Raw genomic sequence first — 55,949 nt, 5'->3', positions numbered from 1 at the left:
GACCGACGGACTCGTCGGCGGGCGCAGCCACTCGGTCATGTCGGTGCTGGACCTGGCCTCACGCGGCGTCCGCAGCGCGGCCGTCCGCATGCCGCGCACGGTGCACAACGAGGGCAAAGGCGGATTCGCCGGCCTGCTGACCGACGCCGCGCGCCGCAATGGAGTGGCCGGTTACCCGGGCGACGGCACCCAGCGCTGGCCCGCCGTGCATGCGCTCGACGCGGCCGTACTCCTCCGGCTGGCCCTGGAGAAGGCACCGGCCGGGACCGCGTGGCACGCCGTGGCCGACAACGGCGACGCCGTGCGTGACATCGCGACGGTCATCGGTCGCAGGCTCGGGCTTGCCGTGGAAGCCGTGCCGCAACAGGTGTTCGGCCCTCTCGGACCGATCTTCGCCACCGATCAGCCCTCGTCGAGCGCCCACACCCGACAGGCACTCGGTTGGCAGCCCAGGCACCCGAGCCTTCTCGAAGATTTGGAAAACATCCAGCCCTGATCGGCCGGTGGCAGCCGGGCGCTCTCAGTGAGCGGCAAGCCCATCGACACAAGGTGTCCAGCGTGGACTACGGCGTCGGTACGGGGAACGACTGAGGCGACGGCCGCGGAGGTTTCCGCGCGGTCGGGACGGCGCACGGGAATTCGGCGATGTCCCGACCGGGCTGCGTGGAGTGCCACGGGTTGTCGGGGGCCCTCGTTAGGCTGCCGGTTGTGGCTGGTGAGTCAGGGGTTGCGGTAGGGGGTGGCGAGGTGGCGTTTCCGGATGACATTCGGGAGGAGGTGTCGCTCGGGCTCGAAGAGGTGAACGAGGTGTTGGCGGGGCTGGTGGGGGCGCATGCGGAGCGGCGGAAGCGGGATGCCGAGATCGTGGGGTATCGGCTGGGGATCGGCGGGGAGGGACCGGAGACGTTGGCGCGAATCGGGGCGCGATTCGATCTGGCGCGGGATCGGGTGCGGCAGTTGCACACTCGGGCGGTCGGGCAGATGCTGCGGGAGGCGGCGCTGATCGGAGGCCGGGAGGCGGAGGTGTTCGCGGGGCGCTATCCGGTGGACGGGCGGGATTCGGCGCTGGTGCGAGCGCTGCTCGTGGAGACGTACGCGACCGATACGGATTTGGCGGCCAACGAGTTGTCGTATCTGAAGCTGCGGCTCGCGGGGCACGCTCCCGAGGACGCGAAGCGGATCGCGGGCTACGTCATGCAGCGGATCATGGCGTGGCAGAAGAAGACGAACCGGCAGTTGGCGAAGCTGCGCGACGCCGAGCCCGCGGCCGCGACCGAGATCGGCGAATGGGCCGCGCGGGTCGAATGGCCCGCGGGCTCGCCCGCCGCGCTGCCGACGAGCTCCGCCCGCACGGTCGACGGCGACGACGAGGGACGCGGCCGGTTCTACCTGGACAAGGTCGGTCGCGACGTCGGCTTCGATTCCGCGCTGCAGGCCCGGCTGCTGCGCACGCTCAACGCGGCGGACACCGTCGAGACGTTTCAGGAACATCCGATCGCGGTGCGCTACGACATCGACGGCTCGGAGCGCGTCCACTATCCGAGCGTCGCAGCGCGTTTCACCGACGGCAGGGTGGCGCTGATCGACGTGCAACCACTCGGCCATGTCGCCTTCCACGTCAACCGCGTCAGGTCCGCGGCGGCGCGCAGCCGGGCGCATGCCGCGGGCTGGGGCTGGCTGGTGTGGACGGGAAGCCGCCTCGGCCTACCGGAGCTCGCCCGCCGCGAGGTGGACGCCCGCTGCGAAGACGGTCTGGGCGAACTCGTCGAGCGCGGGTCGGTGACGTGGCGCGAGGTGCGGCGGCTCCGCGAGGAGTCCGGCCTCGAACTGCTCGACTTCGCCGCGCTGGTGCTGCGCAACGAATGGCGCTGGGACCGCGGCCCCTTCCGCCTGACGCGCAGCTGACTCGCTCAGCGCACCACCATGGCCGCCGCGAGGAATGTCACGATCAGCAACATCGCGCAGTAGGTGATCAACTGCCAGTGGCTCACGGTCTGCTGGAGCCCGGCGATGGTGGCGCGCAGGCTGTTGTCCACCCGGTGGTGGTCGGCCAGCTTGCGATTCACCTCGGCCAGCGCGTCCGCCTGCGCCTGCGCGTCGTGTTCGGCGCGTTCCAGCCGCGCGGTCAGCTTCATCACCTGTTTCTGCTTGTCCCTGACCGACTTCCGGGACAGCGCAAGGGAGGTGCGCTGGTTGACGAGTTCCTGCCGCTGCCGGGCGATCACCGCGGCCTGCGTTCTCGTGTGATGCTCCCAGTCGGTCACGGTGGCCCATCCTCCCGTCATCTCGTCGCGAAAACCCCAGGCGATCTCGCCGGACACCCAGCCGCGCAGGAACTCGCGCAACTCGAACCGCTCGCGCCGCGGCACCGCGACCGCGCTGTGCTCGGCGTCCAGCATGCCCACGTCGATCAGGTAATCGCAGGCGGGAGGGGCGAAGTCGGCCATGCCGAGCGCAGGCAGGTGGGCCACCCAGTAGCCGGGCTGGCACAGCCACAGCACGCCGTCGCATCCCGCCGCGCGCAGCCGGGCCGTGTGTTCGTGGGCGAGCGTCCGGTCCAGCGGGCCACCGCGCACCTCGATGGCGTAGGTCCGCTCGCCGATCCGCCACAGAATGTCGACGCGGATGCCGCCGACGCGCCGATCCACATCGGCCTCGTCGGCGCCGAACGCCACCAGCCTGCCGCACAGCCAGTACTTGAGTCGCTGGATATCCCATTGGGCGTCTGCGCATCCCGGGCAACGGCAGCTGTACCGGGATCGATCGCCCACCGCGGTGCGGACCTCGTCCGGCACCTCGGCGATGCCCAATTCGGCGAGCATCGCCCGACGTCCGCAAGCCTGCTCCACGCGCTGCGTCGTTCTCACGCGATCACTCCCCTGCCCAACACCGCACGGTCTCTCGACCTACTCCATAGATCAAGAGTGCGCCTATCTTCGGCCGCCCGCCAGCCCCCTTTACCCCGCGCTCGGGTGCGCCGCCGTCGGCGCGACACCTCCCATCAGGCGATGTGCGCTGCGTCACAATGGATTTCGCAGCGACATGCGCGAGAAACGACACAGAAGTTTCGGGTGATTGATTTTTGCCGCCAATTCGGCGACGCGGCCGGGCGCGCCGGATCGTCCGCCCGCCGCCGGAGCCGCGCGGGCGGTGCTCGCCCCGCACCTCGGAAAGGCTGTGGATAGAATCGCCAGGCCACGCGCAGTTCGGGCATCGACGGGGAAGAGGGTACGTATGGAGCACGGCCAGCAGGGCGCCGAGTCGGTCGGCGCGATCTTGTCGGGCATCGCGGAGCTCCTGCGCGAGGTGAGCGACAAACTCGACAGTGTCGCCGCCCGGGTCGGCGAGGACAACGGCGTCGAGGCGCGCCTGAAGAAGCTGGAGGCCTGGGCCTTTCGAACCGAGCAGAATGTCTCGACGCTGGAGACGCGGCTGGACGGCGTGACGTCCGGCGCGTCCGTCGAACGCACCGAGGCCGCGCCACTGCCCCGCGCCGCACGCCGCGCACCGGCCGCGCCGACGACGCGTCTCGAAGAGCCGCGGCCGGAATCCTTACGCGCCGAAACCCTACGCACCGAAACCCCGCGCGCCGAGACTTCTCGCCTCGAGGCCCCCCGCACCGAGAACTCCCGCCTCGAAAACCTGCGCACCGAGAACTCCCGCCTCGAAACCCCGCGCGCCGAGAGCTCCCGCCTCGAAACCCCGCGCACCGAGAGCTCCCGCCCCGAAAACCTGCGCACCGACGCTCCTCGCGCCGAAGCCCCGCGCTCCGAAAACCTGCGAGCCGAGACCTCTCACGCCGAGACTCCGCGCCCCGAAGCTCGTCGCGCCGAGCGCCTTCGACCGCCCGCGTCGCCGCGCCCGGAGGCCGCCCCCGAGTCACCGCGCACCGACAGTCTCGAAGCGGCCGCCATCGTGGCGCGCGTCGAGCAGCAGACGCCTGCGCCGAACTCGCTGCCGCGCAGGGACCCCGGCGCCGTCCCGCCCGCGCTGCACGATTGGGTCGAGCCCAACGTCTCGCGTGGCGCACCCTACGACGCCGCGCCCGAACCGGTCTCGAACGCGCACGCCGAGCCCGTGGAGATCGCGCCGCGGACCGAAACACCGCAGGAGCGACTGGGCTTCGGCACCGTCGGCACGCCTGTCGTCGACACCGCGCCGCGGCTGAACGGCCGCCTGGAGGCGCCGACGCTCACCAGCCGCGCCGACACCACCCTGACCGCGCCGCGCGACGAGCAGGCCGCCACGCCCACCCAGCACCACGCGACCATCGACGACAATTCGCACGTCGACAAGCTCCAGGCCATGCTCGACGAACTCAAGCGCAACCCGGCGGGCCCTTTCGGCAGGCCCCTCAGCAGTCCGCCGGGCGACCCCTCCGCGCAGTAGTCACTCGGTGTCGCTCCGATCCGGCGGGGCGAGCAGCGCGCGGATCGTTTCGCGCAACCAGCGATGCCCGCTGTCGGCGGTGTTGCGCGGATGCCACGCCATGCCGACCGTCACCTCCGGCAGCGGCAGCGGAATGTCGAAGGCGCGCAGTCCCATGGCCTGCAACGCGTCGCGGGTCAACCGAGCGGGCGCGGGACAGACGAGTTCGCCGGAGCGCACCGCCAACAGCGCGGTACTGAGATCGGGGACGATCGCCACCACCCGGCGGGTGCGGCCGTGCAGGGCCAGCCGGTCGTCTATCGGGCCGCGGGGGCGACCCTGCCGGGAGATCGCGAGGTGGGCCGCGGCGGCGTAGGCGGCCACGGTGACCCGGTCGGTGATCAGCGGATGGTCCGGCGCGGCGACGCCGACGAGACGATCCCCGAGCACACGCTGCACGGTGATCTCGGGATCGCCGCGTTCCAGGACGCCGACGGCGATGTCGGCGCGCCCCTCGCGCAACCCCGCCGTGGCCTCGGGACCGTCGGGCAGGAAATGCACGGTGACGCCGGGAGCCCGGCGCCGCACGGCGGCCAGCAGCGGGGCGGCGAGATGGGCACGGACCGTGTCGTCGGCCTGCACGGTGAAGCCGCGCCGCAGACCGGCGGGGTCGGCCTCCGTGCGAATGTCGAGCAGCGCGCGCCCGCGTTCGACCAACGCGGAGACCTCGTAACGCAATTCGAGGGCGCGCGGTGTCGGAACCAGGTTTCGCCCGGCCCGGACCAGCAGCGGGTCGTCCAGCGTCCGGCGCAACCGGGCGAGCGTCCGGCTCATGGCGGGGGTCGAGGTGCCCAGGCGTTCGGCGGCCTTGGTGACGCTGTTCGTGTCGAGCAGCGCATCCAGGGCAACCAGCAGATTCAGGTCGAGGGCATCCACTCGCGGATTATCACAGACGCAAGATCAGGGCGTTGGCGTTGCGCCGGTGATAATCCGCGAGCCCTCGGCGTCACCTCTGCGACGGGTATCGGTCGCGCCACCCCGCTGGGTACCTTCCAGCTGGCGCCGGGTGCGTTTCAGCCGACCCCGGGCGAACCCCGGCCGCCCCCGGGTGAACCTCGGCCGACCCCAGATGAACTTCGGCCGACCCCGGGCGAACTTCGGCTGTCGCCGGGCGAACTTCGGCTGTCGCCGGGCGAACTTCGGCTGTCGCCGGGCGAACTTCGGCTGTCGCCGGGTGCATTTCGGCCGTCGGCGGATACATCTCGGCGGTGGCCGGGTGTGTCTCCGCCGGAGCCGGGGCCACCTCGGCGGGCGGTTCGGGTGGAGTCGGCTCCGCCGGGCGCTGTCCGCGCTCCCAGAGCCCGCGGTACGCGGCCGGTTTCACGGGCCGGAACCACTGGGCGAGCCGGGTGCCCAGCGGTAGTCGGAGCTTCAGGTCGGCCAGCATCTCGTCGATGTTGTGCAGGGCGAACGGCGTGATGGTCGTGCCGTGCGCGTGGTGACCGCCGGTGCCCGCCGACATCCATTGCAGGCGCGTGTCGATCTGCTCGCTGCGCTCCTCCGGCGACGGCAGCGCGAGACGGCCGCGCAGCAGCGCGGCGGTCCAGTGCGCGCCGACCTCGGCGCTCAGCGCGCCGAGCAGCGAGGAGTTGTAGCCCGCGAAGGTCAGGTTCGGCACCTCGGTCGGCAGAATGTGCCGGTAGAGGCGGAAATTGCCGTCGTCGTCGGTGAGCCTGCGCTGGATGTACGGGGTCAGGAACGGCACCCGCTGCTGGAAGCCGGTGGCGCACACCACGATGTCGGCGGGGACGACCTGACCGTCGGACAGCCACACGGCACAACCGGCGGGTGTGCCGGACAGCTCGGTGACGGTGGTGTCGCGCAGCACGGTGATCCGCCCGTCGCGGACCTGCTCGAAGAATCCCTCGGTGGCGATGCTCGCGGTGCTCTGGGCGATCTCCTCGAAGCGGCCCTCCGGGACCAGATCCAGGTCGCGCAGGCCCAGCTTCTTGGTGGCGAGTTCCTGGAGCACGTCGAAATCGGTGTCGCGGAAGCTGTGCCCGGCGCCGTGCAGGAAGCGTTCGAAGCCGCGCGGGCTGTGATAGCGGAAGTGCGCTTCACCGAGCCGGGTGAGGAACAGCCGCTCGAAGTCCAGACCGGTGCTGAGTTTGCGGGGCATCTTCCACAGCAAACGACGAGCCACCACCGTGGTCGCGGCCGCGACGTGGCTGACAGCCTCGGCGATGTCGCAGGCGGACTGGCCGTACCCGACCACCAGCACGGACTTCCCGCGCGCCTGCTCGATGTCGAGGAACTCCGAGGAGTGATAGAGCTGTCCGCCGCGCGCGAGATAGGTCTCAGCGCCGCGATAGTCGGGCATCTCGGGTTCGCTGAACACACCGTTGGCCACGACCAGGTGATCGCAGGAGGTGCGATGCACGCCCGTCTCGTCGCGGATCTCCAGCAGCCAGCCGCTGTCCACCGGATCGGCGGCCACCACCTCGGTGCCGAGCCGGAGGTTCTCGCGCAGCCCGAACTGGTGCACGTATCCCTCCAGGTAGGCCTGCATCTGCGCGCCGTCGGGCACCCGCGGGTAGTCCTCGGGCATGGCGTAGTCCGAGAAGCGGTAGGTGTACTTACTGTTCAGCGTGCGCAACCCGGGATAACGCCTGGTCGCACTCCAGACACCACCGACATCGGGCGCACGGTCGAACACCTCGACCGGAAAACCTTCTCGGCTCAACACCTTCGCGGAGGACAGGCCTGCAATGCCCGCGCCTACGATCGCGATGCGGTTCCCGCTCGTCATGGCCACCGAGATTACCCGCCCGCGGCGCGCGGTAAAGCTCGCGGGCACAGATTCATCGGATCTCGCGCGGAGTGACCATGATTCTGGCCTTTCCGCGCGGCACGGTGGTGATGTTGCGCACCCGCCCGCGCTCGGGTCGCGGGTCGGCCGGGGCCAGCGTGTGCCGGGTGAGAATCTCGCGCAGCACCGCCGTCCCTTCCATGAGCGCGAACCCGGCGCCTAGGCAGCGGCGCACGCCGCCGCCGAACGGCAGCCACGTGTTCGGCTCGACCTCACCGTCCACGAACCGGGCCGGGCGGAACGTCGCGACGTCGGGAAAGTTCTCCGCGCGACGGTGCGCGAGGACGATCGAGCAGCTGACGGTGGTGCCGACGGGCAGCCGCCATTCGCCGATGGTGGTCTCCTTCGTGAGTTTGCGCACTGCGCCGGGGATCACCGTGTGCAGGCGCATGGCCTCCTTCAGCACGGCCTCCACGGCCTTGTCGTCGTCGGCGCGCGCGGCTTCGTACGTCCCCTGCTGGAGAGCGGGGTCGACGGCGAGCTCGTAGAGCGCCCAGGACAGCGCGGCCGCCGTGGTCTCGTGTCCGGCCAGCAGCAGGGTGACCAGCTGATCGCGCAGTTCCGCGTCCGTCGACGGCGCTTCGCCGCCGACCTGGAGCAGACGGGAGAGCACGTCGGCGCGGTCGGCCAGATCGGGCGCCGCGCGGCGCTCGGCGATCTCGCGGTAGAGCAGGTCGTCGATGGCGCGGAGGGTTTCGCGGAAGGACCGCCACGGCCAGAATCGCTGCAACCGTGGCATGCGCAGCCCCGCGTATTGCAGCGGACCGACGGTCACGATGCGGTGCAGTCGCGGCGCCAGCTCCGCGCGGGTGCGTTCGTCGGTGACGCCGAAGACCACCCGCATGATCACCTCGAGGGTCAGCGCGTTCATCCGGTCCAGCGTGACCACGGTCGACCCCGGCCGCCAGCGTCCGGTCTCCGCCGCGGCGATCTCGGACACCAGTTCCCGATAGCCGCGCAGCGGGGCGCCGTTGAACGCGGGCATCAGCAGTTTGCGCGCCCTGGCGTGCTCGGCCTCGTCGGTCAGCAACACCGAATGCGGGCCCATCACCGGGCGGAGGATGTTGTTGGCCTCTCCCGCGTGCATATCGCGCGGGTCGCCTGCGAAGATCTCCTTCAGATGCTCGGGACGGGAGAACACCACCAGCCGGTCGGCGAACGGCGGAATGCGCAGCGAGAAGACCTCGCCGTAGCGACGGCGCAGTACAGGCAGCAGGTCGGCGCGGTGCCGGAGGTAGAGATAGGTCTGCGCGAACGCAGGCAGCGCCGGGCCCGGCGGGTACTCCGTCGATGCGTGCCCTCGACTCATCGGTCCTCCTCCCGGGGTGTCCGTGCGGGTGCGCCGAGCTCAGCCTGGCACACCCGCGCGGTCCTCGGAACCCTCGTCGGCGGCGCTGTGGAGAAACGGCGGCCTGTGGATGATCCGGCCCGGCGAACCGCGGGACGGAAATCAGCGCAGCGCGGGCGCTTTGGTCACCTCGACCGGCAGATCCTGCACACCGCGGAACAGGACGCTCTCCCGCCACAGGATCTCGTCGGCGTCCACCGCGAGCCGCAGGTCCGGATAGCGGTCCAGCATCCGCGAGATCGCGATGCGCGCCTCCAACCTGGCCAGCCCCGCGCCGAGGCAGAAGTGGATGCCGTGTCCGAAAGCGAGGTGGCCGTTGGGGTTTCGTTCGGCGTCGAAGTTCTCCGGCGCGACGAAGTGTTTCTCGTCGTGGTTGGCCGAACCCAGCGCCACCAGGACGAGTTCCCCGGCCGGGACCTCGGTCTCGCCGATGACGGTGGGCACCGTCGTGTAGCGCAGCGTCGCCATGTTGACCGGGCCCTCGAAGCGCAGCATCTCCTCGACCAACGCGGGCACCCTGTCCAGATCCTCCCGCAGCGCCGCGTACCTCGACGGATCGGACAGCAGGGTGAGCATCGTGTTGCCGATCAGGTTGACCGTGGTCTCATGGCCCGCGATGAGGATGAGGAAAGCCATGGAGATGATCTCGTCGTCGGTGAGCCGGTCTTCCGCACCGCCCGCGGTGACGAGGTCCGAGAACAGATCGGCCCCAGGGCCCTCCGCGCGGCGACGGGCGAGCAGGTCCTCGAAGTACGCCACGACGGCTTCGGTGGCCGAGCGCATCCGCACCGGGTCGGCCAGCGTGATGTCGGAGACCACCGCCGACCATTCCTTGAACTGGGCGCGGTCGCCGGTCGGCACGCCGAGCATTTCGCAGATCACGGTGATGGGCAGCGGGAACGCGAACTCCGCCATCAGATCCACCGGCCCCTCCGCCCGCGCGAGACCGTCGAGCAGCTCGTCGGTGATGGCGGTGATGCGCGAGGTGAGCGCCTCGATACGGGCGGGGGCGAACGCGGGCACCACCAGCTTGCGCAGGCGGGCGTGCTGCGGCGGATCCATGTTGAGCAGGTGGTGGCTGAGGCGGGCGTTCACGGCCCGGACGCCGCTCTCGCCCGCACTCTCGCGGCGGGCCTCTGCGCCGGTGTCGGTGTGCGGGTCCTTGCGGATCGTCGGATTGCGCAGCGCCTCGCGCGCCGCGTCGTAGTCGACGATCACCCAGGCGCGCACCCCCGTGCGCAGTTGGATCTGATGCACCGGGCCCTCGGCCCGGAGCTGCTCGTAGAAGGCATACGGCGTACGAAAGAAGTCCGGTGGCAGCTGTCTCATGATCGAATGGCCTTCCCCAGTCGCGAGTTATGTTGCGCCCCTTCGATAGTGGCACGGGCCACGAGGTTCGGCCACTGTCGCTCCTGATCACCAGGGCCGTCGGCCGCGCCCCTCCCTTCGGCCGACAGGCGCGAGAAACGCCCCCGAAGACCGGTGGCCGACGCACCACACCGGACGGCGTGAGTACGGATCGCCGGTACCGCGGCGGCGTGACCGTGCTCTACTGGACGTATGAGCAACATCCCAGTCATCGTGGACCGGGCCGGTTTGTGGGACGCCGAAGCCCTCAGTGACGTTGCGGCCGTGACCTTTCCGCTCGCCTGCCCGCCCGGCGCCACCGCGGACGACATCGAGATCTACCTGACCGAGGCACTGTCCGGCGAACGATTCGGCGAATACCTGACCGATCCCGAACGGATCGTGCTCAAGGCGGTGGCGGGCGGCGACATCGTCGGGTACGCGATGCTGCACGCGGGCGAGCCCGCCGACCCGGAGGTGGCGAGGGCGGTCGACCTGCGCCCCGTGGTCGAGATCAGCAAGATGTACGTGCTACCCGGCCACCACGGCACCGGGGTGTCGACGGCGCTCATGCTCGCCGCGCTCGAGCACGCGCGCGAGGGCGGCTACGCGGGCGTGTGGCTCGGCGTCAATCAGGCGAACACTCGCGCGCAGCGCTTCTACGCCAAACACGGCTTCGAGGTCGTCGGCACCAAGACCTTCCCCGTCGGCCATCAGCTCCACGACGATTACGTGATGCGCCTGGTCTTCTGATCGCGCGAAGGGCCGGTCACCGCACGAATTCGACCAGGGCGGCCTTGAACTCGGCATGCATCACGGCCAGCATGTGGTCGCCGGGCACGACGACGGAGCGACCGTCCGGCAACGCGGCGGCGAGACGGTCGGGTTCGGCGGCGAACGGATCCCCGGAGCCTGCCAGCACCAGCGCGGGAACGGTGATGTCGTCCAGGCCGGCGATCGGGCGGTCGTCCAAACCCACGACGACGGCCCGGATGGCAGCCAGGTCGGCACGAACGGCGTCGGCGAGAACGCGGAACATCCTGGCCACCGGGGGCGCGCCGGCACCGTCGCCGTTCATCGCCAGCAGAATCGCCTCCGGCTCCACCACCCTCCTGTCGACGCCGCCGCAGTCGATCACGCCCGAACCGATGCCGCCCACAGCGAGTTTCGCGACCCGCTCGTCGGCCGCGGCGACCAGCAGCGAGATCACCCCGCCCATCGAATAGCCCACCTGCGCGACGTCTTCCAGGCCGAGTTCGTCGTAGAGCGCGCGCACGTCACGGGCCATGGCGTCCCACGAATACCGCGCCGCGTCGTGCGGCTTCTCCGAGCGCCCGTGGCCGCGCGCGTCGAGCGAGACGACCCGGTGTCCTGCGGCTTGCAGCGCGGCCACCACACCCATGCTCATCCAGTTGGCGTTGGTGTCGGCGACGACACCGTGCTGCAGCACCACCGTGCGGCCGTCGCCCTCCCACACGCGGTAGCTGAGCTCCAGCCCGTCCCAGGTCTTGAACTTCGACATAGCCCGGATCGTAGCCAGCGTCGCCCCTAGGGTTGACATGTTCTATATGTTCAGTCTTCACTGAACTCATCAGTTCTTACAGAACTCGACGAGATGGAAACCTCGAAGGAGCATCATGTCCGCCGCGATCCTGGCCGAAGGCCTCACCAAGCGCTATGGCAAGCACGTCGCACTCACCGACCTCGACCTGGAGGTCGCCCAGGGCGAGGTGTTCGGTTTCCTCGGCCCCAACGGCGCGGGCAAGTCCACCACCATCCGGATCCTGCTCGACCTGATCCGCCCCACCGCGGGCCGCGTCGAGGTGCTCGGCATGGATCCCCGCGTCGGCGGAGCCGAACTGCGCGCGCACATCGGCTACCTGCCCGGCGAACTGGAGATCGAGGGCCGCAACACCGCCGGTGATCTGCTCGGCTTCCTCGCCGACCAGCGCGGCGCCGTCGAGCCGGGCCGGATCACCGAGCTGGCCGACCTGCTCGACCTCGACCTGTCCAGGAAGGTCGGCGCGATGTCCAAAGGCAACAAGCAGAAGGTCGGCATCATCGCCGCGTTCATGCACCGGCCGCACCTGCTGATCCTGGACGAACCCACCTCCGGCCTGGATCCGTTGCTGCAACAACGCTTTCTGGGCTTGGTGAGCGAGGCGAAGGCGAACGGCCAGACGGTCTTCATGTCCTCGCACATCCTGAGCGAGGTGCAGCAGACCGCCGACCGCGCCGTGATCATGCGGGCGGGCAAGCTGCTCGGCACCGAGAACGTCGAGGATCTGCGCCGCCGCTCCCCACGCGCGGTGGAACTGGTCTTCGACGAGGACGTGTTCGCCGACGACTTCGCCGGCCTGCCCGGCGTGCGCGACCTGTCCGTGACCGACAGGACGGTGCGCTGCACCACCGAGGGCGAGGTCGACGAGCTGTTCAAAAAGGCGGCCAAATACCGGCTGGTGAGCGTGCTGTCCACCGAACCGGACCTGGAGCAGATCTTCTTCAGCCTCTACGGCCGCTGAGCCGACCAGACGAAACAATCACTCGCACAGGAGAACTCGAACATGTCACGCTCGGTCTTCACCCAGACGCTGAAGGAACAGCGTCGCGGTCTGATCGGCTGGTCGATCGGCCTCGCCGTCGTCCCGATGATGTATCTGCCGTCCTACCAGTCGCTGCGCGACCAGGGCTCGCTCGACATCGCGCACAACACGATGTACGAGGCCATGGGGCTCAGCGATTTCGCCAGCGCCACCGGCTATCTCAACGCCACGGTGTTCTCGCTGATGGGACTGCTGCTCATGGTGATCTTCGCGGTCACCTTCGCCACCCGGTCGGTGACGCAGGAGGAGAACGGCATGCTCGATCTGCTGCTCGCCCAGCCGGTCGACCGGAAGAGCCTGCTGGCGCAGCGGTTCGCGGCGCTGGCGGTGCAGATCGCGGTGGTCACCTCGGTGCTCACGTTGAGCGTTCTGGCGGGCGCGAACAGCGGCGGCTTGGACATCGCCGCCGGGCACATCGTGGCCGCGAGCGCGGGCCTGGGTCTGCTGTCTCTGCTGATCGGGGCGATCACCCTGCTGTTCGGTGCGGCGACCGGAAAGCGGTCGCTGACACTGGGTTTCGCGGCGCTGGTCGCGGTCGCGGGCTACCTGGCCAACAACCTCGGCGGGATGTTCGACGGGGGCGAATGGCTGCGCAGGCTCTCGCCGTTCTACTACGCGAACGGCCACTCGCCGCTGGTGAACGGGGCCGACCTCGGCCACCTCGCGGTGCTGGTGGCGCTGGCGGCCGTGGCGGTCGCCGCAGCGCTGGCCCTCTTCGAGCGCCGCGACCTGGCGGTGTAACCGCACCGCACGGGGCGGGCCGACACGGCCCGCCCCGTTTTCCCGTTTCTTCCGCACGAAAGGGATACTCGACCGATGACCAGCACGGAACACGACCAGGCGGCGCCCACTCCCGAACAGTTGGCCTTCGTCGAGGATTTCGCGCTCGTGCTCGAACGCATGGGTCTGGTCCGGATGACCGGTCGCGCGGCGGGCTGGCTGCTGATCTGCGATCCGCCCGAGCAGACCTTCGCCCAGATCGCCGAGGCGCTGCAGGCGTCCAAGGGCTCGATCTCCAACTCGCTCAAGCAGTTGACCACCATGCGCTGGGTCGACAAGAGCTCCAAACCCGGCGACCGCAAGGACTACTACTCGATCCGGCCCGGCATCATGCCGGAGCTCATCCGCGCACAGAGCAGCCAGTACACCGACCTGACCGCGATGACCGCGCGCGGGCTCGCCCTGTTCGACGACCCGCGCAGCGAACAGGCCGCCCGGGTCCTCGACATTCACGAGTTCTTCGTCTGGCTGGGCAAGGAGCTGCCCGCCCTGGTCGACCGGTGGTACGCCGAGCACAGGTCGTGAACCGGCGCGGCAGGCGAACGCTCAGGCCAGCATCTTGGTCTTCAGGGCCGCGAGGTCGGCGTCGGTGAGGCCGAGGCCCTCGCGCGCATAGGCGTCGAAGCCGCCGTAGGTCCGGTTCACCTGATCTAACGCGGCGTCCAGCCACTCGGTTCGCACGCCGTTGAGCGGGTCGTCCGGACCGGCGTTGCGGTACCGGTTGGACAGCAGGTAGTCCTCGGTGACCGTGGCGCGGTCGACGCCGAGCAGGGTCAGCAGCACGGCCGTGGCCCATCCGGTGCGGTCCTTGCCCGCGGTGCAGTGGTAGAGCACGGCGCCGTCGCGGGTCTCGATGACGTCGCGCAACACCGCGGCGAAGGCCGCGCTCGCGCCCGGGGCGGTGACGAAGGCGCGATAGAGGTCGTCGCCGCCGGCGAGGGTGGTGATCAGCGCCTGCGGCGGAGCATGGCCGATGACGTCGTCCCAGTTCTCGACGGCGCCCGCGGGGACGCGGTCGGGGGCGACCGCCCGCTCGTAGCCGGTGCGCAGATCGTCGACGACCCGGACGCCGCGCTCGCCGAGCACGGCCAAGTCGGCAGGGGTCGCCTTGTCGAGCTGGCCGGTGCGGTACACCAGTCCGGTGCGTACGAGGCGACCGTCGACGGTGCGGTAACCGCCCACGTCCCTGGCGTTCTGGACAGTCTGGAGGCCGACGGAACGGTCGAACGCGGTGTCGACGGCGACGGCCGGGTCGGCCATGGCGACGCCCGCCACCGGGCCGAACACGAGGGCCAAGCCGGTGGCAGCGGTGATCGAAGCGCGCAGCGCGCGATCTGGGGTCACGTCGTCGGGCTCCCTTCCTGGCGCCCGCCGAGGTCCGGCGGGCGATTCGTGCGGACTGCCTAGGCCGGAGCGGCCTCGAAGCGGGACAGCGCGAGCAGGCGCGAGATGGCGCGCAGGTACTTCTTCCGGTAGCCACCGTCGAGCATCTCCTGGGAGAAGATCTCGTCCAGTTTGGCGCCCGAGACGGTGACCGGGACGCTGGCGTCGTAGAGGCGGTCGGCCAGCACCACGACGCGCAGCGCGACGGCCTGGTCGGTCACAGGGTGCACGCCGGAGATGAACACCGCCGAGAGTCCGGAGATCAGCGCGCCGTACTTGGAGGGGTGCAGCGTGCTCAGGTGCTTCAGCAGGTCGTCGAAGTCGTCGAGCGTGGAACCTGGTGTGGCGGAGGCCCGTTCGTAGAGCTCCTCGGCCGAGGTCGGCTCCGGCGCAGGCGGCAGGTCGCGGTGCCGGTAGTCGGGGCCGTCGACGCGCACGGCCTCGAAGATCGCGCCGAGCTTCTTGATCTCGCGCATGAAATCCTGTGCGGCGAAACGCCCCTCGCCCAGCTGGCCGGGCAGCGTGTTGGAGGTGGCGGCGATCGAGACGCCGCGGGCGGACAGCTCGGTCAGCAGGCGCGAGACCAGCATGGTGTCGCCCGGATCGTCGAGCTCGAACTCGTCGATGCAGAGCACGCTGTTGCCCGCGAGCCGCTCCACGGCGTTGTTGAAGCCGAGCGCGCCGACCAGGTTGGTCAGCTCGCCGAAGGTGCCGAAGGATTTCGGCGTGGGCGCGCTGTGGAAGATCGAGGCCAGCAGGTGCGTCTTGCCGACGCCGAAGCCGCCGTCGAGGTACAGGCCCGCGCCGCTGACCGGCTTCTTCTTGCCGAACAGCCCCTTCTTGCTCGCGGCCTTGTGGATCTTGGCCACCTGCCCCGAGAACTCCTCGGCCTTGCGCACGGCCGCGGCCTGGCTGGGCTCCTTGGGATCCGGGATGTAGGAAGCGAAACTGACCTCGTCGAACATGGGCGGCGGCACCATTTGAGCGACGAGCTGGTCCGCCGGAACCTCCGGATGGCGATCGACAAGGCGTTCTTGCATGGACGAAGCCTAATGACGTGGTGTGATCTGACTTCATGCAGCGTATCCACAATGCGATCCAGCTCACAGAGCTGAGCCGGGACGAACTGGCCGAGCTCTACGCCTACCCCCTCGAACTCGACGCGCCCTGGGTGCGGGCGAATTTCGTCGCCAGCATCGACGGCGCCGCGACCAGCGACGACGTGACGGCAGGCCTCGGCACCCCGGCCGACAAGACAGTCTTCATGCTCCTGCGCGAACTCGCCGACGTGGTGCTGGTCGGCGCGGGCACCGTCCGCACCGAGAACTACGGCGGCGCGCGCACCAGCGCCACCCGCCGCAGGGCGCTCTACGACCGCGGGCTCGGCGGGCACCGGGACGGCGCGCCGCCGCCGATCGCGGTGGTCACCGCGAGCGCCGCGCTCGAACCGGGCTGCCGTCTGTTCACCGACACCGCGGTGCCGCCGCTGATCATCACCACCAGCACCGCGCCCGCAGATCGCAAGCAAGCGCTGGCCGAGGCGGGCGGCGTGGTGATCGAGGCGGGTGGCGTCGCGGTGACGCCGAAGGGTCTGCTGGCCGCGCTGGCGGAACGCGGGCTCACGCGTGTGCTGTGCGAGGGCGGCCCGCACCTGTTCGGCGAACTGCTGGAGGCGGACGCGATCGACGAGCTGTGCCTGACCACCGCGCCGGTGCTGGTCGGCGGCACGGCGCGGCGAATCTCGCTGTCCGCGCACGAGTTCCGAATGCCGATGGAGCGCAGGCACATCCTGCTCGACAAGGACGGCACGATCCTGACCCGGTGGGCCCGTCGATGAAACGCGCGTCCGAACCTGGCAGGCTGTAGCGCATGCGCTGGACTCGAGCCGCCGTGCTGGCCTCGGCATTGTCGATGATGATCGCCGGATGCGGTGCGGGCCCGTCCGATCGTCCCGTCGTCGCGGTCGAGCACCCGGCCGTCGGCGGCGGCGAGCCGTCGGTGTCGACGCCGCCCCCGCCGCCCGTGGCCGAGCTGCCCAAGACCGACCTGAGCTGGCGCGACTGCACCAAACCGACCCTCGATCTGCTCGGCCTCGGACCGGCGCCCGACGGTCTGGTGCTGGACTGCGCGGAGTACTCCACGCCGATCGATGCGGGCGGCAACGTGCTCGGCAGTTTCCGCACCGGTGCGATGCGGGCCCGGCTCGCGCAGACACCGGCCGATGTCGCGCCGCTGGTCCTCACCTCGGGCACGGACCGCTCCTCCACCGCGACACTGGCCGGCCTGGCCGTCGGACCGGCGAGCTCGCTGCTCAGCGCGCGTCCGATCGTCGCGGTGGACCGGCGCGGCCTCGGCACCTCGCAGCCGATCGATTGTCTGCCGCCCGACATCCGGCGTGGTCTGGCCGACAACGCCCAGTTCGGCCCCGGCGCGGCGGATCCGGTGCAGGCGGTGGCCGCGCTGAGCCGCGAGGCGACCATCTCCTGCCGCGATTTCCTGCAGCCGTACGAGGGCACCTTCGACGCGCCGCACGCGGCCGACGACATCGAACAGCTGCGCAAGCAATGGCAGGTCGAGCACATCGACCTGCTCGGCACGGGCAACGGCGCGCGGGTCGCGCTCAGCTACGCGCGCAAGTTCGGCGATCACCTGGCCCGGTTGGTGCTCGACTCCCCCGAAGCCGCGGGCGCCGACGCCGTGACCGCCGAGGAACAGCGCCTGCAGGGCGCGGAGGCGGCGCTCACGGCGTTCGCCCAACGCTGCGTCGGGCTCGGCTGCTCGCTCGGTCCCGATCCACGCGCGGCGATCACCGACCTGGTGCGCCGGGCGGGCCAGGGCGGGCTCGGCGACATCTCAGCCAACGCGCTGCTCACCACGATCAGCGGTTTCCTCGGCGGTCCGCGCGCGGACCAGGCCAATCGGATCGCCGAACTGGCCGACGCGCTCTCGGCGGCCGGTCGCGGCGACCGCACCGCGCTGGGCAACCTGGTGCTGCGGGAATCGGCCGCCACCGCGAGCGACGGCCAGTTCGTCAACCGCTGCACCGACATCCAGCAGCCGCCGACCCCGACCAAGGCCGCCGAGCTGATGGACACGTGGGGGCAGAAGTATCCGGTGTTCGGCAGGAACGCGGCGATCGCGCTGATGGACTGCTCGGCGTGGCCGGTCGCGGGCGCCCCACCGCTGCCGGAGAAGTTCACCCTTCCGGTGCTGGTGCTCGGCGGCATCGCCGACCCGGTGGTGGGCAACGGCGGTCAGGCATCGGTGACGGGCGCGCTCGGCGCGGCGGGCGCGCGGCACGCGTCGGTGAACTGGCAGGGCTGGGGGCATCCGGTGTTCACCCATTCGGGATGCGCGCAGCGTCTGCTGCTGGACTATCTGAAAGAGGCGCGGCTGCCGCAGGACGGCAGCGCCTGCCCCGCCTGACCGGGGGCTTCATAGCCGTTTCACATGGGCGAGCCAGGCACGCCGAGACATATCCCGGCAACCTGCGCGCCGCCGATCCGGTGTACCGTGCCCCAGTGTTACTTCGACAGCTCGAGCCCCGCACCGCTCGCACCACCGCCGAGGTGATCAAGTTCGCACTCTGGCCCCTCGCGGTCATGACGGTGCTGAATAGGGTATTCATCAAGGCTGTCAACGGGTTCATCACCGACGACTACAAGCCGGTTTACAACGCTTCGCTGGCCTTCCTCAACGGCCGCCCGGTATACACCGCCAACTTCGACTCCGTCGACCCGCACTACCTCTACCCGCCGGGCGGCACGCTGCTCATTGCACCCATCGCGCTGATCGATCCCGAGAAATCGCGCTGGCTGTTCATCCTGATCAACGCCGCCGCCATTCTGCTGGCCTGGTACCTGCTGCTGCGGCTGTTCAAGTACTCGGTGAAGTCCGTGGCCGCGCCCGCGCTGCTGCTGGCCATGTTCATGTCCGAGACGGTGATCAACACGCTGGTCTTCACCAACGTGAACGGCTGCATCCTGCTGGCCGAGCTGCTGTTCCTGCACTTGTTGCTAGCGCGGCGCGATCTGTGGGCGGGCGCCGTACTCGGAGTGAGCATCACGGTGAAACCCACGCTGGCGCCGCTGGTGCTGATCGCGGCGGCGCGCGGACAGTGGAAGGTTTTCCTCACCGCCATCGGCGTGCCGGTGGCGTTCACCGCGGCCGCCTGGCCGCTGCTGAAGGACCCCGAGCAGTTCTTCAGCAGAACGCTCCCCTACATCCTGGAGACCAGGGACTACTTCAACAGCGCGATCGCGGGCAACGCCGCCTACTACGGCCTGCCGGACGCGCTGACCTGGGGTATCCGCCTGACGATGGCCGCCCTGGTCGCGATCTCGCTGTGGCTGCTCTACCGGTACTACCGCGACGACGAGCTGTTCTTCGTCACCACGGCGTCCGGCGTACTGCTCACCGCGGAGTTCCTGCTGTCCGGTCTGGGCCAGATGTACTACTCGATGATGCTGTTCCCATTCCTGATGACGGTGGTGCTGCGCAATTCCGTTCTGCGCAACTGGCCCGCCTGGCTGGCGATCTTCGGATTCATGTCCTACGACAAGTGGCTGTCGGACCGCTTTCAGAGCCTGGGACGCAACCTCGAATACCTGCGTATCACGTTCGGCTGGAGCCTGCTGCTCATCGTGGCGTTCTGCGTGCTCGGCGACCGGTACCTGGCCGCCCGGCGCGAAGGCCGCCTGCCGTTCGGCATCGACCCCGTCTGGATGAAGAACGCGCCGGACAGCCGCGACGGCGCCGAGCCCGTCACGCCCGCGACCGGTCCGCTTCCGGATTCGCCCACGTCACGCAATGGTTCGGAGCCCGTGGAGGAGAAACGTATTAGCGTGGAGCAATGAGTTCCGACGCCGAAACGTCTTTACCCGCGCCACGACTCCAGCTGACGCCGCAGCAGTGGCGGGCCAAGCTGAATCCCGAGGAGTACGCGGTGCTACGCGAGGCCGCGACCGAACGTCCCTTCACCGGGGAGTACACCGACACCAAGACCGAGGGCGTGTACAGCTGCCGCGCCTGCGACGCCGAATTATTCCGCAGCACAGAGAAATTCGAGTCGCACTGCGGCTGGCCGTCGTTCTTCGATCCGGCCAAGTCGGACGCGGTGATCCTGCTTCCCGACGATTCGCTGGGTATGCACCGAGTCGAAGTGCTGTGCGCGAATTGCCACAGCCACCTCGGCCACGTGTTCGAGGGCGAGGGGTATCCCACACCCACCGACCAGCGCTATTGCATCAACTCCATCTCACTGCGGCTGCACCCCTCGGACAGCGCAGCCGGGTAGCCGACCGAACGCTCAGCGCAGAATACGGGCCCGTCGACACGCCCCGCATGCCCCGAAAACCCGGGGCATGCAGGGTGTTTTTTCGATCAGGGCAGCTTTTCGATCAAGGCAGCGCCGCGATGAGCTTGTCGACCTCCACCCGCGGGCCGGTGAAGAACGGCACCTCTTCGCGGACGTGCAGCCGCGCTTCGGTGGCGCGCAGATCGCGCATGAGATCCACGATCCGGTGCAGTTCCGGCGCCTCGAAAGCGAGAATCCACTCGTAGTCGCCGAGCGCGAACGAGCTCACGGTGTTGGCGCGCACGTCGGGGTAGCCGCGGGCGGCCTTGCCGTGGTCGGCCAGCATCTTGCGGCGATCCTCGTCGGGCAGCAGGTACCACTCGTAGGACCGCACGAACGGGTAGACGCAGATGTAGTTGCCCGGGTCCTCGCCGGCCAGGAAGGCCGGGATGTGGCTCTTGTTGAACTCCGCGGGGCGATGCAGCGCGACGTTGCTCCACACCGGGGCGCTGGCCCGGCCCAGCTCGGTGGTCCTGCGGAAGTCCGCGTACGCGGCCTGCAGGTCCTCCACGCGCTCGGCGTGCGTCCAGATCATGAAGTCGGCGTCGGCGCGCATGCCCGCCACGTCGTAGATGCCGCGCACCACCACGTCGCGCTCGGCCAGTCCGTCGAAGAACGCGCGCGCCTCCTTGACGGCCGCCTCGCGGTCCTCGCCAAGCACACCCGGCTCCACCTGGAACACCGAGAACATCAGGTAACGGATCGTGGAGTTGAGAGCTTGATAGTCGAGTCGCGCCATGATTCCTATCGTGCCACTGCGACCGGGACGCTCCGCCGCGTGGGGCAGCCTAGGACGGCGCGGGCGCGGACAGGGACTCGGCGATGCGTCGTGCGGCGGTTTCCCCGGAAGCGACGCAGGCCGGGACGCCGACGCCGTGCAGGTACGCGCCCGCCAGCGCGATCCCGTCGAGTTCGGCTGTGGCGGACTCGATCTCGGCGATGCGGTCGACGTGGCCGACGGCGTACTGGGCCAGGCCGCCCGGCCAGCGCTGCACGATCGCTTCGACCGGGTCGATGACGGCGCCCGTGACCGTGGCCAGGTCCTCGGTCGCGGCGGCGATCAGGTCGGCGTCGGACCAGGACAGCGGCGCGGCGTCGCCGAACTTGCCGAACGAGGCGCGCACCAGCGCCGTCTCACGCTCGGCGAGATGCGGCCATTTGCGACTGGAGAGAGTGAAGGCCTTGGCGCGCAAGGACTCTCCGGTGGCGACCAGGATGCCGGAGTTGTCCGGTAGCGCGGTGTCCCTCGGCAGCGACAGCGCGACGACGACGGAGGAGGACAGTTCGATCCCGGCGGCCGCGTCCGCCGCCTCGGGCGCGACGTAGCGGAGCAGCCGGGCAGTGACCGGCGCCGGGGTGGCCAGCACGACGGCGTCGACGAGCCCGAGGGGGTCGAGCACCCAGCCGCGGGAGGCGCGCGCGAGCCGGGTGGCCGGCGTCGCGGTGACGAACCGTGCGGCCGCCGCGTCGGCCAGCGCGTCGAGCAGCACCCGGTACCCGTCGCGGATGCCGCCGAACACCGGGGCGTCGGACGGCGGCGGCAGCGCGGCCGCGACGGCGTGGGTGAGACTCGGCGCGCCCGCGTCGAGGGCGGCGGCGACACCGGGCAGTGCGGCGCGCACGCCGATGGAGCGCGAGCTGCCCGCGTACACACCGCCCAGCAGCGGGTCCACGCTGCGCTCGGCGACCTGGGCGCCGAAACGGTCGGCGACCAGGCTGTACACGTCCAGGTCGGCGTCCGGGTACCAGGTGAGAGCGCGGTCGGGTTCGGCGGCGATGCGGGCCAGCGTGTCGGCGTCGACCAGGCCGCGCATCGATTCGGCGTTGGAGGGAATACCCATGAGGGTGCCCGACGGCAGCGGATGCGCCGCGCCGCCTGCCCACACCAGCGGACGTCGGCCTGCGGGCGTCACGAGCTGATCCGTCAGGCCGAGTTCGCCCAGCAGGGCGGGCACCTCGGGCCTGCGCCCGACGAACGCCTCCGCCCCCAGATCCAGCGGTTCCCCGCCGACGTCGCCGGTGTAGAGAATGCCGCCCAGCCGTTCGGCGCGGTCGAGCACCACGATGTCGGCGTCGGCGCCCAACCGCGTGCGCAGCCGGTAGGCCGCGACGAGACCACTGATTCCACCGCCGACAATCGCGATCCTCATGTCTGCGACGGTATCCCGCCCGCCGATCACGACTGCCCGCGCCCCGCCCGTTGTCCGGAACAGCACCTCGCTCCCCCGATCCGCGGGCTCCGACAGAGCCCGCGGAATCTCGGCGGCGGTCTCAGAGTTCGTGAACGAGTTCGACCAAGGCGGTGAGGACGCCAGGGTCGGTGTCCGGGAGAACGCCGTGTCCGAGGTTGAAGATATGACCCGCAGCGCCCATCGTGACGGCCTCGTCGGCCTCCGCCGCGATGCGGCGGGCCTCGGACTCGACGGCCTCGGGGCCCGCGAAGAGGATGGCCGGATCCAGGTTGCCCTGCAAGGCTTTTCCGGCACCGACGCGGCGCACCGCCTCGGTCAGCGGGACGCGCCAGTCGACGCCCACCACGTCGGCGCCCGCCTCGCCCATCGCGCCGAGCAGTTCGCCGGTGCCGACGCCGAAGTGGATGCGCGGCACGCCCGCGTCGGCGATCTCGGCGAACACCCGCTCGGAATGCGGCAGCACGAAGGTGCGGTAGTCGGCGAGCGAGAGCGCACCCGCCCAGGAGTCGAACAGCTGCACCGCGTCCACACCTGCCGCCAGCTGCGCCTGGAGGAACACGATCGTGATGTCGGTGAGCACGCCGAGCAGTTCGTGCCAGGTCTTGGGGTCGGCGTGCATCATCGCCTTGGTGCGCTCGTGATTCTTGCTCGGCCCGCCCTCGACCAGGTATGAGGCGAGGGTGAACGGGGCGCCCGCGAAACCGATCAGCGGCGTCTGGCCCAGCGCGTCGGTGAGCAGGCGCACGCCCTCGGTGACCGCGCCGACTTCCTCCGGCCGCAGCCGGGGCAACGCGCGCACGTCGTCCGTGGTGCGCACCGGAGCGGCCACCACCGGGCCGACGCCGGGCACGATGTCGAGGTCGATCCCGGCCGCTTTGAGCGGAACGACGATGTCGGAGAACAGGATCGCCGCGTCCACGCCGTGCCTGCGGATCGGCTGCATGGTGATCTCGCACACCAGTTCCGGGTCGAAGCAGGACTCCAGCATGCCGATGCCCGCGCGCAGTTCGCGGTACTCGGGCAGCGAACGTCCGGCCTGGCGCATGAACCACACCGGGCGCCTGCTCGGGGCGGCGCCGGTAGCGGCGGCCAGGAACGGGGCGTCGGTCAAGCGGCGGCGAGTGTAGGTGCTCATCACCGCTATCGTATGCGCGCCCGGCGGTGGCTCCGGAGCCGGAGTGCGGCAGCGGCGGACCGGACGAAACAGGCCGTCGTGCGGCCGTAGCGGCGCGCCTCCGCCCGCGCCGGGGGCACAAGGTCTACCGTCGCTTTTGTGACACCGCTCGACTTCCGCGACGGCGCCGCACCGACCGAAGACCCCCAAGGCGAACCAGCTCCGTTTCGCGCCGCGGTCGAGGCGATGGGCACCGCAACCGTGCATCCTCGGATCGAGCTCGCGCCCATCCGGCCGCCGCAACGCCTGGCACCCTTCTCCTACGCCCTCGGCGCCGAAGTCAAACATCCCGAAACCCCGGTCGTTCCGGTCGATTCCGAGGGTGACGCGTTCGGCAGGCTGATCCTGCTGCACGACCCGGACGGCGACGACGCCTGGCACGGGATATTCCGTCTGGTCGCCTACATCCAGGCCGACATCGACGCCACGCTGGCCACCGACCCGCTGCTTCCCGAGGTGGCCTGGAGCTGGCTGGTGGACGCGCTCGAGTCGCGGACCGAGCCGTTCACCGCGCTCGGCGGCACCGTCACGTCGACCAGTTCGGTGCGCTACGGCGACATCGCGGGCCCGCCCCGCGCCCACCAATTGGAGCTGCGCGCGTCGTGGACCGCGCTCACCACGGAGATGCGTCCGCACGTCGAGGCGTTCTGCGAGGTACTGGCCTATTCGGCGGGTCTGCCGCCCGCCGGGATCACCCATCTGCGTCCACAGTCGTATACCAGCAACGACCACAACTGACCACAACGTAAAGTTCAGGTCTATGCCGGTAGGAGACCAGCCCGAGGACGGGCGCGCGGGAGACAGCACAGCGGAACCTCTGCTCGCCCCCGTCGATGGAGTGCCGCCGGTCCTCGCCACCGCGGAGGAGGTCGCCGCGGCGGCCGCGACGCTGGCGGGCGGCAGCGGGCCGCTCGCGGTCGACGCCGAGCGCGCCTCGGGATTCCGCTACTCCGCGCGCGCCTACCTGATCCAGCTGCGCCGCGCGGGTGCCGGCACGTTCTTGATCGACCCGATCCCGGTGACCGACGGGCTCGCGCCGCTGGCCGAGGCGATCAACGATCTGGAGTGGGTGCTGCATTCGGCCGATCAGGATCTGCCGGGTCTGGCGGAACTGGGGCTGCGTCCCGCGCGACTGTTCGACACCGAGCTCGGCGGCAGGCTGGCCGGATACGAGCGGGTCGGGCTGGCCGCGATGGTCGAGCGGCTGCTCGGCCGGGCGCTGCGCAAGGGCCACGGCGCCGCCGACTGGTCGACCCGGCCGCTGCCCGCCGACTGGCTCAACTACGCCGCACTGGACGTGGAGCTCCTGCTCGAGCTGCGCGCCACGGTCGCCGCCGATCTCGAGGCGCAAGGCAAGACCGATTGGGCGGCACAGGAATTCGAGCACATCAGGACCACGGAACCGCCCGCACCCAAGGCCGACCGGTGGCGGCGCACCTCCGGCATCCATACGCTGCGCCGCGCGCGGCAGCTGGCCGTCGTGCGCGAGCTCTGGACGACGCGAGACGGGCTGGCCCGCGCCCGCGACGTGGCGCCCGCGCGCATCCTGCCGGACGCCGCCATCGTCTCCGCCGCGACCGCCGACCCGCGCACCATCGCCCAGCTGCGCACCCTCCCGGTCTTCGGCGGGCCGCGCCAGCGCCGGTATTCGCGCGAGTGGCTCGGCGCCGTCGACCGCGCCCGGGCGCTGCCGGACAGCGAACTGCCCCCGCTCACCCAGCCGTTCGACGGCCCGCCCCCGCCGAACCGCTGGGAGCGCCGCGACCCGATCGCCGCCGCCCGCCTCGCCCGCGCCCGCGCCGCGATGGGCGAACTCTCGCTCGAGCACTCGGTCCCGGTCGAGAACCTGCTCTCCCCCGACCTGGTCCGCAGACTGTGCTGGGACGGGCTGCCGGAATACGACCGCACCGACACCGCCGAGCTCGCGGCCGCGATCGACGGTTTCCTGAAGTCCGGCGGTGCCCGTCCTTGGCAGCGGGAACTGGCCGTGCCCCGGCTCACCGTCGCGCTGGCGCCCACACCCGCCTGACCCGACGTCCGCGCCCGGGGGACCCGACGCCGGCCTGAGAACGACACGCGCCCCGGCGCTCGGAGGATCCGAGCCTGCCGGGGCGTGTGGTCGAGTGGGGTCGTCTCAGCTCGCGCTGAGCCAGCCGGTGATGCGCCGGGCGATATCTTCGGCGGTGAGGCCGAGTTCCTCGTGGACCTGGTTGCGGGAGGCGTGGTCGAGGAACTGCTGCGGCACGCCGAGGTCGCGGGTGGGGACGTCGAGGCCCGCGGAGCGCAGGCGGGCCGAGACGGTGGAGCCGATGCCGCCGTGCAGGCCGCCGTCCTCGAGGGTGACCACCAGGCGGTAGTTCTCCGCGAGCTTGACCACGGTGTCCGAGACCGGCAGCACCCAGCGCGGGTCGATGACGGTGACCGCGACGCCTTCCGGCGTCAGCAGATCCGCGACACCCAGCGCCGTCTCGGCGAATGAACCGACGGCGACGATCAGCACATCACCGCGCTGCGCCCGCGCCGAACCGCCCTCGGCGTCCGGAAAGCGCAGCACGTCCACACCGTCGAGTCGTTCGACGGCCGGAATGTCCTCGATCACACTGCCCTTCGGGAACCGCAGCGCGGTGGGCCCGTCGTTCACGGCCAGCGCCTCGCCCAGTTCCTCGCGCAGGGTGGCCGCGTCGCGCGGAGCCGCCACCCGGATGCCGGGGACGATGCCGAGCACCGACAGGTCCCACATGCCGTTGTGGCTGGCGCCGTCGGACCCGGTGATGCCCGCGCGGTCCAGCACCACGGTGACGGGCTGCTTCAGCAGAGCCACGTCCATCAACAGCTGATCGAAGGCGCGGTTGAGGAAGGTCGAGTAGATCGCGACCACGGGGTGCAGACCGCCGAGCGCGAGACCGGCCGCCGACGCCATGGCGTGCTGCTCGGCGATGCCGACGTCGAACATCCGGTCGGGGAACCGCTCGCCGAACGCGGCGAGACCGGTCGGGCCCGGCATCGCGGCGGTGATGGCGACGATGTCGTCGCGCTGGTGGGCGTGCGCGATCAGTTCCTCGGAGAACACCGAGGTCCAGCCGATCGCCTTCGGACCGCCGACGGGGCGGCCGGTCAGCGGGTCGATGGGGTCGCAGGCGTGCATCTGGTCGGCGACGTGGTTCTCCGCGGGCGCGTAGCCGCGGCCCTTCTGGGTGACCGCGTGCACCACCACCGGACCACCGAAGTCCTTGGCGCGGCGCAGCGCCGCCTCCATGGCGGCGACGTCGTGGCCGTCCACCGGGCCGACGTACTTGAGCCCGAGATCGCTGAACAGCTCCTGCGGGTTCACCGCGTCCTTGATGCCCGCCTTCACCGCGTGCACCATCGAGTAGGCCGATTCGCCCACCCGCGGAATGCTCTTCAGGATCCGCTTGCCCGCGTCCAGCGCGTGCTCGTAGAAGGGCTGGGTGCGCAGCGCGGTGAGCCGGTCGGCCAGTCCGCCGATGGTCGGCGCGTAGGAGCGGCCGTTGTCGTTGACGACGATCACCACCGAGCGGTCCGGCGCGGCGGCGATGTTGTTCAGCGCCTCCCAGCACATGCCGCCGGTGAGCGCGCCGTCGCCGACGATCGCGACGACGTGCCTGCCCTGCCCGGTGAGCTGGAAGGCCTTGGCCAGGCCGTCGGCGTAGGACAGCGCCGCGGAGGCGTGCGAGGACTCGACCCAGTCGTGGGCGCTCTCTGCGCGGCTCGGGTAGCCCGACAGTCCGCCCTGCTTGCGCAGGCCGTCGAACTGGTCCTTGCGGCCGGTGAGGATCTTGTGCACGTAGGCCTGGTGGCCGGTGTCGAAGATCAATGGATCGGCAGGCGAATCGAAGACCCGATGCAGCGCGATGGTCAGCTCCACCACGCCGAGGTTCGGTCCGAGGTGGCCGCCGGTGGCGGCGACCTTCCGCACCAGGAACTCACGGATCTCCTCCGCCAGCTCCCGCAACTCGGCCACGTTCAGCCGGCGCAAGTCTTCGGGCGTGTCGACCCGGGAAAGCACTCCCACCTGAACTCGCTCCCTCCGGATAGCGCTTCTGATCCGATCAGTCTACTGAGCGGTGACAGTGCCGCTTTCCGACAAGTGCCTGTCACCAACCGACTTCGTCGCGAAATGTGAGACTGGGCACGCGCGCGGCCGGACGAAAACATCCGGCCGTCGGTCCCTACCGTACCTGTCGCGCGAACGTGGCCCGACAGTGTCCGGGCAAACTTCGCGCCCCGGGCGCGGCGAACGCCCATAGAGTGGTCGTGTGGCCGAGCCCCAGCACGAGGTTCCCCGACCAGCCGATGCCGGCGTGGTGGCGCGCATCGTCGCCGACGTATACGCCGGGTGCGTGACCGATCGATCCGGCGAGCTGGCCGACTACATTCCCGAACTCGCTGCGGTGCAACCCGATTCGTTCGGCCTGTGCCTGGCCACCGCGGACGGGCGGGTCTACGGCGCCGGTGACGTGCACGCGGCCTTCACGATCCAGTCGATCTCCAAGCCGTTCACCTACGCGCTCGCGCTGGCCGATCGCGGGCCCGCCGCGGTGGCCGAGCGCATCGATGTGGAACCCTCCGGCGAACCGTTCAACGAGATCAGCCTCGACCCGGTGACCGAACGTCCGCGCAACCCGATGATCAACGCGGGCGCCATCACCGCCGCCTCGTTGATCGCCGGCCGTGACGCCGCCGACAAGTTCGACCGGGTGCGCCGCTGCTACTCCCGTTTCGCCGGGCGCGAGCTGCGCCTGAACGACGCCGTGTACGCCTCCGAGGCGCGCACCGGTTATCGCAACCGCGCCATCGGCTACATGCTGCGCTCGTTCGGCATCATCGACTCCGATCCGGACGAGGCGGTGGACCGCTACTTCCGGCAGTGCTCGATCGACGTCACCTGCCACGACCTCGCGGTGATGGCCGCGACCATGGCCAACAACGGCGTCAACCCGCTGACCAGGGAGCGGGCCCTGTCCAGCGCGCTCACCGAGCAGGTGCTGAGCGTGATGACGACCTGCGGGATGTACAACGCGGCGGGCGACTGGGTGAGCACCGTCGGCCTGCCCGCCAAGAGCGGCGTCGGCGGCGGCATTCTCGCGGTGCTGCCCGGACAGATCGGGATCGCGGTGTACTCGCCGCGCCTGGATCGGCAGGGCAACAGCGTGCGCGGGGTCGCGGCGTGCCGGGAGCTCTCGCGGCGGCTGGAACTGCACTTCCTGCACGTCACGCGGTCGGCGCGCACAGCGATCCGCGCCGAGTACACGATGGCGGAGGCTCCGTCCCGGATGCGGCGCAGCACCGAGGAGATCGCGGTGCTCGACGAGCACGGACACCGGGCCAGGGTCTACGAACTACACGGCGACCTGTTGTTCGCGGGCGCGGAGAGCGCGGTGCGGGCGATCGAGGCCAGGGCCGGGGAGCTGGACGCGCTGCTGATCGACCTGCGCCGAGTCGGTGAGGTCAGCGCGATCGCGGTCACCATGCTCGACGACCTGCACCGCGAGCTCGCCGCGACCGACTGCCTGGTCGCGCTGGTGGACCCGGACGCCAAGCTGGGGCGCTCGGTGTCGAGCCTGGACCCGGCCGACCCGCGCGGGCGGATCTTCATCGACCGCGACACCGCCACCGAGTGGTGCGAGGACATCGTGCTGGCCAGGCACCGGCCCGCCGACGAACCGGCGTGCACGTCGATTTCGATCGAGGAGCACCCCGTGCTCGCCGCGCTCACCCCCGAGGACAGAGACCGGCTGGCGAAGGAGTTCGAGGGACGCACCATCGCCCGCGGCGAGGTGATCGCCCGCCACGGCAGCAGCCGTTCCGGGCTGTATCTGATCTTGGAAGGGCGGGTGCGGCTCACTTTCTTCGGCGCCGACGGACGCGCCCACCGGTTGGTCACGCTGTCGGCGGGGATGTCGTTCGGGGAACTGCCGATGCTGGTCGACGCGCCGTTCGTGAACGAGGTGCGCGCCGAGACCGAGGTCAGGGTCGCGGTGCTCGACCCGGCCCGCTTCGACGTGCTCGCCGAACGCGCGCCACAGCTGAAGATGGCGCTGCTGAAACGGCTCGCGGCCAGCGCGTACGCGCAGGTGGACTCCGCCGTGCGGACCATCGTGGTCCGCGGTGGGGACTAGCGAGCCAGCCATGGCGTCCGACGATCCGGCGACGAGACAACCGAGCGAGGAGCACAGCGACGTGAGCAAGAAGAAGTCCGACACCGGCACGGTCACCACCTTCGGTCAGGGCAGCGTGCGCGCCACCCCGGATCTGATGCGGGTCACCCTCTCCGTCGAGACCAGGGCGAGCAAGGTCGCGCTGGCCTACGGGCAGGCGGGCGAGCGCGTCTCGGCGGTCACCTCGGCGCTGCGCGGCAACGGCGTCGCCGACGCCGACATCGCCACCAGCGGGCTGTCGGTGCGCACCGAGACCGTGTGGACCGAGGGGCAGGGCAACCGCATCACGGGATATCTCGCGACCGCCGATCTCACCGTCGCGCTGCGCGATATCGACGCGGAGAAAGGCGCGTTCCCCGGCCCCGCCACGATCATCGCCGACGCGGTCGAGGCGGGCGGCGACGACGTCCGCTTGGGCGGGCTCGTCCTGACCTTCGCCGACCAGGCCGGCTTGCTCGCGCGTGCCCGCGACGCGGCGTGGGACAACGCGCTGGCCAAGGCCGAGCAGTACGCCGCACGCGCGGGCCGCTCGCTGGGCACGGTGCTGGAGATCACCGAGAACGCCGCGTCCGCACCGCCTTTCGCGCCGGCGATGCGCGCGATGTCGGCGCCGGTGGGCGAGGTGGCGTTCGCCGCCGCGGTCCCGGTGGAGCTCGGCGAATCGGAGATCTCGGCGAACGTGCGCGCCACCTGGGCATTGGACTGAAGGGGCGCGGATTTCGCCGCGATCGACGCGCGGGCAACCCTATAGTGAAGGCGCGCGGCGGACGCGGCGCCGCGGGTCAGGAGTCGCCATGTCCTTCGTGCTGATCGATCGGCCGCGGCCGCAGATCGCGCTGGTGACGCTGAACCGGCCGGAGCGGATGAACGCCATGGCCTTCGACGTGATGATCCCGCTGCGCGAGGCGTTCGAGCAGGTGAGCGCCGACAACGACGTCCGCGTGGTGGTGCTGACCGGGGCCGGGCACGGATTCTGTTCCGGCGCCGACCTCCAGGGCGCCGGTCGGGTGCCGAACACGACGGGGCTCACCACCACCACGGTGGCGCGGCGTTCGATGGACCTGCTCAACGACGTGATGATCACGCTGCGCCGCATGCACCAACCCGTGATCGCCGCGGTCAACGGCGCGGCCATCGGCGGCGGGTTCTGCCTGAGCGTCGGCGCCGACATCCGCATCGCGGGCGAGGACGCCTACTTCCGCGCCGCGGGCATCAACAACGGGCTCACCTCGACCGAACTGGGCATGAGTTTCCTGCTGCCGCGCGCCATCGGCTCCGCGCGCGCCTTCGAGATCATGCTCTCCGGCCGCGACGTCGACGCCGTCGAGGCCGAGCGGATCGGCCTGGTCTCCCGCACCGTGCCCACCGCGAAGCTCCTCGACACCTGCTATGACCTGGCCGAGCGCATCATCGGCTTCAGCAGGGTCGGCACCGAGCTCACCAAGCGGATGCTGTGGAGCGGGCTGGAGGCGAGCAGCTTCGAATCGCACATGCAGCAGGAGGGCCTCGCCCAGCTCTACGTCCGCCTCACCACCGACAACTTCGACGAAGCCATCCGCGCCCGCCGCGACCGCCGCCCGCCCCACTACGAACACTGATCGCGCCCGCCGGACCTCAGCGCGCCAGGAACTCCAGCCGGTTGCCGATGCCGTCGACGGTGAAGAAGCGGCGGCGACCCGGGATCTCGGCGGGATCGGCCCTCCGCACCGGATGGCCCCCGGCCGCGACCGCCTCGGCCGTCGCGTCGACGTCGACCACGAAAGCCGGATGCGCCTCTAGGGCGGGCCGGAAGTCCGCCTCCACCCCCACGTGCAGCTCGCCGTCGGGCCCGCCGCAGCCCGGCACCCGGAACCAGCAACCGCCGCGCTCCGCGAGCAGCGGAGGCTTCGGCAACCGGCACAAGGACTCTCGGGTCCGCCGCCGACCTTGCGCCGGTCGGCGGCTGTCCGGCTCGCGGCGCTCGCGCGTCAGCTCGGGCGGTGGTCGAGACCCTTCGCCAGCAGGATCACGCCGTCGGCGCCCGCTCGCCGGTCCTTCGAGATCTCCTGGTACTCAGGGGATTCCGACCACGCGGCGACGGCGGCCTCGTCGGGGAAGGACATCAGGACGACCTTCTCGCGGTCGGTCGTCCCCTCGAGGGTGGTCGGGGTTTCGTCGGCGGCGAGCAGGGTGCCCTCGTACTTGGTGAACACCGACATGAAGCGCGCCTGGTAGCGGTCGTAGGCGGCGCGGTCGGTGAACTTCAGCTGGGCGATCACGTACACGGTCATGATCAGGACTCTAAACCGGCCGTGCCGCAGGTTTATGAGGATCGGGCCGCACCCCGGTGGGCGGCAGGCTCGACTCGGCGCAAGACGCCGACCACGGCCGGATCCTCCGACGGCCGCGGCGGACTCTCACCGCTCGAGCAGCGCCAGGCACTCCACGTGGTGGGTCGCCGGGAAGGCGTCGAAAGCGCGCAGGTCGGTGAGGCGATAGCCGTGCGATTGGTAGAGGCCGAGATCGCGGGCGAAAGCGGCCGGGTCGCAGCCGACGTGGACGACCCGGGACGGATTCGCCGTCGCCACCGCCGCGACGACCTCCTTTCCCGCGCCCGCGCGCGGCGGATCCAGCACCACCGCCCGCGGCGCGGCGCCGCCGGCGTGCTCGGCCAACCAGCGCTCGACGCGTTCGGCGCGCAGCTCCACCCATGGCAGGTCGCGCAGCGCGGCCTGTCCGTCGGCCACGGCGGAACGCGCCGATTCCACCGCGAGCACCGCGCCCTCCGCTCCGACCCGATCGGCGAGCCGCGCCGCGAAGACTCCCGCGCCGCTGTACAGGTCCCAGGCGAGGTCGCCTGCGGCGAGATCGGACCATTCCGACACGACGTCCGAATAACACTGTGCCGCAAGCCGATGCGCTTGCCAGAACCCGGTCGCGGCGACCTCCCAGCGTCGCCCGGCCACGTATTCCACGGCCCGCCCGCTGCCGTCGATCACCCATTCGTCGCGTGCGGCGTGCGTCGCCGCCCGGCGCGCCGCTGCCGCGCGGCGGGCTTCCGCGGGATCCTCGGCCCCGTGCCGTCCCGCCGCACCTTCGACCGAAGGCCCGCCACCCTCCGGCCCTCGGCTCCGGCGATCCCCGGCGTCACCGCCGCGCCGTCCCCGTGGTCCGCCGCCGTGCCGCCTGCCCCGCCGCGGCGTCGCGTGCTCGGCGGGCGGCAGTTCCACGAGATGCCGCACCCCGTCACCGTCCACCGTGACGACCAGATCGGCGCCGGGCGTCCACACGCGGTCCGCGATACCGTCCATCGCCCCCGAAACCGGTTGCGGGCAGCGCAGATCCGCGATCACCTCGGTGCTGCGATAACGGTGCACGCCTGCCCGACCCTCGGCATCGACCGGCAGCCGGATCCTGGTGCGCCAGCCGCCGGACGCGTCGTCCGGGTATCCGGCGATCGGCTCGACGACCACCTCGCGCTCGATGCCCGCCAGCCTGCGCAACTGCTCGGCCACCACCGCGGCCTTCAGTCCGCGCTGGGCGGCGGGAGTGGCGTGCGAGAAATCGCAGCAGCCCGCGCCGCCCGGCCCGGAGACCGGGCAGCTGGCGGGCACTCGATCCGGTGAAGGCTCGAGGATCCGCACGGCGTCGGCGCGGCAGAACGAACCGCCGCGATCCTCGGTGACCGTCGCGCGCACCAGCTCACCCGGCAGCCCGTGCCGCACGAAGACGACCCGGCCCTCGTGCCTGCCGACGCAGAACCCGCCGTGCCCGGGCGGGCCGAGCCGCAGGTCGAAGGTCAGGCCGAACCAGTCGGTCATCGCGGAGACCTGCCTGCGGCGCGCCGATGCCGCGCGCTCATACCCGGTCCTCGTAGCCGCGCCGCACCGCGCCGGGCGCGTTGATCTCGCCCACCTGCTTGGCCCGCGTCGTCGACGAGCTCAACTGCCACGGCACCGAAGTCACCATGACGCCGGGCTCGAACAGCAGCCTGCCCTTGAGCCGCAGCGCGCTCTGGTTGTGCAGCACGGTCTCCCACCAGTGGCCGACCACGTACTCGGGGATGAACACCGTCACCACGTCGCGCGGCGCGTCGCGACGCACCCGCTTGACGTAGTCGAGCACCGGCTTGGTGATCTCGCGGTACGGCGATTCGATCACCTTCAGCGGCACGGTGATATCGCTGTTCTCCCATTCCCGCACCAGCGCTCTGGTGTCGGCCTCGTCGACGTTCACCGTGATCGCCTCGAGCGTGTCCGGCCGGGTGGCGCGGGCGTAGGCCAGGGCGCGCCTGGTGGGCAGGTGCAGCCGCGAGACCAGCACGATCGAATGCGAGCGGCTCGGCAGCACGCCGTCCCACTCGTGCTCGTCGAGCTCCCTGGCGACCGAGTCGTAGTGGCGCCGGATCATCTTCATCACGACGAAGATCGACACCATGGTCAGGATCGCGATCCACGCGCCCGCGAAGAACTTGGTGATGAGCACGATGATCAGCACCGCGCCGGTGGCGCTGAGGCCGACCGCGTTGATCACCCGGGAGCGGTGCATCCTGGCCCGCTGCGCCGGGTCGGTCTCGGTGCGCAGCAACCGCGTCCAGTGCCGCAGCATGCCGGTCTGGCTGAGCACGAAGGAGACGAACACGCCGACGATGTAGAGCTGGATGAGCTTGGTGACCTCGGCGCCGAAGACCACGACGAAGGCGATCGCGGCGCCGGACAGGAACAGGATGCCGTTGCTGAAGGCCAGCCGGTCGCCGCGGGTGTGCAGCTGGCGCGGCAGGTAACGGTCCTGGGCCAGAATCGAACCCAGCACCGGGAAGCCGTTGAACGCGGTGTTGGCGGCCAGCACCAGGATCAGCGCGGTGACGGTGGTGATGAAGAAGAAGCCGATCGGGAAGCCCTGGAAGACCGTCTCGGCGATCTGGGCGATCAGCGTCTTCTGCTGGTAGTCGTCGGGCGCACCGATCAGGTGGTCGGTGTCGTGGGCGTACACGATGCCGATCTTCTGCGCCAGGATGATGATGCCCATCAGCAGCGCGATCGCGATGCTGCCCAGCATCAGCAGCGTGGTCGCGGCGTTCCGCGACTTGGGCTTGCGGAACGCGGGCACGCCGTTGCTGATCGCCTCGACACCGGTCAGCGCGGCGCAGCCCGAGGAGAATGCGCGCGCGATCAGGAAGGCGAAAGCGAGGCCGTACAGGTGCTCGTCCTCCGCTTCGAGCTGGAACCCGGCCGACTCGGCCTGCAGGTCCTCGCCGAGCACCACGATGCGGAACAGGCCCCACCCCAGCATGATGGCCATGCCGAAGATGAAGGCGTAGGTCGGGACCGCGAACGCCTTGCCCGATTCCCGCACGCCGCGCAGGTTCATCGCGGTGAGCAGCGCGATCGCGACGACCGCGAACAGCACCTTGTGGGTGGCCACGAACGGGATGGCCGAGCCGATGTTCGACGCGGCCGAGGACATCGAGACCGCGACGGTCAGCACATAGTCCACCAGCAGGGCGCTGCCGACCGTGAGCCCGGCGGTCGGCCCCAGATTCGTGGTCGCGACCTCGTAGTCGCCACCGCCGGACGGGTAGGCGTGCACGTTCTGGCGGTAACTGGCCACCACGACGGCCATGACGAAGGCGACCGCGAGACCCACCCACGGCGCGTACATGTACGCCGAGACGCCCGCCACCGAGAGCACGAGGAAGATTTCCTCGGGCGCGTAGGCAACCGACGACATCGCGTCGGAGGCGAACACCGGCAGCGCGATTCGCTTCGGCAGCAGTGTGTGCCCCAGCGAATCGCTACGGAAGGGCCTGCCCAGCAGCATCCGCTTGGCTGCCGTCGTCAACTTGGACACTGGAGCGAGCATAGATCCCCCGGCCGGTGATCGCCCGCGGGGTGTACCTGCGCGTCTGTGCAGGCCCACGTGTCACAAACAGGTTTGCCCACCCTCCAGAGGGGGAAAGTGGGCCATGGACACATCCGGCGGGTACGGTTCTGCGGACGGGCAAACAGACCGAACGTCATTGGTCCAGGAGCGAGGTTGCACGGTGTACGTAGTGATCATGGGATGCGGACGCGTCGGTTCGTCGCTGGCCCGCGCCCTGGTCCGGGTTGGCCACCAAGTCACCGTGATCGACCGGGATCCGAGCGCGTTCCTGCGGCTCGGTGAAGACTTCCCCGGCGAGCGCTTGGTCGGCGTCGGCTTCGACCGGGATGTGCTGACGCGCGCCGGAATCGAGCGGGCCGACGCGTTCGCCGCGGTCTCCTCCGGCGACAACTCCAACATCATCTCGGCCAGGGTGGCCCGCGAGACCTTCGGCGTCGAGCGCGTGGTGGCCCGGATCTACGACGCCAAGCGCGCCGCCGTCTACGAGCGGCTCGGCATCCCGACCATCGCCACCGTGCCGTGGACCACCGACCGCTTCATGCGCACTCTCGTCGGCGATTCCAGCACCACCACCTGGCGCGACCCCACCGGAACGGTCGCGGTGACCCAGCTGACGCTGCACGAGGAGTGGTACGGGCGCACGGTGCGCGACCTGGAACGCGCGATCGCCGTCCGGGTGGCGTTCATCATCCGGTTCGGGCAGGGCCTGCTCCCCGACAACAAGACCATCGTCCAGGCCGACGACGTCGTCTACGTCGCCGCGACCTCCGGCAACGTCGGCGAGGCCGTCGCACTGGCCGGCAAGCCCCCCGCTAGCGAGGACTGATCATGAAGGTGGCCATCGCCGGGGCAGGCGCCGTCGGCCGATCGATTGCCCGCGAACTGCTACGCAGCGGACACACGGTGATGCTGCTCGAGCGTCAGCTCGACCACATCGACCCGGACGCCATTCCGGACGCCATCTGGGTGCACGCCGACGCATGTGAACTGGCGCTGCTGGAGAACGCCGGACTGGAGACCTACGAGGTGGTCATCGCCGCCACCGGTGACGACAAGGCGAACCTGGTGCACAGCCTGCTCGCCAAGACCGAGTTCGGCGTGCGCCGGGTGGTCGCCAGGGTCAACGACCCGCGCAACGAGTGGCTCTTCGACGGGTCGTGGGGCGTCGACGTGGCGGTCTCGACCCCGCGCCTGCTCGCCTCCCTCGTCGAGGAGGCGGTCTCGGTCGGCGACCTGGTCCGGCTGATGACGCTGCGCCAGGGACAGGCGAACCTGGTCGAGATCACCCTGCCCGCCGACACCGCGCTGGCGGGCAAGCCGGTGCGCACCCTGACCCTGCCGCGCGACGCCGCGCTGGTGACGATCCTGCGCGGCGGGCGGGTGATCGTGCCGCAGGGCGACGATCCTTTCGAGGGCGAGGACGAACTTCTGTTCGTGACCTCGGTGGAGGCCGAGGAAGATCTGCGGGTGGAGCTGTCCCACCACGGCATCAAGCCATAACTCCCCGATACGGTTTGCTGCCGCGGATCGGGTTTCAGGCGGCCGGCTGGAGCTGCGCCCGCAGCTTGTTGAGGGCGCGATGCTGCATCACCCTGACCACGCCGGGGCTGGTGCCGATGGCCTCGGCGGTCTGCGCGGCCGACCAGCCGAGCACGATCCGCATGACCAGCACCTCGCGGTGCGCGGGGGCGAGCACCTTCATCAATTCCCTGGTGGCCGTGCGGCGTTCGAGCGCCAGCGCCCATTCCTCGGGGCCTGCCGCCGACGACGGGGCGTCCGGCACCTCGGCCACCGGGTAGGTCGGGTGCATCTGCGAGCGCCGGTACGCGTCGGCGATCTTGTTGGCCGCGATGCCGTAGACGAAGGCCAGGAAGGACTTACCCTGATCCTTGTAGCGCGGGATGGCGTTGACGGTGGCCAGCAAGATCTCCTGCACCACGTCGTCGGCGGTGACATGGAGGTGGGCCGTATTGCCGAGGCGCGCACCGCAATAGCGGCGGACCAGCGGATGCACCACCCGCACGATCTCCGACACCGCGTTCTTGTCGCCCGCGGCGGCGGGGCCGATCAGCTTGTCCAGCTCCCCCGCCACCCGGCGGCTTTCCGACAGCGCGGGGCTGGTGTGGGCGTGGGTCTTGGTGGTCGAAACCATGTGCTCGGTAGCCAATGTCCGAGTCCTTTCTAGCCGATCGTTGCGTTTTCCGTGTTGCAAACGATCGTCTGATGAACTCGGCTCACCGACCAGGCACCCCAGGGTGGAGAGTGGCCCACCTCTGCGGTGGGACCGACGCCACCCTGTTCTGCGTCAGGCGGTTTCGGCGGACCTGCGCGGCAGATGACCCGCCCGGCGCACCGCCCAGATGGTGACCGCGAAAGCGACGGCGGTCAGCGGCCAGCCCATCCCGATCCTGGCGACGGCGAGCCACCCGGTGCGGTCGGTGTCGTAGAGCTGGGACTGGACCAGATACCTGGCCGCGAAGACCACCACGAAGGTGGCGGTCGCCAGGTCGTAGAGGCGCACGGCCCGGCGATCGGAGCGCCAGTCGGAGCCGTGGCCGTTGAGCACGCTCCAGATCACGCCGACCAGCGGACGGCGCACCAGGATCGAGGCGAGGAAGACTCCCGCGTAGATGAGGCTGGTGTAGATGCCGAACAGGAAGAAGCCCTTGGCCTCACCGACCCGGTAGGCGATCAGCGCGCAGACGCCGACGCCGAGGAAGCCGGAGATCGCCGGCTGCACCGGGCTGCGCCGCACCAGCCGCCACACCAGCACGGCGGCCGCGACGCCGAGCGCCGTCCAGATCGCGGCGGTGAGCCCGGCGAGGGTGTTCACGGGAACGAAGACGAGCACCGGCAGCGTGGAGTAGATCAGGCCGCTGAAGCCGCCCAGCTGCTCGAGCAGCGACGGTCCGGCGGGTTCCGCGCGCTCGGACGCCGCCCGGTCGGGCTCGGCGTATCCGCGCCCGGGAACCGCGGCGTCGATCGGTCGCTCGATATCGGTCGGCGTGCCGAGGTCGGCGCCGTGGTCGTTGCTCGATGGCATACGTGTCAGCTGTTCCCGCGCAATTCGTAGTAGGGGTTGAAGATCACCTTACGGCCATCGCGGTCGCCGACCCGGCCACGGACCAGGATGCGCCGCCCCGGTTCGATGCCGGGGATGCGCCGGCGGCCGATCCAGACCAAGGTGATGGCATCGGTGCCGTCGAAGAATTCTGCCTGAACACTGGCGCCCGACGATTTGGGGCAGGCCTCGACACTCCGTAGTCGACCCAGCATCGTCGCTTCGTCTCCACGACGACACTCGGACGCCCGACACGCGCCCGACGCCTCGGCGGTCTCGGCCAGCTCCTCGGCATCGAGTTGGTCGATGTCCTCGGTCAGCCTTCGGCCCAGACGTCGAAAATACCCTGAGGCTGCGGATGGCATTGCACGCTTCTCCTGCTAGCACAGATGGCGCGGGTCACACGCCATCGTGGTTGTTCTGTGACGACCGGCTGTTGGCCGTACACCCGCCACTGTAGATGCCCATGGCCACCCCCGCTACGCTCGACCCGGTGTTCGACACCCCACATGTCACGAGGGCCACACGACCTGCGGTTCCCCTCGTCGTCGCGCTTCCAGGCACCGGCTCCGACGCCGATTTCGCCAGGCGCGCCTTCGGTCCCGCGAGCGCGGCCCGCGGGTTCGAGCTGATCGCGGTCGATCCCGATCCGCGGGCGGTCGTGTCGAGCTGCCACGCCGCGCTGGACGCGGCCGCCGCGCGCGGACCGGTGCTGGCGGCGGGCATCTCGCTCGGCGCGGCGATCGCACTCGAATGGGCGGGCGCGCACCCGGAATCCACCGCCGGCGTGGTCGCCGCACTGCCCGCGTGGACGGGTTCGGACACCGCCCGCTGCCCGGCCGCGCTCAGCGCGGCCGTGACCGCGGAACAGCTGCGCGCCGACGGCTTGGAGACCGTCATCGCGCGGATGCGGGCGAGCAGCCCGCGCTGGCTGGCCGACGCGCTGACCCAGTCCTGGCGCTCCCAGTGGCCGCACCTGCCGCAGGCGCTGGAGGAGGCCGCCGACTACAAGTGGCCGAGCACCGACCGGCTCGCCACCGTGGACGTGCCGGTCGCGGTCGTCACTGCGGAGGACGACCCGGTCCATCCGCTCGCGGTGGCCGAAGAGTGGGCGCGGCTGATCCCGCACGCGCGACTGTTCCGCACCACCCTCGCCGAACTCGGCGCGGCCCCGGCGATCCTGGGACACATCGGGTTCACCGCCTTCGACCGACCCGACCCGACCTTCTGACCGACGCCCGACCTCGCGGACCGCTCGCGGTCACCGGCCTCGCGATCACCGGCCTCGCGATCACCGGCCTCGCGATCACCGGCCTCGCGATCACCGGCCTCGCGATCACCGGCCTCGCGATCACCGGCCTCGCGATCACCGGCCTCGCGATCCGCGCAGCGGCCTCGCTCGGGGGACGACGCTCCGAGACGCCGGTGAAGCGTCCGCGCAGCGACGCCGGGAGGCAGGTGAAGCGTCCACACAGCAGCCCCCGCGAGGCAAGCGAAACGCCCACACAGCAGGCCACCACCGATGACAGTGGCGGCCGCGCGTACGGCCGGGGTCAGTTCAGTTCAGTTCAGACCGAGCTGTTGCATCGCGGAGCCGTCAGCGCCGCGACGCGGTTGCGGTGGCAGCGACTGCGGCTGCGCGCGCACCGGGGTCTGGGCCGCGGCGACCTGGGCAGCCATCTGCTGTTGCTGCGCCTCGACCTGCGCGTGGTGGGCGGCGGCCAGCTGTTCGGCCAATTGCTGCGGCAGCACGACCGGCAGCGGGTCGCGCACGGGCAGCGGATCGGAGCCACGCCGGATGATGGTCTCGCTGAGGATCGCGCGGGCCGCGGCCACCAGCGGCGTCCCGTCGTCGGCCGCGCCCGAGGGGCCCGCCGCGACCAGGCGCACCATCCAGCGGTAACCGTCGACGCCGATGAAGCGCAGGTCCGCACCCTCGGTGATGGCCAGGATCTCGCGGCCCCACGGACCGGTCTCGACCGCGACGCGCGCGCCCTCCTTGCGCAGCGAGTCGGCCAGGTCGGCCGCCACCGCGCGCCACTGGCCCGGCGATTTGGGCGCCGCGTAGGCGGCGACGGTGATGCGGCCGTGCTCGGTGGCCAGGTGCACCGCCTGCGGGGTGCCGTCGGGGCTCATCTCCACCTGTAGCTGGCCGCCGGGCGGCACCGGTAGGATGACCGAACCCAGGTCGAGACGCTGCTCGACCACCGCGTCCAGCAGCTCGGACACATCGTCGTAGTCGTAGGGGCCGGTCTGCTCACCCGCCGGGCGGTCGTCGAAACCGGCTGCGTCCTCAGCCGATTCGACGTAGGGCAGCTCGTCGGTGTCGTACTCCGCGTCGTCGTACTCGCCGTACTCGTCGTACTGGTCCTCGACGAACCGGTCCGACTGCTTCTTTCTCTTTCCGAACATCGCCTCACGCCTCCCGGCCGGTCGCCCGGCCTACCCCGTCGGGCTCCGCGCCCAGGCTGGCGTGACCGCCGCTGGACCCGTAGCCGCCCGCACCCCGCGTCGTCTCGTCGAGCCGGTCGACCTCGACGAAGTCCACCAACTCCACCCGCTGCACCAGCAGCTGCGCGATCCGGTCGCCACGACGCAGTTCGATGCGCGTGCGCGGATCGTGATTGATCAGGCACACCTTGATCTCGCCCCGGTAGCCCGCGTCGACGGTCCCCGGCGTGTTCACCACCGACAGCCCTGCCTTGGCGGCCAGTCCGGACCGGGGATGGATCAGCCCGACCGTGCCGACCGGAAGCGCCACGGCGACACCGGTGCCGACCAGCACCCGCTCGCCCGGCTCCAGGATGACGTCCTCGGTGGTGCACAGGTCCACGCCCGCGTCGCCCTCATGGGCGCGCGTCGGCACGGGAATGCCCGGATCCAGCCGCAGCAGGGGTATCGGTGAAAGTGCGCTCACGTTGGTCGAGCCTACGCGTACCTCGGCGTTCGCCTGGCGGGACGGTGGCCTACTGTTGAGTCGTGTCGGACAGGCCCAACCCTTCGGTGACGGACAACGAGAAGCGGACTCGCGAGCCTTACAGTGAGCGCCTCTGGGTGCCGCTGTGGTGGTGGCCCGTCGCGTTCGGCATCGCCGGGCTGCTCGCCGCCGAAATCCACATGGGCGCACCGGGAATCCGGGCCTGGCTGCCCTACGTTCTGCTGTTCCCGATCCCCGCGTGGGTGCTGTTGTGGTTGAGCCACCATCGGGTGGCGGTGGCCGAGGACGCCGAAGGGACACCGGAGTTGCGCGCCGATCGCGCCCATCTGCCGGTGAATTTCGTGTCTCGCGCCGCGGTGGTCGCTCCCACCGCCAAGAGTGCGGCTCTGGGCCGCCAGCTCGATCCCGCAGCCTACGTGCAACACCGGCCGTGGATCGGCCCGATGGTGTTGCTGGTCCTCGACGATCCGGACGATCCGACGCCGTACTGGTTGATCAGTACCCGCCGACCGGAAAAGGTCCTTGCCGCGCTCGGGCTGCCGAGCGCGGGCTGACAGTTATCCCCGGCCGAACCCGGTGGCCCGGCCGCGTTCCGAACTCCGCGGACGATCAGGCCGCGCAATCCATGCAGATCATCTGACCGCCGGCCTCGCTGGCCAGCCTGCTGCGGTGGTGAACAAGGAAGCAGCTGGAACAGGTGAACTCGTCGGCCTGCTTCGGGATCACCCGAACCGAGAGCACCTCCTCGGACAGATCCGCGCCGGGAAGCTCGAACGACTCCGCGGTATCGGATTCGTCGATATCCACGACGGCGGACTGCGCCTCGTTGCGACGAGCCTTCAGCTCCTCCAGCGAATCTTCCGACACATCGTCGGATTCGGTGCGCCGCGGTGCGTCATAGTCGGTTGCCATGTCGTCTTCCCCTCGTCCTTACTCCGTATATCCCGGACCGGCTGCCGACACACCGATTCCTCGCCGGAATCGGGCGTCCACACCGCCCCGCCGGTGGTGCACATCACACGTGCACCGGTCACCTATCAGGGAGGATCACTAGGACCCATACCCGGTAGCGCTCGGTAAACGCAGGACATGCCCTACTTGTTCCCGCGACCGACCACCGATTTCGCCGCTGGTGATTCGATCTGGGCCGCCAGACAATAGCGGACCGCGCGACAAAAGTCGCAATCAAAACACAGCCGAGTCGAAACTGTCGGGGAATCGACACCAACGGTCGAACTCGCCGAGACCTTCCGTACCCCCACCGCGACATTTTCGTAGAGTGTGGCTCGTGGTTTCACTGATCACCGAAGGCAGCGCGTCGGATTCGCAGGGACGACCCTACGCGCGTCGCCACCCCCAGCCCTGGCTCATCATGCTCGGCGTCATGGCGCTGATCTGCGCGATCGTGTGGATCAAGGCGCTGACGACGCAGGACACCGACACCACCGCGATGGCCTGCAGCTCGCCGAGCCCAGCCAGCGATACGGGCGCGTCCCAGGCTCCCGCGCCCAAACTGGGCCAGCGGGTCGGCCCGTCGCGCCTGGAGGACGTGGAACCCGCGCCGCTCGCAGTGAGCAAGGTGCGCGTGCTCAACGCGAACAACCAGCGTGGCCAGGCCGCGCACGTCGCCGCGCAGCTCGGTGACCTCGGCTTCGCGAGCGCGTCCGGAACCCAGTACGGCAACGATTCCATATACGTCAACGGCGACCTGGAATGCACCGGCCAGATCCGCTTCGGCGTGAACGGCAGGCCCGCCGCGGCGTCGGTGCAACTGGTCGCGCCCTGCGCCGAGCTGATCGAGGATCAGCGCGAGGACGACACCGTGGACTTGGTGCTCGGCTCGCTGTTCCGTGACCTGCGCCCGAGCAACGACGCCGAAGAGGTGCTGCGTTCGCTGAAGAACCCGGCGCCGGGTTCCAGCCCCGCGATCGACACCGACCTGCTCGACGCCGCGCGCACCGCGCACTGCTGACGCCGAACAGCTCGACCACCGACCCCCGGCACGTCACCGGGGGCTGACCGACGGCGAGCCGCGCCACTCACGGGCGCGGCTCGGAATCAACGATCCGGAAGCGGCTCGGTCGCGCCGATTTCCGCCAGCAGCGAGCCGAGTTCCCGTGCGATTCCCGGCGCCGCGGCGACGACGAGATCGCCCGCCGTTCCGGTCGCGGTCGCGGGCGGAAGCGTCAGGCGCGCGCCCGCTTCCGCGGCGATCAACGCGCCCGCACCCCAGTCCCAGGCGTGGAGTCCGTGCTCGTAGTACGCGTCGACCCGCCCGGCGGCCACATGGCACAGGTCGAGCGCGGCCGCGCCGAAGCGACGGATGTCGCGTACCCGGGGCAGCACCTGCGCGACCAGTTCGGCCTGCCGAGCGCGCCGGTGCGTGCCGTAACCGAATCCGGTGGCCACCAACGACATCGAGACGTCCTCGATCGGATTGCATCGCAGCTGCTCGACCGTGCCGTCGGCGGCCGTGGCCGTCGCGCCGAGGCCGCGCGCGGCGCTGTAGGTCACCGCCCGCGCGACGTCGACCACCGCGCCCGCCACGGACTGTCCGTTGCGCATCGCGGCCACCGAGACGGCGTATCCGGGGATGCCGTAGAGAAAGTTGACGGTCCCGTCGATCGGATCGACCACCCAGTGCACCGCGTCGTCGTCGGCGGCCAGGCTGCCGCCGCCTTCCTCGCCGACGATCGGGTCGCCGGGGCGGAGTTCGGCGAGCAGCCCGCGGATCAGCTCCTCGCTCTCGGTGTCGACCACGGTCACCGGGTCGGTGGCGTGACCTTTGGTCTGCACGGCCCCCTCGGCCGCGACACCGGCCGGGCCGAACACTTCGGGGCGGCGGGCGCGCACGTGCGCGGCGGCCCGCTCGGCGAGCTCGACCGCGATGCGGCGCAGTTCGGACGCGGTCTCGCGGGGGTCGGCGGCGGAGTCTTCGGCTACGGGAGTGGTGGATTGCGGCACGCCGCCCATCGCATCACAGATCCTCCGAGGCGCACAGCACCGATCGCGCATTACTCTTGTCGTGCACGACACAGCGCCGTCGTCGGGCACCCCACCGCATCCGCTCCGGCGGCGTCGTGGGCCCGGTGCGGTGGGCGCTGTCATCTCACCGGCCAGCTAAGGGAACGAGGGGTTAGCCATGTCCGCTCGGGGGCACGCATTCGGTATCGACATCGGCGGCAGCGGCGTCAAGGGGGCCGCGGTCGATCTAGCGACCGGCGAGCTGACGCACGAGCGGATCAAGATCGCCACCCCGCACCCCTCGACCCCGCAGGCCGTCGCCGACGCGGTGGCCAAGCTGGTCGCCGAGGCGGACTGGCCCGGCCCGGTGGGCATCACGCTGCCCGCCGTGGTGCTCGACGGCGTGGCACGCACCGCCGCCAACATCGACAAGAGCTGGATCGGCACCGACGCGCGCGCCCTTTTCTCGGCGGCGCTCGGCGGCAGGCCGGTGACGGTGCTCAACGACGCGGACGCGGCCGGACTCGCCGAGGACCGCTACGGCGCGGCGCAGCGATACGACGGGCTGGTGCTGCTGCTGACCTTCGGCACCGGCATCGGCTCGGCGCTGCTGTACAACGGCACGCTGGTGCCCAACAGCGAACTCGGCCACCTCGAGGTCGGCGGCATGGAGACCGAGCACCGCGCCGCGGCCTCGATCAAGGATCGCGACGGCCTCAGCTACGAACAGTGGGCCACGGAGGTCAGCACCGTGCTGATCGGTCTGGAGAACCTGTTCTGGCCGAAAGTGTTCGTCGCGGGCGGCGGCATCAGCCGCGACGCCGACCAGTGGATTCCGTTGCTGACCAACCGGACTCCGGTGGTTCCCGCCCATCTCCGGAACACCGCGGGCATCGTCGGCGCCGCGATGGCGATCGACGCGGGCATCCTCCCGTGACCGGCGTGGCGGTGGTGCGCGGCGACGCGGAAAACGCGCGAGGCAGGCGTGCGACAAGTGGCATCGTGCCGTGAGTACCCTGGTTGGATCGTTACAATGGAACATGCCCGGCGGTGAGCCGGAGAAACCCGACCGGCCCTCCGCCGGTGAAACCCGACAGACCGCTCCGCCGGAACACAACTCTGGCGTGACGCCGCACGAGACCGTCACGAAAGGGCGTACGTGGTAGCCACGACCCGTCAGACCGCCGAATCGGCCGACGCCGACTCCACAGATGTAACCGCAGCACGGCCGGTCCGCAAGGCTGCCGCCAAGAAGGCACCGGCCAAGAAGGCCGCGGCCAAGAAGGCGCCCGCGAAGAAGGCCGCGGCCAAGAAGGCGCCCGCGAAGAAGGCCGCCACCAAGAAGGTAGGCCCCGACGGCGAGCCCGGCGCCGAGGAGGCGCCGGAGGACGAGGTCGATCTCGAGGATCTGGACGATCTGGAGGTCGACGAGAGTGATCTCGCCGACGACGCGGACCTGGCGGACGACACGGCCGAGGACGCCGCCGAGGACGACGAGGAAGAGTCCGAAGCCGAAGGCACCGAGGAGCCGACGGCGAAGGACAAGGCCTCCGGCGACTTCGTCTGGGACGAGGAGGAGTCCGAGGCGCTGCGCCAGGCGCGCAAGGACGCCGAGCTCACCGCCTCCGCCGACTCGGTGCGCGCCTACCTCAAGCAGATCGGCAAGGTCGCGCTGCTCAACGCCGAGGAGGAGGTCGAGCTCGCCAAGCGGATCGAGGCCGGTCTCTACGCGGCGGAGAAGGTGCGCGAGTTCGCCGAGGCGGGCGAGAAGCTGCCCGTCGCGATGCGCCGCGATTTCAACTGGATCGTACGCGACGGCAACCGGGCCAAGAACCATCTGCTCGAGGCCAACCTGCGACTGGTCGTGTCGCTGGCCAAGCGCTACACCGGCCGCGGCATGGCGTTCCTGGACCTGATCCAGGAGGGCAACCTCGGTCTGATCCGCGCGGTGGAGAAGTTCGACTACACCAAGGGCTACAAGTTCTCGACGTACGCCACCTGGTGGATCCGGCAGGCCATCACCCGCGCCATGGCCGACCAGGCCCGTACCATCCGCATCCCGGTGCACATGGTCGAGGTCATCAACAAGCTCGGCCGCATCCAGCGCGAGCTGCTCCAGGATCTGGGCCGCGAGCCCACCCCGGAAGAGCTGGCCAAGGAAATGGACATCACGCCGGAGAAGGTACTGGAGATCCAGCAGTACGCGCGTGAACCCATCTCGCTGGACCAGACCATCGGCGACGAGGGCGACAGCCAGCTCGGCGACTTCATCGAGGACTCCGAGGCCGTCGTCGCGGTCGACGCGGTGAGCTTCACCCTGCTACAGGATCAGCTGCAGTCGGTGCTGGAGACGCTGTCCGAGCGCGAGGCGGGCGTGGTCCGGCTTCGCTTCGGCCTCACCGACGGCCAGCCGCGCACCCTCGACGAGATCGGTCAGGTGTACGGGGTCACCCGTGAGCGCATCCGTCAGATCGAGTCCAAGACCATGAGCAAGCTGCGCCACCCCAGCCGCTCCCAGGTGCTGCGCGACTACCTGGACTGATCACCGCACGGACCTTCGGGCCCGCATCCCTTGTGCCGCTTGCCTTTCGGCGGCGGAACGGGGATGCGGGCCCGTTGTCGTTCCGGGCGTTTCGCGAGAGTCCGTGCCTCCTACCACTTTCCAAATGGAATCAAACCTGAAAGTGATCCAAAACACTGACAGGAACACGGCTTCGCGAGCCCGGCTGCCGTACAGTCTGACGCACAAGTTTTTCAACGCCGGGCGGTCTCGGCCCAGCCATGGGGATTCACGTGCTCGACATTCACCACTTCAGTTACGGGTGGTTGACGCCGCTGCTGGCCTACATCATGTCCTTCACCGGGTCGCTGCTCGGCTTGCAGTGCGCCGCGCGGGCCCGGGCTGCCGAGGGCAGAGCAGGCTGGCTGGTACTGGCCGCGTTCGCCATCGGCGGCACCGGGATCTGGGTCATGCATTTCATTGCGATGCTTGGCTTTTCGATCCGCGGCGCGGAGATCCGCTACGACGTGCCGCTCACTTTGCTCAGCGCGGCGACCGCGATCGTCGTGGTCGGCATCGGTCTGTTCGTCGTGGTCACCCCGCGGCCGACGCTGATCGCGCTGCTCGCGGGCGGCGCCGTCACCGGCCTCGGCGTGGCGGCCATGCACTACATCGGCATGTTCGCGATGAAGTCGAGCGCGACCATCAGCTACAACCTGCCGATGGTGGTGCTCTCGGTGGCGATCGCGGTGATCGCGGCGACGGTGGCGCTGTGGTTCACGTTGCGGGTCAACGGTTTTCTGGCGACCACCGGCGCGGCCGGGATCATGGGTCTGGCTGTGTGCGGTATGCACTACATCGGCATGGCCTCGATGCACGCGCACAGCGCAGGCCACGGCGGGCCGGTCGCGGGCACGGGGGCGATGCAGTTGCTCGCGCCGTTGATCGTCGGCATCAGCATCGTGACGATGCTGCTGCTGATCGCGGTGAGTCTCACCTCGATCGAGCACGACATCGACCTGCCGCCGCTACGCGCGGCCGCCATCCGTCCGGCCGCCGAAGACGTCGCGCCGACGCCGCCCGCGCGCCGTGCCCCCACGCGAGCCGTCACCGAGAACCTCGCCCCCACACCGTCGGTCGCCGTGCGCCCCGCGGCCGAGAACCTCGCACCCACACCGCCGCCGACCATCGAGCGTCCTGCCACCGAGAACCTCGCCTCGATACCGCCGGCCACGGTGCGCCCCTTCGCCCAGAACCTCGCGGCGTCGCTCCCGCTGGGCACGGTCACCGCGGAGAACGTCGCGCCGACGCCGCCGCCCCGCCCGGAACCGCGACCGGAATCGGCTCCCGCCTCCGTCGCACCGATCAACGGGACACCGTACTGGCCGACGACCCGCGACGTTCCGCGCCGGGGGCAATAACCGCCAGGGTCGAGCCGCATACCAACCCCGGTCGCGACAGGCGCGCAGCGCACATCGGGCCCGGCGGCCAGAACGCGCACCGGCCCGGGCGGAAGCACAACAGCTGTCGCCGACGCACGCACGGCCGTCGCCCACCGTGGCCACACGCGGGCTCGACGGCGCGCGTCCTGCGCATCCGACGGCCGGGCACCCGGCAGACTGCTTGTGTGGCAGCCACTCCGATCAGCGCGCCGTGGGTCCGGACCGTCGACCTCGGCGACGAGCTGCGGAAGGGCATCGAAGGACTGCGTCGCCCGCACCTGCCGCGCCGCGTGATCCCGGCGATCCGGCGGCATCTGGGGGCCGCGCCCGCGAGTACCGCGTACGCCTTCACCCTCTTCGTCACCTGGTGGACACTGCGCGGCGTCGGCGAGGCGGTCGAGCATCGGCTGATCCTGTCCGCGTCCACGAATCTCGCCAATATGCGGCGCGATCCGGTGCAGGTGCTGGTGGCGTCGGCGTTCTGGACCGAGGGCGATTTCCCGTGGCTGACCATCCTCGAGTTCCTCGTGGTGATGGCGGCCGCCGAGCGCTGGCTCGGCACCGGCCGCTGGATCCTGTTGTTCGCCACCGGGCACATCGGCGCCACGCTGCTCACCGTCACCGGCATCGCCTACGCCATCGATCGCCGCCTCATTCCGGTGCGCGTGGCCATCGCCCCTGATGTCGGCGCCAGCTACGGGTTCACGGCGGTGCTGGCCGCGATGGCGTTCCGGTTCCGCGGGCCCGTCCGGCTGGTCTGGGCGGCGGTGCTCGTCGGTGTGCTCGTCGCGGCGATCTGGATCGGGCCGACCTTCACCGATTACGGCCACCTGTGCGCGGCCCTGATCGGCCTCGCGGTCGGCGGAATCGCCACCGCGTTCTGGACTCGCGTCGAACGCCGCCGCGCCGCGGCATCGAACGCCGAGGCCGACTAGGCGGCGACCGCGGGGCCGGGTTCGGGTCGCACCAAGTGCACCAGCGGCTCCACCACCCGCGCCGCGACCGGGCCGAGCACCGCCATCAGCAACACATAGGCCGAGGCCAGCGGGGCCAGCTCGCTCGCGACCGCGCCCACGCTCACCGCCAATCCCGCGATGACGATCGAGAATTCACCGCGCGCGACCAGCGTCGCCCCCGCCCTTGCCCTGCCCATCCGCCTGATGCCTTGCCTGCCCGCGGCCCACCACCCGGTCGCGACCTTGGTCACCGTGGTCACCACGGCCAGCAGCACCGCCCAGCCGAGCACCGGCGGGATCGCGCGCGGGTCGGTGCTCAACCCGAAGGCCACGAAGAAGATGGCCGCGAACAGATCCCGCAGCGGCTCCAGCAGTTTCGCGGCCTGGTGCGCCGTCGATCCGGAGATCGCGATGCCGAGCAGGAACGCGCCGACCACTGCCGAGACGTTCAGCGCCGAGGCGGCGCCCGCCACCAGCAGCGTCGCGCCCAGCAATTTGAGCAGGAACACCTCGTTGTCGGAGCTGTCCACGATCGATGACACGTGGCGGCCGAACCGCAGCGCCACCAGCAGCACCAGGGTGACCGTCACCATCGCGAGGGCGAGCGACCGCAGTCCGCTCAGGAAGCTCAGCCCCGCGAGGATGGTGGTGAGGATCGGAAGGTACACCGCCATGGCCAGGTCCTCGAACACCAGAATCGAGAGCACGACCGGGGTTTCGCGGTTACCGAGCCGCCCTAGATCGTTGAGAACCTTGGCGACGATGCCCGAGGAGGAGATATAGGTGACGCCGCCCATGGTGATCGCGCCGACGGCGCCCCAGCCGAGCAGCAGCGCCACCACCACGCCGGGGATCGCGTTGACGACGATGTCGACCAAGCCGGCGGGCCAGGACCGCCGCAGACCGGTCATCAGCTCGGCGGCGGTGTATTCCAGGCCGAGCAACAGGAGCAGCAGCACCACGCCGATCTCGCCCGCGACATGACCGAATTCGTTGGCCTCGGCGAGGTCGATGAACCCGCCCGACCCGAACGCCAATCCCCCCAGCAGATAGAGCGGGATCGGCGACATGCCGAATCGTCCCGCCACCCGCCCCAACATGCCTAGAGCGAAGAACACCGCTCCGAGCTCGAGGAAAGCGAGTGCGGTCGCGCTCACGGGTCAACCGTGCGAGAGGATCTTCGCGGCGGCGTCCAAGCCGTCGGGGGTGCCTACCACTACGAGCAGATCGTCTGCGGCGAAGGTGAAATCGGGCCCGGGCGAGGGGTGCAGCTGACCGGCGCGCATCACCGCGACGATCGAGACCTTGGTTCGAGTGCGCATCGCCGTCTCGCCGAGGGTGCGGCCCTCGTAGGGCGACTCGTCGGCGATCGGCAGCTGCCGGGTGGTGATGCCCGGCAGGTCGCGATGGTCCTCGCGGAGCGAGGCCACCAGTTGCGGAGCGCCGAGCAGGTTGGCGAGCACCGCCGCCTCGTCGCTCGTCAGCGGCACCTGCGCGGCACACGCGTCCGGGTCGTCGAGCTTGGAGACGATCAGATCGATGCCTCCGTCGCGGTGGTCGACCACGCCGATCCGGCGGCCCGACCTGGCCTCGAAGTCTTTGCGTACCCCGATCCCGGGTAGTGCGGTGACGTCGACGTTCACTTGTTCAGCCTAACTCTCTGGGGGGCTAACCAGCGGCAAGGCCGCCGATGGCGCCGCGGACCAGAACGATGCCCGCGATGGCCGGCGCCCACCCGGTCGCGCTGTCGGCGTGCCGGGACAGGAAGGCGTCCAGCCGAGCCGGCAGCGGTTCGATCCTGGTGTGCAGCAGCGACCTCCCCGCGATGAGCGCCAGCGCGGGTACCACCATCACAAGGCAGTACCCGGCCGGCAGCGCGACCGAACCTCCGATCGGCGCGTCACCGGACGGCGAACTCATTACTTCGGCGGACCCTCGCGCGCTCGCCCGTGTGCTGTGATGAGGCGGTGAAGCAGTGGCACGCGTTGTCGGCGACCGCGCAGGACGCGCTGGTCGCGGCCTTCGCGTTCGCCTTCGGCGCGTTCCTGTACCTGTCCGGGCTGTACCCGATGGCCGACGGCGGCACCGACACGTCGCTCGGCGTCCGATTCGGTGTGCTCGCGCTGCTGTGCGCGGTGGCGCTGCTGCGGCGGCGGGCGCCGCTGGCGGCGCTGCTCGCGGGCTTGGTCCCGCTCGGGATCGATCTGGCGCTCGGCGCGACGGTGCCGGTGTGGCTCCTGTACTCGGATCTGATCTACGCGGCCGTCCTGTACGGCACGCGCGCGGTGTCGCGCTGGGTGGCGATCGGCTGCGCCGCGCTAACGACAGTGATCACGGTGGCGGTGTTCGCCGCGACCGGCGACTGGCGGGCGCTGGTGCTCGCGGTCGCCGCGGCGGCGGCCTTCGTCGGCACGCCGATCTGGTGGGGGCTGTCGGTGCGGACACACAAGGAGATCGCCGCGGCCGAACGCGCGCGGGTGCAGGCGATGGCGTTGGTGGCCGAACTGGACCGGCGCGCGGCCATCGCCGACGAGCGCAAGACGATGGCGCGCGATCTGCACGACGTCATCGCGGGACACCTCTCGGCCATCGCGATCCAATCCGAGGCGGCGCTCGGCGAGCTGACCCGCCGGGATTCCGACCCCGCGATGGCCGGGATCCTCGGCTCGATCCGTGCCAACAGCGTCAACGCGCTCCAGGAGATGCGCATCATGATCGGTCTGCTGCGCCGCGACGACGGTGCGGAGGACGAGACCGTCGCTCCGCGCACGCTGGCCCAGCTGCCGATCCTGGTGGACACCGCCCGGTCGGCGGGAACATCGGTGCGCGTTGCCGATTCGCTCGACGGCACGCCGCTGCCCAGCGCGGTGGACCAGGCCGCCTACCGCATCATCCAGGAAGCCTTGACGAATGCGATGAAGCACGCGCCGGGGCAGCGGGTCGACATCGCGGTGCGCGCCGATCCGGCGGCCCTCGACGTCACGGTGCGCAATGCGGCACGCGCCGCGGTGGTTTCGTCCGAGCCCGCGAATTCCGCGGCGGCGCATCGCGGCCTGATGAACATGCGCGAACGCGCCGCCGCACTGGGCGGCAGCTTCACCGCCGGACCGGAAGCCGCAGACTGGACGGTACGCGCCCGTCTGCCACTCGGCATGCCGGAGCAAGGTGCGGGCATGCCGGAGCCGAGCATCGGCGAGGCGCAGGCATGAGCGAACGCAGTGAGCGAATCATGTGGCAGCCCCTCCGGGGCATGCCGGAGCCGAGCGTCAGCGAGGCGCAGGCATGAGCGAACGCAGTGAGCGAATCATGTGGCAGCCCCTCCGCGGCATGCCGGAGCCGAGCGTCAGCGAGGCGCAGGCATGACCCGAACAGCGGAGGTGGCATGACGATTCGCGTGCTGATCGCCGACGATCACGGCGCGATTCGCGCGGGGTTGCGGATGATCCTGAACGGCGCCGACGGCATCGAGGTGATCGGCGAGGCCGCCGACGGTGACATCGCGGTGGCGCAGGCCAAGGCGCTGCGGCCCGATGTGGTGCTGATGGATGTGCGGATGCCCGGCGTGGATGGCATCACCGCCACCGAACGCATCACCGCCGACGCGTTGGCGCGCGTGCTCATCCTCACCACGTTCGACTTGGACGAGTACGTCTTTCGCGCCTTGCGCGCGGGCGCGTCCGGGTTCGTGCTGAAATCCACGTCGGGACAAGCACTCGTCGACGCGGTGCGCGCGGTCGACGCGGGCGACGGGGTGCTGGCGCCGGAGGTCACCCGGGCCGTGATCGCCGCGTTCGCGTCCTCCGTCGCCGACGCCGGACCCGCCGCACCGGACGGCTTCGCCGATCTCACCGAACGCGAACGCGAGGTGCTGGACTGCCTCGGCGACGGCCTGTCGAACGCGCAGATCGCGGCGCGGCTGTTCATCGGGGAGACCACCGTGAAGACCCACGTCTCGCGCGTGCTCACCAAACTCGGTGTGCGGTCCCGTGTTCAGGCCGCCATCCTCGCGCGGCAGGCGCGCGAGCGCTGACCGGCGGGCTCACTCCACCAGCGGTGCGAAGGCTCCGTCCGGGCCCGGCAGATACTCCTCCACCGATGTGACGACGCTGACAGGGAGCGGCCCGTACAGATGCGGGAACAGCATCGACTCCGGGTCCGTCGGCACGCCGGGCTCCCATTTCACCGGATCCACGAGCAGATTCGCGTCGATGCGCAACAGCACCAGATCGCGCCGACCGGCGAAGAGCCGGTTGGCGGGCAGGTGCACCTGCCGCGTAGTGGAAAGGTGAACGAAGCCGACCTCGGCCAACGACGGTGGCCTGCGCTCGCCGGTTTGCCGAGCGTTGCGCCACTCCGGCAAAGTACACAGGTGAACCAGCGTGTGAGTGTCGTAGGTCACGGGTAATCTCCCAACAGACCAACTGGATAGGCGTGTTCGTGGGGTGATCGAGTGCGGTTCGGTCCCCAACCTGGAATGTTCGCCATGAGCGAAATACCAGGTCGTGTTAGAGAAAACACACAGAATCACTTGCGGGAACAATGCCCCCGTCCCGAACGTCTGACAGAGTAGTCATACCACTGCTGGGAAGTAGCGGTAGCGAGCTCGTGGTGAGTGACCACGGGCCCCACACCAGGTGAACGGACTGTAGTGCCGGGAGCCAGGACGGAGGAGTCATGCCAGGAACCCTGACAAGCACCCCACTGACCGCGGTCGATCGTTGCGACCGTTGCGGGGCGGCTGCCCGAGTGCGTGCCGTTCTGCCCGCAGGTGGAGAGTTGCTCTTCTGCCAGCATCACGCGAACGAACACATGGATCGGCTGCGTGAGCTCGAGGCCGTGATCGACACGGAGTCGGCTCCCGCCCTCTGACCGGTTTTCGCTTCCCGACACAACAGCATCGAACAACAGAACATGGCCTACCCGCAGCGGGCGACGAATCGTCGCCCGCTGCGGCATGTTCGACCCACATGTGTTGCACATCACAGTGTTCTGGGTCACATCACTTCGCGTCGAGGTCGGCGAGAATGCCGTCCAGCAGGCGGCCCACCCCGAACTCGAAAGCGCCGTCCGGATCCGCGGGCGCCTGATACCGCTCCCCCACCGCCGCGCCGACCCGCGCCGCGAGGGGAAACTCCTCGACCGGCATGACCCGCGACAGCTCCGGACCGTAACGCTCCCACCACTGCGCGTCGCTCAGCTCCGCGGCGCCACGGGCCGCGGCCACCGCCATCCGCGCGTTCCCGGTGGCGAACTCGGTCAGCACCGCGATCGCCCGGTCCATCGCCAGATCCGTCAGACCGACCCCCTCCAGGGCAGCCAGCTGACGTTCGTAACGCCGCATCCGTCCGGGCCCGAGCACGGCGCGCCAGGGCGACACCTCCAGCAGCCACGGATGCGCGAGCACCTCGGCGCGCACCTGCCGCGCGATCGCGGCGATCCGCTCCCGCACCGGCAGCTCGGCGGGGATGGGCGCGTCCTCGGCGGCGACGGCGTCGACCATCAGCACGGTCAGCGCCTCTTTGCTCGGCACGTAGGTGTACAGGCTCATCGGCCGCAGGCCCAGTTCGGCCGCGACCGCGCGGATCGACACCTTCTCGTACCCGTCGCGATCGGCGAGCGCGACGGCTGCCGCGACAACGGCGTCGACGCTCACCGTCTGCTTCGGCCCGCGCCCGCCCGTGCGCGGCGGCAGCGCCTGGCGCCAGAGCAGGTGCAGCAGCTGTTTCGCCTGATCGTCGTCGCTCTCCTGGGACAAGGGACTCCTCGGAACAAACCCGGTACGGTGTACGTTGTCACGATACTCCGTACACCATACGATGATCTAGGGGTTCGCTCTGCCCAGCACACAGGCCACCTACCTGCCCGACCGCCATCTCTTCGCGCTGTGGATCTGGACGGGCCACGGCACCGGACGCGCGCCCGCCGGTCTCGGTGATCGCGAGACGCTCGCGCTGGCGGTGCCCACCGGCGCGCGCGGAGCGATCGAGATCACCGACGTCGACTGCGCGCTGATCCCACCCGCGGAACTCGCCGCACTCGACCTGGGTGCGGTGTCGATCGTGGGGACCACACCGGGAACCACGGGCGCATCCGGCGTCGCGGTCGCCGCGACGACCTCGACGCGGCCCGAGACCGAACCGGGCCGCTCGGGGGCGATTCCGACGGAGGCGCTCGCCGCGCCGCGGCTGCCCGCCGCGGGCGCGTCGCTCCGGGCTTGGCACGCCGTGCTACGCGGCGGCGAACCCGGCGGCGCGCTGCCCGCCGCGGCCCACGCGGTACCGGACGCCGCGGGCACCGCGATCGTGTCCGGGGCCCGCGCGCTGCGCACGCTGCTCGACACCGAGGCGATGGCCGCGAACCTGGCGACCACGCTGCGCGCCGATCTGCGCCCCTATCAGGCGCGCGGGGTCGGCTGGTTGACCGAGACCACCGCGGCCTTCGGCGGCGCGGTGCTCGCCGACGAGATGGGTCTCGGGAAAACCGTGCAGGCCATCGGTTTTCTGCTCGGACGCGCGACCGAGGGCGCGCAACTCGTGGTCTGTCCGACGTCGCTGGTCGGGAACTGGGCGCACGAGATCACCCGCTTCGCACCGGATCTGCGCCCGATCGCCTGGCGCGGCGGCGAGC

57 protein-coding genes (2 of these 57 running past the window's edge) are annotated in these 55,949 nt (G+C 70.3%); 29 read left to right on the top strand and 28 right to left on the bottom strand.

Annotated features, from left to right (window positions below; translation table 11 throughout):
• Window positions 1–496 carry the 3' portion of an SDR family oxidoreductase gene (locus tag AC3ERS_RS27160; RefSeq protein ID WP_431970931.1) on the top strand. It extends 386 nt beyond the left edge of the window, so the window shows 496 of its 882 coding nt (coding positions 387–882); its start codon lies beyond the left edge, outside the window; the stop codon is at window positions 494–496.
• A 251-nt stretch (window positions 497–747) separates the two neighbouring features.
• The gene (locus AC3ERS_RS27155) at window positions 748–1,905 is read left to right on the top strand and encodes a sigma-70 family RNA polymerase sigma factor (RefSeq protein WP_431970930.1); all 1,158 of its coding nucleotides are present in this window, start codon (window positions 748–750) and stop codon (window positions 1,903–1,905) included.
• Window positions 1,906–1,910: 5 nt separating this feature from the next.
• On the opposite strand, the gene AC3ERS_RS27150 is transcribed toward AC3ERS_RS27155, so the two are convergent.
• A complete protein-coding gene (locus tag AC3ERS_RS27150) occupies window positions 1,911–2,867 on the bottom strand; it encodes a hypothetical protein (RefSeq protein WP_431970929.1) in 957 nt (318 codons plus the stop codon).
• A gap of 367 nt (window positions 2,868–3,234) precedes the next feature.
• On the opposite strand from AC3ERS_RS27150, the gene AC3ERS_RS27145 reads away from it, so the two are divergent.
• Window positions 3,235–4,389 carry a hypothetical protein gene (locus AC3ERS_RS27145; RefSeq protein WP_431970928.1) on the top strand — a complete coding sequence of 385 codons (1,155 nt, stop codon included), beginning with the start codon at window positions 3,235–3,237 and terminating at the stop codon, window positions 4,387–4,389.
• On the opposite strand, the gene AC3ERS_RS27140 is transcribed toward AC3ERS_RS27145, so the two are convergent.
• The 4 genes from AC3ERS_RS27140 to AC3ERS_RS27125 all read right to left on the bottom strand — a co-directional run bounded on the left by AC3ERS_RS27140 (window position 4,390) and on the right by AC3ERS_RS27125 (window position 9,914).
• Complete coding sequence (locus tag AC3ERS_RS27140; RefSeq protein ID WP_431970927.1) at window positions 4,390–5,304, bottom strand: LysR family transcriptional regulator; 915 nt, start codon at window positions 5,302–5,304, stop codon at window positions 4,390–4,392. It abuts the gene before it with no gap.
• Between the two features lie 70 nt (window positions 5,305–5,374).
• A complete protein-coding gene (locus AC3ERS_RS27135) occupies window positions 5,375–7,177 on the bottom strand; it encodes a flavin-containing monooxygenase (protein ID WP_431970926.1) in 1,803 nt (600 codons plus the stop codon).
• Window positions 7,178–7,229: 52 nt separating this feature from the next.
• Window positions 7,230–8,546: a cytochrome P450 gene (locus AC3ERS_RS27130; RefSeq protein ID WP_431970925.1), complete on the bottom strand. Its 1,317-nt coding sequence runs from the start codon at window positions 8,544–8,546 to the stop codon at window positions 7,230–7,232.
• Between the two features lie 141 nt (window positions 8,547–8,687).
• The gene (locus AC3ERS_RS27125) at window positions 8,688–9,914 is read right to left on the bottom strand and encodes a cytochrome P450 family protein (protein WP_431970924.1); all 1,227 of its coding nucleotides are present in this window, start codon (window positions 9,912–9,914) and stop codon (window positions 8,688–8,690) included.
• 231 nt (window positions 9,915–10,145) lie between these two features.
• Here AC3ERS_RS27125 and AC3ERS_RS27120 point away from each other — a divergent pair, with 231 nt between their 5' ends.
• On the top strand, window positions 10,146–10,685 hold the full coding sequence (locus tag AC3ERS_RS27120) for a GNAT family N-acetyltransferase (RefSeq protein WP_431970923.1): 540 nt from the start codon (window positions 10,146–10,148) through the stop codon (window positions 10,683–10,685).
• A gap of 16 nt (window positions 10,686–10,701) precedes the next feature.
• Here the strand turns inward: AC3ERS_RS27120 and AC3ERS_RS27115 are convergent, their stop codons facing one another.
• Window positions 10,702–11,454, bottom strand: coding sequence for an alpha/beta fold hydrolase (locus tag AC3ERS_RS27115; RefSeq protein WP_431970922.1), 753 nt, complete (start codon window positions 11,452–11,454; stop codon window positions 10,702–10,704).
• Window positions 11,455–11,569: 115 nt separating this feature from the next.
• On the opposite strand from AC3ERS_RS27115, the gene AC3ERS_RS27110 reads away from it, so the two are divergent.
• From AC3ERS_RS27110 to AC3ERS_RS27100, 3 genes are all read left to right on the top strand, one after another.
• Window positions 11,570–12,454, top strand: a complete 885-nt coding sequence (locus tag AC3ERS_RS27110; RefSeq protein ID WP_431970921.1) for an ABC transporter ATP-binding protein — start codon at window positions 11,570–11,572, stop codon at window positions 12,452–12,454.
• Window positions 12,455–12,496: 42 nt separating this feature from the next.
• Window positions 12,497–13,276 (top strand): DUF2705 family protein, encoded by a 780-nt coding sequence (locus AC3ERS_RS27105; RefSeq protein ID WP_431970920.1) that lies wholly within the window; start codon window positions 12,497–12,499, stop codon window positions 13,274–13,276.
• Between the two features lie 75 nt (window positions 13,277–13,351).
• The gene (locus AC3ERS_RS27100; RefSeq protein WP_431970919.1) at window positions 13,352–13,840 is read left to right on the top strand and encodes a GbsR/MarR family transcriptional regulator; all 489 of its coding nucleotides are present in this window, start codon (window positions 13,352–13,354) and stop codon (window positions 13,838–13,840) included.
• A gap of 21 nt (window positions 13,841–13,861) precedes the next feature.
• On the opposite strand, the gene AC3ERS_RS27095 is transcribed toward AC3ERS_RS27100, so the two are convergent.
• Together AC3ERS_RS27095 and zapE are read right to left on the bottom strand one after the other, a co-directional pair.
• Window positions 13,862–14,659 carry a tyrosine-protein phosphatase gene (locus tag AC3ERS_RS27095; protein WP_431970918.1) on the bottom strand — a complete coding sequence of 266 codons (798 nt, stop codon included), beginning with the start codon at window positions 14,657–14,659 and terminating at the stop codon, window positions 13,862–13,864.
• Window positions 14,660–14,718: 59 nt separating this feature from the next.
• Complete coding sequence (zapE, locus tag AC3ERS_RS27090) at window positions 14,719–15,738, bottom strand: cell division protein ZapE (protein ID WP_431970917.1); 1,020 nt, start codon at window positions 15,736–15,738, stop codon at window positions 14,719–14,721.
• 35 nt (window positions 15,739–15,773) lie between these two features.
• On the opposite strand from zapE, the gene AC3ERS_RS27085 reads away from it, so the two are divergent.
• From AC3ERS_RS27085 to msrB, 4 genes are all read left to right on the top strand, one after another.
• Window positions 15,774–16,535, top strand: a complete 762-nt coding sequence (locus AC3ERS_RS27085; protein ID WP_431970916.1) for a pyrimidine reductase family protein — start codon at window positions 15,774–15,776, stop codon at window positions 16,533–16,535.
• 32 nt (window positions 16,536–16,567) lie between these two features.
• Entirely contained in the window at window positions 16,568–18,124 is a 1,557-nt protein-coding gene (locus AC3ERS_RS27080; RefSeq protein ID WP_431970915.1) for an alpha/beta hydrolase, read from the top strand.
• A gap of 95 nt (window positions 18,125–18,219) precedes the next feature.
• On the top strand, window positions 18,220–19,554 hold the full coding sequence (locus tag AC3ERS_RS27075; protein ID WP_431970914.1) for a glycosyltransferase family 87 protein: 1,335 nt from the start codon (window positions 18,220–18,222) through the stop codon (window positions 19,552–19,554).
• A complete protein-coding gene (gene msrB, locus AC3ERS_RS27070; RefSeq protein ID WP_357400618.1) occupies window positions 19,551–19,994 on the top strand; it encodes a peptide-methionine (R)-S-oxide reductase MsrB in 444 nt (147 codons plus the stop codon). The genes AC3ERS_RS27075 and msrB overlap by 4 nt, the downstream gene beginning before the upstream one ends.
• A gap of 103 nt (window positions 19,995–20,097) precedes the next feature.
• On the opposite strand, the gene hemQ is transcribed toward msrB, so the two are convergent.
• The 3 genes from hemQ to hemE form a co-directional block, all read right to left on the bottom strand.
• Window positions 20,098–20,793, bottom strand: a complete 696-nt coding sequence (gene hemQ / locus AC3ERS_RS27065) for a hydrogen peroxide-dependent heme synthase (RefSeq protein WP_431970912.1) — start codon at window positions 20,791–20,793, stop codon at window positions 20,098–20,100.
• 49 nt (window positions 20,794–20,842) lie between these two features.
• Window positions 20,843–22,204 carry a protoporphyrinogen oxidase gene (locus tag AC3ERS_RS27060; RefSeq protein WP_431970911.1) on the bottom strand — a complete coding sequence of 454 codons (1,362 nt, stop codon included), beginning with the start codon at window positions 22,202–22,204 and terminating at the stop codon, window positions 20,843–20,845.
• Window positions 22,205–22,325: 121 nt separating this feature from the next.
• A complete protein-coding gene (hemE, locus tag AC3ERS_RS27055; protein ID WP_431970910.1) occupies window positions 22,326–23,381 on the bottom strand; it encodes a uroporphyrinogen decarboxylase in 1,056 nt (351 codons plus the stop codon).
• A gap of 225 nt (window positions 23,382–23,606) precedes the next feature.
• On the opposite strand from hemE, the gene AC3ERS_RS27050 reads away from it, so the two are divergent.
• On the top strand, window positions 23,607–24,158 hold the full coding sequence (locus AC3ERS_RS27050) for a DUF3000 domain-containing protein (RefSeq protein WP_431970987.1): 552 nt from the start codon (window positions 23,607–23,609) through the stop codon (window positions 24,156–24,158).
• Window positions 24,159–24,180: 22 nt separating this feature from the next.
• Window positions 24,181–25,449: an HRDC domain-containing protein gene (locus AC3ERS_RS27045; RefSeq protein WP_431970909.1), complete on the top strand. Its 1,269-nt coding sequence runs from the start codon at window positions 24,181–24,183 to the stop codon at window positions 25,447–25,449.
• Window positions 25,450–25,554: 105 nt separating this feature from the next.
• Here the strand turns inward: AC3ERS_RS27045 and dxs are convergent, their stop codons facing one another.
• Window positions 25,555–27,453 (bottom strand): 1-deoxy-D-xylulose-5-phosphate synthase, encoded by a 1,899-nt coding sequence (dxs, locus tag AC3ERS_RS27040; protein WP_431970908.1) that lies wholly within the window; start codon window positions 27,451–27,453, stop codon window positions 25,555–25,557.
• Window positions 27,454–27,697: 244 nt separating this feature from the next.
• Between dxs and glsA the strand changes: the two genes are divergently transcribed.
• The 3 genes from glsA to AC3ERS_RS27025 all read left to right on the top strand — a co-directional run bounded on the left by glsA (window position 27,698) and on the right by AC3ERS_RS27025 (window position 31,197).
• Window positions 27,698–29,560 (top strand): glutaminase A, encoded by a 1,863-nt coding sequence (glsA, locus tag AC3ERS_RS27035; protein ID WP_431970907.1) that lies wholly within the window; start codon window positions 27,698–27,700, stop codon window positions 29,558–29,560.
• Between the two features lie 61 nt (window positions 29,561–29,621).
• Entirely contained in the window at window positions 29,622–30,305 is a 684-nt protein-coding gene (locus AC3ERS_RS27030) for an SIMPL domain-containing protein (protein ID WP_431970906.1), read from the top strand.
• Between the two features lie 88 nt (window positions 30,306–30,393).
• Window positions 30,394–31,197, top strand: coding sequence for an enoyl-CoA hydratase (locus AC3ERS_RS27025; RefSeq protein WP_431970905.1), 804 nt, complete (start codon window positions 30,394–30,396; stop codon window positions 31,195–31,197).
• A 16-nt stretch (window positions 31,198–31,213) separates the two neighbouring features.
• Here the strand turns inward: AC3ERS_RS27025 and AC3ERS_RS27020 are convergent, their stop codons facing one another.
• The 4 genes from AC3ERS_RS27020 to AC3ERS_RS27005 form a co-directional block, all read right to left on the bottom strand.
• Window positions 31,214–31,492, bottom strand: coding sequence for a VOC family protein (locus AC3ERS_RS27020; protein WP_431970904.1), 279 nt, complete (start codon window positions 31,490–31,492; stop codon window positions 31,214–31,216).
• Between the two features lie 74 nt (window positions 31,493–31,566).
• Entirely contained in the window at window positions 31,567–31,869 is a 303-nt protein-coding gene (locus AC3ERS_RS27015; protein ID WP_431970903.1) for a DUF1330 domain-containing protein, read from the bottom strand.
• Window positions 31,870–31,995: 126 nt separating this feature from the next.
• Window positions 31,996–33,399: a class I SAM-dependent RNA methyltransferase gene (locus AC3ERS_RS27010; protein ID WP_431970902.1), complete on the bottom strand. Its 1,404-nt coding sequence runs from the start codon at window positions 33,397–33,399 to the stop codon at window positions 31,996–31,998.
• Between the two features lie 37 nt (window positions 33,400–33,436).
• Window positions 33,437–35,428 carry an APC family permease gene (locus AC3ERS_RS27005; protein WP_431970901.1) on the bottom strand — a complete coding sequence of 664 codons (1,992 nt, stop codon included), beginning with the start codon at window positions 35,426–35,428 and terminating at the stop codon, window positions 33,437–33,439.
• A gap of 193 nt (window positions 35,429–35,621) precedes the next feature.
• On the opposite strand from AC3ERS_RS27005, the gene AC3ERS_RS27000 reads away from it, so the two are divergent.
• Both AC3ERS_RS27000 and AC3ERS_RS26995 read left to right on the top strand, forming a co-directional pair.
• Entirely contained in the window at window positions 35,622–36,287 is a 666-nt protein-coding gene (locus AC3ERS_RS27000) for a potassium channel family protein (protein WP_431970900.1), read from the top strand.
• A 2-nt stretch (window positions 36,288–36,289) separates the two neighbouring features.
• Window positions 36,290–36,961: a potassium channel family protein gene (locus AC3ERS_RS26995; RefSeq protein ID WP_431970899.1), complete on the top strand. Its 672-nt coding sequence runs from the start codon at window positions 36,290–36,292 to the stop codon at window positions 36,959–36,961.
• Window positions 36,962–36,995: 34 nt separating this feature from the next.
• Here the strand turns inward: AC3ERS_RS26995 and AC3ERS_RS26990 are convergent, their stop codons facing one another.
• From AC3ERS_RS26990 to AC3ERS_RS26980, 3 genes are all read right to left on the bottom strand, one after another.
• The gene (locus AC3ERS_RS26990) at window positions 36,996–37,628 is read right to left on the bottom strand and encodes a sigma-70 family RNA polymerase sigma factor (protein WP_431970898.1); all 633 of its coding nucleotides are present in this window, start codon (window positions 37,626–37,628) and stop codon (window positions 36,996–36,998) included.
• A gap of 138 nt (window positions 37,629–37,766) precedes the next feature.
• Window positions 37,767–38,504, bottom strand: a complete 738-nt coding sequence (locus AC3ERS_RS26985) for a DUF3159 domain-containing protein (protein ID WP_431970897.1) — start codon at window positions 38,502–38,504, stop codon at window positions 37,767–37,769.
• A 5-nt stretch (window positions 38,505–38,509) separates the two neighbouring features.
• Window positions 38,510–38,887 (bottom strand): OB-fold nucleic acid binding domain-containing protein, encoded by a 378-nt coding sequence (locus AC3ERS_RS26980; protein ID WP_067849155.1) that lies wholly within the window; start codon window positions 38,885–38,887, stop codon window positions 38,510–38,512.
• A 101-nt stretch (window positions 38,888–38,988) separates the two neighbouring features.
• On the opposite strand from AC3ERS_RS26980, the gene AC3ERS_RS26975 reads away from it, so the two are divergent.
• Entirely contained in the window at window positions 38,989–39,753 is a 765-nt protein-coding gene (locus tag AC3ERS_RS26975; RefSeq protein WP_431970896.1) for an alpha/beta fold hydrolase, read from the top strand.
• Between the two features lie 332 nt (window positions 39,754–40,085).
• On the opposite strand, the gene AC3ERS_RS26970 is transcribed toward AC3ERS_RS26975, so the two are convergent.
• Both AC3ERS_RS26970 and dut read right to left on the bottom strand, forming a co-directional pair.
• Window positions 40,086–40,934 carry a DUF3710 domain-containing protein gene (locus AC3ERS_RS26970; RefSeq protein ID WP_431970895.1) on the bottom strand — a complete coding sequence of 283 codons (849 nt, stop codon included), beginning with the start codon at window positions 40,932–40,934 and terminating at the stop codon, window positions 40,086–40,088.
• A gap of 4 nt (window positions 40,935–40,938) precedes the next feature.
• Window positions 40,939–41,439, bottom strand: a complete 501-nt coding sequence (dut, locus tag AC3ERS_RS26965) for a dUTP diphosphatase (RefSeq protein ID WP_431970894.1) — start codon at window positions 41,437–41,439, stop codon at window positions 40,939–40,941.
• Between the two features lie 62 nt (window positions 41,440–41,501).
• Here dut and AC3ERS_RS26960 point away from each other — a divergent pair, with 62 nt between their 5' ends.
• A complete protein-coding gene (locus AC3ERS_RS26960) occupies window positions 41,502–42,014 on the top strand; it encodes a DUF3093 domain-containing protein (protein ID WP_431970893.1) in 513 nt (170 codons plus the stop codon).
• 55 nt (window positions 42,015–42,069) lie between these two features.
• Here AC3ERS_RS26960 and AC3ERS_RS26955 read toward each other — a convergent pair whose 3' ends face one another.
• Window positions 42,070–42,372: a DUF4193 domain-containing protein gene (locus tag AC3ERS_RS26955; RefSeq protein ID WP_067779587.1), complete on the bottom strand. Its 303-nt coding sequence runs from the start codon at window positions 42,370–42,372 to the stop codon at window positions 42,070–42,072.
• Between the two features lie 376 nt (window positions 42,373–42,748).
• Between AC3ERS_RS26955 and cei the strand changes: the two genes are divergently transcribed.
• Window positions 42,749–43,432: an envelope integrity protein Cei gene (cei, locus tag AC3ERS_RS26950; protein WP_431970892.1), complete on the top strand. Its 684-nt coding sequence runs from the start codon at window positions 42,749–42,751 to the stop codon at window positions 43,430–43,432.
• An 86-nt stretch (window positions 43,433–43,518) separates the two neighbouring features.
• Here cei and AC3ERS_RS26945 read toward each other — a convergent pair whose 3' ends face one another.
• Window positions 43,519–44,433, bottom strand: a complete 915-nt coding sequence (locus AC3ERS_RS26945; protein WP_431970891.1) for an inositol monophosphatase family protein — start codon at window positions 44,431–44,433, stop codon at window positions 43,519–43,521.
• 169 nt (window positions 44,434–44,602) lie between these two features.
• On the opposite strand from AC3ERS_RS26945, the gene ppgK reads away from it, so the two are divergent.
• From ppgK to AC3ERS_RS26925, 4 genes are all read left to right on the top strand, one after another.
• Window positions 44,603–45,361: a polyphosphate--glucose phosphotransferase gene (gene ppgK / locus AC3ERS_RS26940; protein WP_431970890.1), complete on the top strand. Its 759-nt coding sequence runs from the start codon at window positions 44,603–44,605 to the stop codon at window positions 45,359–45,361.
• Window positions 45,362–45,583: 222 nt separating this feature from the next.
• Window positions 45,584–46,966 (top strand): RNA polymerase sigma factor, encoded by a 1,383-nt coding sequence (locus tag AC3ERS_RS26935; protein ID WP_431970889.1) that lies wholly within the window; start codon window positions 45,584–45,586, stop codon window positions 46,964–46,966.
• Window positions 46,967–47,205: 239 nt separating this feature from the next.
• Window positions 47,206–48,345, top strand: coding sequence for an MHYT domain-containing protein (locus AC3ERS_RS26930; protein WP_488186863.1), 1,140 nt, complete (start codon window positions 47,206–47,208; stop codon window positions 48,343–48,345).
• A 206-nt stretch (window positions 48,346–48,551) separates the two neighbouring features.
• Window positions 48,552–49,301 (top strand): rhomboid-like protein, encoded by a 750-nt coding sequence (locus AC3ERS_RS26925; RefSeq protein WP_431970887.1) that lies wholly within the window; start codon window positions 48,552–48,554, stop codon window positions 49,299–49,301.
• On the opposite strand, the gene AC3ERS_RS26920 is transcribed toward AC3ERS_RS26925, so the two are convergent.
• The 3 genes from AC3ERS_RS26920 to AC3ERS_RS26910 are packed head-to-tail and all read right to left on the bottom strand — an operon-like array spanning window position 49,298 to window position 51,242.
• The gene (locus AC3ERS_RS26920) at window positions 49,298–50,479 is read right to left on the bottom strand and encodes a cation:proton antiporter (RefSeq protein WP_431970886.1); all 1,182 of its coding nucleotides are present in this window, start codon (window positions 50,477–50,479) and stop codon (window positions 49,298–49,300) included. The two genes, AC3ERS_RS26925 and AC3ERS_RS26920, sit on opposite strands and share 4 nt — an antisense overlap.
• Window positions 50,480–50,482: 3 nt before the next feature.
• Window positions 50,483–50,965, bottom strand: coding sequence for a cation:proton antiporter regulatory subunit (locus tag AC3ERS_RS26915; RefSeq protein ID WP_431970885.1), 483 nt, complete (start codon window positions 50,963–50,965; stop codon window positions 50,483–50,485).
• A 25-nt stretch (window positions 50,966–50,990) separates the two neighbouring features.
• Window positions 50,991–51,242 carry a hypothetical protein gene (locus tag AC3ERS_RS26910; protein WP_431970884.1) on the bottom strand — a complete coding sequence of 84 codons (252 nt, stop codon included), beginning with the start codon at window positions 51,240–51,242 and terminating at the stop codon, window positions 50,991–50,993.
• A 47-nt stretch (window positions 51,243–51,289) separates the two neighbouring features.
• Between AC3ERS_RS26910 and AC3ERS_RS26905 the strand changes: the two genes are divergently transcribed.
• Window positions 51,290–52,531, top strand: coding sequence for a sensor histidine kinase (locus tag AC3ERS_RS26905; protein ID WP_431970883.1), 1,242 nt, complete (start codon window positions 51,290–51,292; stop codon window positions 52,529–52,531).
• Between the two features lie 173 nt (window positions 52,532–52,704).
• Window positions 52,705–53,352 carry a response regulator gene (locus tag AC3ERS_RS26900; RefSeq protein WP_431970882.1) on the top strand — a complete coding sequence of 216 codons (648 nt, stop codon included), beginning with the start codon at window positions 52,705–52,707 and terminating at the stop codon, window positions 53,350–53,352.
• A gap of 9 nt (window positions 53,353–53,361) precedes the next feature.
• Here the strand turns inward: AC3ERS_RS26900 and AC3ERS_RS26895 are convergent, their stop codons facing one another.
• The gene (locus AC3ERS_RS26895; protein WP_431970881.1) at window positions 53,362–53,721 is read right to left on the bottom strand and encodes a DUF952 domain-containing protein; all 360 of its coding nucleotides are present in this window, start codon (window positions 53,719–53,721) and stop codon (window positions 53,362–53,364) included.
• Between the two features lie 275 nt (window positions 53,722–53,996).
• Here AC3ERS_RS26895 and AC3ERS_RS26890 point away from each other — a divergent pair, with 275 nt between their 5' ends.
• Window positions 53,997–54,191 (top strand): DUF7455 domain-containing protein, encoded by a 195-nt coding sequence (locus tag AC3ERS_RS26890; RefSeq protein ID WP_029903635.1) that lies wholly within the window; start codon window positions 53,997–53,999, stop codon window positions 54,189–54,191.
• Between the two features lie 130 nt (window positions 54,192–54,321).
• Here the strand turns inward: AC3ERS_RS26890 and AC3ERS_RS26885 are convergent, their stop codons facing one another.
• Window positions 54,322–55,077, bottom strand: a complete 756-nt coding sequence (locus AC3ERS_RS26885; protein WP_431970880.1) for a TetR/AcrR family transcriptional regulator — start codon at window positions 55,075–55,077, stop codon at window positions 54,322–54,324.
• Between the two features lie 103 nt (window positions 55,078–55,180).
• Here AC3ERS_RS26885 and AC3ERS_RS26880 point away from each other — a divergent pair, with 103 nt between their 5' ends.
• Window positions 55,181–55,949: the start of a DEAD/DEAH box helicase gene (locus tag AC3ERS_RS26880; RefSeq protein ID WP_431970986.1), read on the top strand. The gene runs 1,127 nt beyond the window's last position; the window shows 769 of its 1,896 coding nt (coding positions 1–769); the start codon lies at window positions 55,181–55,183; the stop codon falls past the right edge of the window.

It is taken from the genome of Nocardia sp. bgisy134, assembly GCF_057708325.1.
The sequence above is the reverse complement of the archived record's forward strand: the minus strand, read 5'-3'. Positions and strand labels throughout refer to the sequence as shown.

Bases quoted from the DNA above. Each gene is read 5' to 3' on its own strand.
- AC3ERS_RS27145 (WP_431970928.1), top strand. From the start codon at position 3,235: ATGGAGCACGGCCAGCAGGGCGCCGAGTCGGTCGGCGCGATCTTGTCG.
- AC3ERS_RS27135 (WP_431970926.1), bottom strand. From the start codon at position 7,177: ATGACGAGCGGGAACCGCATCGCGATCGTAGGCGCGGGCATTGCAGGC.
- AC3ERS_RS27130 (WP_431970925.1), bottom strand. From the start codon at position 8,546: ATGAGTCGAGGGCACGCATCGACGGAGTACCCGCCGGGCCCGGCGCTG.
- AC3ERS_RS27125 (WP_431970924.1), bottom strand. From the start codon at position 9,914: ATGAGACAGCTGCCACCGGACTTCTTTCGTACGCCGTATGCCTTCTAC.
- AC3ERS_RS27120 (WP_431970923.1), top strand. From the start codon at position 10,146: ATGAGCAACATCCCAGTCATCGTGGACCGGGCCGGTTTGTGGGACGCC.
- AC3ERS_RS27115 (WP_431970922.1), bottom strand. From the start codon at position 11,454: ATGTCGAAGTTCAAGACCTGGGACGGGCTGGAGCTCAGCTACCGCGTG.
- AC3ERS_RS27110 (WP_431970921.1), top strand. From the start codon at position 11,570: ATGTCCGCCGCGATCCTGGCCGAAGGCCTCACCAAGCGCTATGGCAAG.
- AC3ERS_RS27105 (WP_431970920.1), top strand. From the start codon at position 12,497: ATGTCACGCTCGGTCTTCACCCAGACGCTGAAGGAACAGCGTCGCGGT.
- AC3ERS_RS27100 (WP_431970919.1), top strand. From the start codon at position 13,352: ATGACCAGCACGGAACACGACCAGGCGGCGCCCACTCCCGAACAGTTG.
- zapE (WP_431970917.1), bottom strand. From the start codon at position 15,738: ATGCAAGAACGCCTTGTCGATCGCCATCCGGAGGTTCCGGCGGACCAG.
- AC3ERS_RS27085 (WP_431970916.1), top strand. From the start codon at position 15,774: ATGCAGCGTATCCACAATGCGATCCAGCTCACAGAGCTGAGCCGGGAC.
- AC3ERS_RS27080 (WP_431970915.1), top strand. From the start codon at position 16,568: ATGCGCTGGACTCGAGCCGCCGTGCTGGCCTCGGCATTGTCGATGATG.
- msrB (WP_357400618.1), top strand. From the start codon at position 19,551: ATGAGTTCCGACGCCGAAACGTCTTTACCCGCGCCACGACTCCAGCTG.
- hemQ (WP_431970912.1), bottom strand. From the start codon at position 20,793: ATGGCGCGACTCGACTATCAAGCTCTCAACTCCACGATCCGTTACCTG.
- AC3ERS_RS27060 (WP_431970911.1), bottom strand. From the start codon at position 22,204: ATGAGGATCGCGATTGTCGGCGGTGGAATCAGTGGTCTCGTCGCGGCC.
- hemE (WP_431970910.1), bottom strand. From the start codon at position 23,381: ATGAGCACCTACACTCGCCGCCGCTTGACCGACGCCCCGTTCCTGGCC.
- AC3ERS_RS27050 (WP_431970987.1), top strand. From the start codon at position 23,607: ATGGGCACCGCAACCGTGCATCCTCGGATCGAGCTCGCGCCCATCCGG.
- AC3ERS_RS27045 (WP_431970909.1), top strand. From the start codon at position 24,181: ATGCCGGTAGGAGACCAGCCCGAGGACGGGCGCGCGGGAGACAGCACA.
- AC3ERS_RS27025 (WP_431970905.1), top strand. From the start codon at position 30,394: ATGTCCTTCGTGCTGATCGATCGGCCGCGGCCGCAGATCGCGCTGGTG.
- AC3ERS_RS27015 (WP_431970903.1), bottom strand. From the start codon at position 31,869: ATGACCGTGTACGTGATCGCCCAGCTGAAGTTCACCGACCGCGCCGCC.
- AC3ERS_RS27010 (WP_431970902.1), bottom strand. From the start codon at position 33,399: ATGACCGACTGGTTCGGCCTGACCTTCGACCTGCGGCTCGGCCCGCCC.
- AC3ERS_RS26995 (WP_431970899.1), top strand. From the start codon at position 36,290: ATGAAGGTGGCCATCGCCGGGGCAGGCGCCGTCGGCCGATCGATTGCC.
- AC3ERS_RS26985 (WP_431970897.1), bottom strand. From the start codon at position 38,504: ATGCCATCGAGCAACGACCACGGCGCCGACCTCGGCACGCCGACCGAT.
- AC3ERS_RS26980 (WP_067849155.1), bottom strand. From the start codon at position 38,887: ATGCCATCCGCAGCCTCAGGGTATTTTCGACGTCTGGGCCGAAGGCTG.
- AC3ERS_RS26975 (WP_431970896.1), top strand. From the start codon at position 38,989: ATGGCCACCCCCGCTACGCTCGACCCGGTGTTCGACACCCCACATGTC.
- AC3ERS_RS26970 (WP_431970895.1), bottom strand. From the start codon at position 40,934: ATGTTCGGAAAGAGAAAGAAGCAGTCGGACCGGTTCGTCGAGGACCAG.
- AC3ERS_RS26955 (WP_067779587.1), bottom strand. From the start codon at position 42,372: ATGGCAACCGACTATGACGCACCGCGGCGCACCGAATCCGACGATGTG.
- AC3ERS_RS26945 (WP_431970891.1), bottom strand. From the start codon at position 44,433: ATGGGCGGCGTGCCGCAATCCACCACTCCCGTAGCCGAAGACTCCGCC.
- ppgK (WP_431970890.1), top strand. From the start codon at position 44,603: ATGTCCGCTCGGGGGCACGCATTCGGTATCGACATCGGCGGCAGCGGC.
- AC3ERS_RS26930 (WP_488186863.1), top strand. From the start codon at position 47,206: ATGGGGATTCACGTGCTCGACATTCACCACTTCAGTTACGGGTGGTTG.
- AC3ERS_RS26910 (WP_431970884.1), bottom strand. From the start codon at position 51,242: ATGAGTTCGCCGTCCGGTGACGCGCCGATCGGAGGTTCGGTCGCGCTG.
- AC3ERS_RS26900 (WP_431970882.1), top strand. From the start codon at position 52,705: ATGACGATTCGCGTGCTGATCGCCGACGATCACGGCGCGATTCGCGCG.
- AC3ERS_RS26890 (WP_029903635.1), top strand. From the start codon at position 53,997: ATGCCAGGAACCCTGACAAGCACCCCACTGACCGCGGTCGATCGTTGC.